Origin of the sequence: Streptosporangium sp. NPDC049046 (assembly GCF_040649155.1) — a bacterium.
Classification (GTDB): domain Bacteria; phylum Actinomycetota; class Actinomycetes; order Streptosporangiales; family Streptosporangiaceae; genus Streptosporangium.
Map to the genome: position 1 here is coordinate 1 of NZ_JBEZEZ010000034.1, position 57,671 is coordinate 57,671.

Annotated in this window: 43 protein-coding genes and 2 pseudogenes (1 of these 45 running past the window's edge); 23 read left to right on the top strand and 22 right to left on the bottom strand. The window is 68.9% G+C overall.

Translation table 11 applies throughout. The features are described from left to right. Positions 1-293 precede the first annotated feature (293 nt). On the top strand, positions 294-1,400 hold the full coding sequence (locus tag AB0B96_RS34225; protein WP_362905482.1) for an AI-2E family transporter: 1,107 nt from the start codon (positions 294-296) through the stop codon (positions 1,398-1,400). Positions 1,401-1,404: 4 nt separating this feature from the next. Continuing rightward, positions 1,405-2,127, top strand: coding sequence for a DUF6597 domain-containing transcriptional factor (locus AB0B96_RS34230; protein ID WP_362905484.1), 723 nt, complete (start codon positions 1,405-1,407; stop codon positions 2,125-2,127). Positions 2,128-2,181: 54 nt separating this feature from the next. Here AB0B96_RS34230 and AB0B96_RS34235 read toward each other — a convergent pair whose 3' ends face one another. The 7 genes from AB0B96_RS34235 to AB0B96_RS34265 form a co-directional block, all read right to left on the bottom strand. Beyond that, positions 2,182-3,033 carry a PhzF family phenazine biosynthesis isomerase gene (locus AB0B96_RS34235; protein ID WP_362905486.1) on the bottom strand — a complete coding sequence of 284 codons (852 nt, stop codon included), beginning with the start codon at positions 3,031-3,033 and terminating at the stop codon, positions 2,182-2,184. A gap of 96 nt (positions 3,034-3,129) precedes the next feature. Next, a complete protein-coding gene (locus AB0B96_RS34240) occupies positions 3,130-4,521 on the bottom strand; it encodes a hypothetical protein (RefSeq protein WP_362905488.1) in 1,392 nt (463 codons plus the stop codon). 202 nt (positions 4,522-4,723) lie between these two features. Further along, positions 4,724-6,751, bottom strand: coding sequence for a glycosyl hydrolase family 18 protein (locus AB0B96_RS34245; RefSeq protein ID WP_362905490.1), 2,028 nt, complete (start codon positions 6,749-6,751; stop codon positions 4,724-4,726). A gap of 271 nt (positions 6,752-7,022) precedes the next feature. Further along, on the bottom strand, positions 7,023-8,582 hold the full coding sequence (locus AB0B96_RS34250; protein ID WP_362905492.1) for a cellulose binding domain-containing protein: 1,560 nt from the start codon (positions 8,580-8,582) through the stop codon (positions 7,023-7,025). A 117-nt stretch (positions 8,583-8,699) separates the two neighbouring features. Beyond that, a complete protein-coding gene (locus AB0B96_RS34255; RefSeq protein ID WP_362905494.1) occupies positions 8,700-10,538 on the bottom strand; it encodes a cellulose binding domain-containing protein in 1,839 nt (612 codons plus the stop codon). Between the two features lie 167 nt (positions 10,539-10,705). After that, the gene (locus tag AB0B96_RS34260) at positions 10,706-10,942 is read right to left on the bottom strand and encodes a hypothetical protein (RefSeq protein WP_362905497.1); all 237 of its coding nucleotides are present in this window, start codon (positions 10,940-10,942) and stop codon (positions 10,706-10,708) included. A 367-nt stretch (positions 10,943-11,309) separates the two neighbouring features. Further along, the gene (locus tag AB0B96_RS34265) at positions 11,310-11,657 is read right to left on the bottom strand and encodes a luciferase family protein (RefSeq protein WP_362905499.1); all 348 of its coding nucleotides are present in this window, start codon (positions 11,655-11,657) and stop codon (positions 11,310-11,312) included. Between the two features lie 292 nt (positions 11,658-11,949). Here AB0B96_RS34265 and AB0B96_RS34270 point away from each other — a divergent pair, with 292 nt between their 5' ends. Continuing rightward, positions 11,950-12,609 (top strand): VC0807 family protein, encoded by a 660-nt coding sequence (locus AB0B96_RS34270; RefSeq protein WP_362905501.1) that lies wholly within the window; start codon positions 11,950-11,952, stop codon positions 12,607-12,609. An 81-nt stretch (positions 12,610-12,690) separates the two neighbouring features. Here AB0B96_RS34270 and AB0B96_RS34275 read toward each other — a convergent pair whose 3' ends face one another. Both AB0B96_RS34275 and AB0B96_RS34280 read right to left on the bottom strand, forming a co-directional pair. Continuing rightward, positions 12,691-15,084 carry an ABC transporter permease gene (locus AB0B96_RS34275; protein ID WP_362905503.1) on the bottom strand — a complete coding sequence of 798 codons (2,394 nt, stop codon included), beginning with the start codon at positions 15,082-15,084 and terminating at the stop codon, positions 12,691-12,693. Further along, positions 15,078-15,830: an ABC transporter ATP-binding protein gene (locus AB0B96_RS34280; protein ID WP_362905505.1), complete on the bottom strand. Its 753-nt coding sequence runs from the start codon at positions 15,828-15,830 to the stop codon at positions 15,078-15,080. Before AB0B96_RS34280 ends, AB0B96_RS34275 begins: the two co-directional genes overlap by 7 nt. 111 nt (positions 15,831-15,941) lie before the next feature. Here AB0B96_RS34280 and AB0B96_RS34285 point away from each other — a divergent pair, with 111 nt between their 5' ends. The 8 genes from AB0B96_RS34285 (at position 15,942) to AB0B96_RS34320 (ending at position 23,681) form a co-directional block, all read left to right on the top strand. Next, positions 15,942-17,150, top strand: a complete 1,209-nt coding sequence (locus AB0B96_RS34285; RefSeq protein ID WP_362905507.1) for a sensor domain-containing protein — start codon at positions 15,942-15,944, stop codon at positions 17,148-17,150. Then, entirely contained in the window at positions 17,132-17,830 is a 699-nt protein-coding gene (locus AB0B96_RS34290) for a response regulator transcription factor (protein ID WP_362905509.1), read from the top strand. The genes AB0B96_RS34285 and AB0B96_RS34290 overlap by 19 nt, the downstream gene beginning before the upstream one ends. A gap of 198 nt (positions 17,831-18,028) precedes the next feature. After that, a complete protein-coding gene (locus AB0B96_RS34295) occupies positions 18,029-18,502 on the top strand; it encodes a TspO/MBR family protein (RefSeq protein ID WP_350948620.1) in 474 nt (157 codons plus the stop codon). 185 nt (positions 18,503-18,687) lie between these two features. Further along, on the top strand, positions 18,688-19,407 hold the full coding sequence (locus AB0B96_RS34300) for a DedA family protein (protein ID WP_362905514.1): 720 nt from the start codon (positions 18,688-18,690) through the stop codon (positions 19,405-19,407). Positions 19,408-19,723: 316 nt separating this feature from the next. Beyond that, on the top strand, positions 19,724-20,542 hold the full coding sequence (locus AB0B96_RS34305; protein ID WP_362905516.1) for a DMT family transporter: 819 nt from the start codon (positions 19,724-19,726) through the stop codon (positions 20,540-20,542). Positions 20,543-20,564: 22 nt separating this feature from the next. Continuing rightward, positions 20,565-21,785 (top strand): glycosyltransferase, encoded by a 1,221-nt coding sequence (locus tag AB0B96_RS34310; RefSeq protein ID WP_362905518.1) that lies wholly within the window; start codon positions 20,565-20,567, stop codon positions 21,783-21,785. Positions 21,786-21,903: 118 nt separating this feature from the next. Beyond that, positions 21,904-22,626 (top strand): DUF998 domain-containing protein, encoded by a 723-nt coding sequence (locus AB0B96_RS34315; protein WP_362905520.1) that lies wholly within the window; start codon positions 21,904-21,906, stop codon positions 22,624-22,626. Positions 22,627-22,748: 122 nt separating this feature from the next. Continuing rightward, entirely contained in the window at positions 22,749-23,681 is a 933-nt protein-coding gene (locus AB0B96_RS34320) for an acyl-ACP desaturase (protein WP_362905522.1), read from the top strand. A 524-nt stretch (positions 23,682-24,205) separates the two neighbouring features. Here the strand turns inward: AB0B96_RS34320 and AB0B96_RS34325 are convergent. After that, the gene (locus tag AB0B96_RS34325; protein WP_362905524.1) at positions 24,206-25,423 is read right to left on the bottom strand and encodes an MFS transporter; all 1,218 of its coding nucleotides are present in this window, start codon (positions 25,421-25,423) and stop codon (positions 24,206-24,208) included. Positions 25,424-25,624: 201 nt separating this feature from the next. Further along, positions 25,625-26,470: a helix-turn-helix transcriptional regulator gene (locus AB0B96_RS34330; RefSeq protein WP_362905526.1), complete on the bottom strand. Its 846-nt coding sequence runs from the start codon at positions 26,468-26,470 to the stop codon at positions 25,625-25,627. 190 nt (positions 26,471-26,660) lie between these two features. Between AB0B96_RS34330 and AB0B96_RS34335 the strand changes: the two genes are divergently transcribed. Further along, entirely contained in the window at positions 26,661-26,927 is a 267-nt protein-coding gene (locus tag AB0B96_RS34335) for an Atu4866 domain-containing protein (protein ID WP_350948629.1), read from the top strand. After that, complete coding sequence (locus AB0B96_RS34340) at positions 26,924-27,658, top strand: SDR family oxidoreductase (protein WP_362905528.1); 735 nt, start codon at positions 26,924-26,926, stop codon at positions 27,656-27,658. Before AB0B96_RS34335 ends, AB0B96_RS34340 begins: the two co-directional genes overlap by 4 nt. Positions 27,659-27,969: 311 nt before the next feature. On the opposite strand, the gene AB0B96_RS34345 is transcribed toward AB0B96_RS34340, so the two are convergent. Then, positions 27,970-29,340: an MFS transporter gene (locus AB0B96_RS34345; protein WP_362905530.1), complete on the bottom strand. Its 1,371-nt coding sequence runs from the start codon at positions 29,338-29,340 to the stop codon at positions 27,970-27,972. Positions 29,341-29,394: 54 nt separating this feature from the next. Here AB0B96_RS34345 and AB0B96_RS34350 point away from each other — a divergent pair, with 54 nt between their 5' ends. The 4 genes and pseudogenes from AB0B96_RS34350 to AB0B96_RS34365 all read left to right on the top strand — a co-directional run bounded on the left by AB0B96_RS34350 (position 29,395) and on the right by AB0B96_RS34365 (position 33,265). Next, positions 29,395-30,606 carry a LacI family DNA-binding transcriptional regulator gene (locus tag AB0B96_RS34350; RefSeq protein WP_362905532.1) on the top strand — a complete coding sequence of 404 codons (1,212 nt, stop codon included), beginning with the start codon at positions 29,395-29,397 and terminating at the stop codon, positions 30,604-30,606. Between the two features lie 260 nt (positions 30,607-30,866). Next, positions 30,867-31,130 (top strand): annotated as a pseudogene (locus tag AB0B96_RS34355) (transposase domain-containing protein); the annotation flags it as partial. A gap of 69 nt (positions 31,131-31,199) precedes the next feature. Beyond that, positions 31,200-31,871 (top strand): annotated as a pseudogene (locus AB0B96_RS34360) (integrase core domain-containing protein); the annotation flags it as partial. 404 nt (positions 31,872-32,275) lie between these two features. Beyond that, the gene (locus tag AB0B96_RS34365) at positions 32,276-33,265 is read left to right on the top strand and encodes an AraC family transcriptional regulator (protein ID WP_362905534.1); all 990 of its coding nucleotides are present in this window, start codon (positions 32,276-32,278) and stop codon (positions 33,263-33,265) included. Between the two features lie 69 nt (positions 33,266-33,334). Here AB0B96_RS34365 and AB0B96_RS34370 read toward each other — a convergent pair whose 3' ends face one another. The 7 genes from AB0B96_RS34370 to AB0B96_RS34400 all read right to left on the bottom strand — a co-directional run bounded on the left by AB0B96_RS34370 (position 33,335) and on the right by AB0B96_RS34400 (position 47,380). Continuing rightward, positions 33,335-35,530: an AfsR/SARP family transcriptional regulator gene (locus tag AB0B96_RS34370; RefSeq protein ID WP_362905536.1), complete on the bottom strand. Its 2,196-nt coding sequence runs from the start codon at positions 35,528-35,530 to the stop codon at positions 33,335-33,337. A gap of 821 nt (positions 35,531-36,351) precedes the next feature. Next, positions 36,352-37,506 carry an acyl-CoA dehydrogenase family protein gene (locus tag AB0B96_RS34375; RefSeq protein WP_362905538.1) on the bottom strand — a complete coding sequence of 385 codons (1,155 nt, stop codon included), beginning with the start codon at positions 37,504-37,506 and terminating at the stop codon, positions 36,352-36,354. Positions 37,507-37,697: 191 nt separating this feature from the next. Beyond that, positions 37,698-38,798 carry a lantibiotic dehydratase C-terminal domain-containing protein gene (locus tag AB0B96_RS34380; RefSeq protein ID WP_362905540.1) on the bottom strand — a complete coding sequence of 367 codons (1,101 nt, stop codon included), beginning with the start codon at positions 38,796-38,798 and terminating at the stop codon, positions 37,698-37,700. Positions 38,799-38,817: 19 nt separating this feature from the next. Continuing rightward, positions 38,818-41,574 (bottom strand): lantibiotic dehydratase, encoded by a 2,757-nt coding sequence (locus AB0B96_RS34385; RefSeq protein ID WP_362905543.1) that lies wholly within the window; start codon positions 41,572-41,574, stop codon positions 38,818-38,820. Positions 41,575-41,601: 27 nt separating this feature from the next. Then, complete coding sequence (locus tag AB0B96_RS34390; RefSeq protein ID WP_362905545.1) at positions 41,602-43,221, bottom strand: SagB/ThcOx family dehydrogenase; 1,620 nt, start codon at positions 43,219-43,221, stop codon at positions 41,602-41,604. 39 nt (positions 43,222-43,260) lie between these two features. Continuing rightward, positions 43,261-45,204: a TOMM precursor leader peptide-binding protein gene (locus AB0B96_RS34395; protein ID WP_362905547.1), complete on the bottom strand. Its 1,944-nt coding sequence runs from the start codon at positions 45,202-45,204 to the stop codon at positions 43,261-43,263. After that, on the bottom strand, positions 45,197-47,380 hold the full coding sequence (locus tag AB0B96_RS34400; RefSeq protein ID WP_362905549.1) for a TOMM precursor leader peptide-binding protein: 2,184 nt from the start codon (positions 47,378-47,380) through the stop codon (positions 45,197-45,199). The genes AB0B96_RS34395 and AB0B96_RS34400 overlap by 8 nt, the downstream gene beginning before the upstream one ends. Positions 47,381-47,647: 267 nt before the next feature. Between AB0B96_RS34400 and AB0B96_RS34405 the strand changes: the two genes are divergently transcribed. The 3 genes from AB0B96_RS34405 to AB0B96_RS34415 all read left to right on the top strand — a co-directional run bounded on the left by AB0B96_RS34405 (position 47,648) and on the right by AB0B96_RS34415 (position 50,117). Next, positions 47,648-47,845: a thiazolylpeptide-type bacteriocin gene (locus AB0B96_RS34405; protein WP_350948642.1), complete on the top strand. Its 198-nt coding sequence runs from the start codon at positions 47,648-47,650 to the stop codon at positions 47,843-47,845. A 191-nt stretch (positions 47,846-48,036) separates the two neighbouring features. After that, the gene (locus tag AB0B96_RS34410; RefSeq protein ID WP_362905552.1) at positions 48,037-49,959 is read left to right on the top strand and encodes a TOMM precursor leader peptide-binding protein; all 1,923 of its coding nucleotides are present in this window, start codon (positions 48,037-48,039) and stop codon (positions 49,957-49,959) included. Positions 49,960-49,979: 20 nt separating this feature from the next. After that, positions 49,980-50,117 (top strand): hypothetical protein, encoded by a 138-nt coding sequence (locus tag AB0B96_RS34415; RefSeq protein ID WP_362905554.1) that lies wholly within the window; start codon positions 49,980-49,982, stop codon positions 50,115-50,117. A 42-nt stretch (positions 50,118-50,159) separates the two neighbouring features. On the opposite strand, the gene AB0B96_RS34420 is transcribed toward AB0B96_RS34415, so the two are convergent. The 3 genes from AB0B96_RS34420 to AB0B96_RS34430 form a co-directional block, all read right to left on the bottom strand. After that, positions 50,160-50,927, bottom strand: coding sequence for an antibiotic biosynthesis monooxygenase (locus AB0B96_RS34420; RefSeq protein ID WP_362905556.1), 768 nt, complete (start codon positions 50,925-50,927; stop codon positions 50,160-50,162). A gap of 493 nt (positions 50,928-51,420) precedes the next feature. After that, complete coding sequence (locus tag AB0B96_RS34425; protein ID WP_362905558.1) at positions 51,421-52,134, bottom strand: NPP1 family protein; 714 nt, start codon at positions 52,132-52,134, stop codon at positions 51,421-51,423. A gap of 239 nt (positions 52,135-52,373) precedes the next feature. After that, on the bottom strand, positions 52,374-53,108 hold the full coding sequence (locus tag AB0B96_RS34430) for a helix-turn-helix transcriptional regulator (protein WP_362905560.1): 735 nt from the start codon (positions 53,106-53,108) through the stop codon (positions 52,374-52,376). An 864-nt stretch (positions 53,109-53,972) separates the two neighbouring features. Here AB0B96_RS34430 and cas7u point away from each other — a divergent pair. The 3 genes in view from cas7u to cas3u are tightly spaced (at most 5 nt apart) and all read left to right on the top strand, a layout consistent with a single transcriptional unit that may run on beyond the window. Beyond that, a complete protein-coding gene (gene cas7u, locus AB0B96_RS34435; RefSeq protein ID WP_362905606.1) occupies positions 53,973-55,136 on the top strand; it encodes a type I-U CRISPR-associated RAMP protein Csb1/Cas7u in 1,164 nt (387 codons plus the stop codon). 5 nt (positions 55,137-55,141) lie between these two features. Further along, a complete protein-coding gene (gene csb2, locus AB0B96_RS34440) occupies positions 55,142-56,524 on the top strand; it encodes a type I-U CRISPR-associated protein Csb2 (RefSeq protein ID WP_362905562.1) in 1,383 nt (460 codons plus the stop codon). Then, positions 56,521-57,671, top strand: the 5' end (the start) of a protein-coding gene (gene cas3u, locus AB0B96_RS34445) for a type I-U CRISPR-associated helicase/endonuclease Cas3 (protein WP_362905564.1). The gene runs 1,705 nt beyond the window's last position; 1,151 of the gene's 2,856 nt are visible here — the first part of the coding sequence; it begins with the start codon at positions 56,521-56,523; the stop codon falls past the right edge of the window. Before csb2 ends, cas3u begins: the two co-directional genes overlap by 4 nt.

Sequence of the window (57,671 nt, forward strand, 5' to 3'; positions counted from 1 at the left end):
CGGATTTTCCGACCCTCGACTCGAACCCGCCGAACCCGCTAGGATTGCGACCACCCCGTTTCCAGGGCAACCCCTCTAACTTACTCCAACATCCGGTCGTTGTCCAACCGGATCTCGGCGTGACGCACGCGCCCCGACGAAGGGAGATGATCAGAAGGAGGGTCCCGAGGCTTTGGCGATCTCCACCAACCCCCTCGGGCCTGTGAACTCTATGTACGTCGCCGGACTCCGTCAAATCGAAGTGCGCGCCCTGCCCAGGACGTGTTTCCCGGCTGCTGGGTAGGGGATCCGTTATGACGGACCAAAGAGTGTTGCCCAGGGCGCTCGTCGTACTCCTCTGCACCGCGGGTGCCGTGGTCACCCTGGCGGGCATCAAGGAGATCGGGTCGATCGTCGGACCGGTACTGCTCGCCCTGGTCCTGGTCCTCGCGGTCTCCCCGGTCAGGACCTGGCTTCGCGAGCGCGGAGCTCCCGGGTGGACGCTGGTGGCGATCCCCCTGGTGATCGTGCTGCTCGTGCTCCTGGGCATGGTGGCGATCCTGACCGTGGCGATAGCGCAGATGGCGGCACTCGCCCCCACCTACGACGCGCAGTTCAAACAGCTCGTCGCGGAGGCGCAGGAGCAGGTGGCCAGGCTCGGCTTCGGCACCCAGCAGATGAACGAGGCGATCAATTCCTTCGACCCCGGAAAGATCTTCGAGCTCGCGCAGGGATTCATCTCGGGACTGCTGGGCGTCTTCTCCGGCCTGGTTCTCGTCATCGTCCTGCTCCTGGCCATGTGCCTGGACGCTCAGGCCTTCTCCAGGATCCTCGCCATGGGGGCGGAGCGCAGGCCCCTCCTCATCGGGGCACTCAACAACTTCGCCCACAAGACCCGCCGTTACCTCCTGGTCTCGACGGGGTTCGGGCTGATCTGCTCCGCGCTGGACGTGGCCGCGCTCTGGATTCTCGGTGTGCCACTCCCCCTCCTCTGGGGCGTGCTGGCGCTGATCACGAACTACATCCCCAACATCGGCTTCGTCCTGGGGTTGATCCCGCCCGCTCTGCTCGGCCTCCTGGAGGGCGGGCCCAAAACCATGATCCTCGTGATCGTCTCCTACATACTGATCAACTTCGTGGTGCAGTCGCTGATCCAGCCGAAGTTCCTCGGTGACGCCGTCGGCCTGTCCACCACCGTCACCTTCCTCTCGCTCATCCTGTGGACGTTCGTCCTCGGCCCGCTGGGCGCACTGCTCGCCATCCCGCTCAGCCTGCTGACCCGCGCGCTGCTGCTCGACAGCGACCCCGACGGCAAGTGGGCCGTCGCTCTCGTCTCCGGGGAGGTTCCCGAGGAGGAGAGGCACGCGCCGAAGAGGAAACCGGGCGGAGACGAGGCGAAGTCCTCACCGCCCGTACCCTGAGGCCATGTATCGCGAGTGGGCGCCGGCTCCCGGCCTCGCCGGGCGGGTGGCCTGCCTGTGGGTCAACGAGTCGTCCTCGGCCGCGACGCAGCTGGTCGTGCCCGACGGCTGCGTGGACCTGATCTGGGGTCCTGGAGGAGCGCAGGTCGCGGGACCCGACACGGGGCCGAAACCCGTCCGGATGGTGCCGGGTGACCGATACGCCGGGGTCCGGTTCAGGCCCGGCGCGGTGGGCGAACTGTTCGGTGTGCCGCTCGACAGCCTGCGCGACCTGCGGGTGCCGCTGTCCGACCTCGAATCCCTCTCGGAACTGTCCGATCTGGAGCCCCTCGCGGGACTCCGGCCGTCGAAGCCGCTCTTCGACGGCGTACAGCGGGCTCTGGTCGTACGGCTGCGCGCGATGCCCGGGCCCGACCCCTCGGCGCCCGCGATCGCCGAGGCACTGCGGGCCGGGCGGAGCGTGCGGGAGGTGGCCTGGGAGCTGGGACTCGGTGAGCGACAGCTTCTGCGCCGGTCCGTACGGGCCTTCGGCTACGGGCCGAAGGTGCTGCAGCGGGTGGTCAGGTTTCAGCGGGCGCTTGGCCTGGCCAGGCGCGGGGTCACGGCGGCCGAGGTCGCCGTGCTCAGCGGCTACGCCGACCAGGCCCACATGGCGAACGAGGTACGGCGGCTGGCGGGTGTGCCCCTGAAGCGGCTGCTCGATCGGTCCGCTGGCGAGAGCACCTGACCGGGTCCGCGCGGGCCGTCACCCCGGCCCGCGCGCGGTGCCCGCGGCTCGGGGTCAGGCGGTCTCCATCGCGACCGCTCCGCCGCTCACCCGGCTTCGGCCGTCCACGGAGGCGATCGAGACCTTCAGCGTGCTGGGCCGTCCCATGTCCACCCCCTGGATGACCGTGAACTCCGAGGAGCCGGTCCCGAGGACTCGCAGGTAGCCGCCGAACGCGGCGGCCGCGGCCCCGGTGGCGGGGTCCTCCACGACGCCCCCGACCGGGAACGGGTTGCGGGCGTGGAACCGCTCGTCGCTCTCCCGCCAGAACAGGTTCGCCGTCGTCCAGCCTTCGCGGGTCATGACCGCTTTCAGCCGCTCGTAGTCGTAGTCGAGGTCGGCCAGGCGTTCACGAGAGGCCGCGGCGATCATGAGGTGATCGACGCCGCCGAACGCGACGTGCGGCGGGAAGGCCGGATCGAGTTCGTCGCGGGACCATCCGAGGGCGGCGAGCGCCTCCTCCAGCGCGTCCTCCGCGACGGGCCTGGAGTATGTGGGAACGCTGGTGAGCGTGGCGCGGAGCGCGTCGTCGACGATCTCGGTGTCGACGACGATCTCACCCGCCTTGGTGTCGAAGGCCAGACGCCCGATCCCGAGGCGTTCGGCGAGCGCCACCGAGGTGGCGATCGTGGCGTGCCCGCAGAACGCCACCTCGGCCGAGGGGGCGAAATACCGGACCGTGAAGGCGCACCGCTCGTCGTCGCGGGCGGTCACGAAAGCCGTCTCGGAGTATCCGACCTCGGCGGCGACGGCCAGCATCTCCGCGTCGGACAGGCCGGCCGCGTCGAGGACGATCCCGGCGGGGTTTCCTCCTTCGGGATCGTGGGTGAAAGCGGTGTATCGCAGGATCTCCACGGTGCTCGTCACAGGACCGGAACCTATCAGCCAGGCCAGGGCCTGCCGGGGCCCCGCCACGCGGCTGTGACGGGGACGCGGACACGGGAGCCGAGCGGACGTGGGAGCTCAGGTGGAGGCGGAGACGGGTGTCGACGGCGGTGGCCCCTCGGAGGAGGGGGTGGCGGGTGCGCGGAAGACCCGGCGCTCCCATGGCATGGCGAGCGCCAGGACCGGCAGCAGCACGATGGACGCCTGCGACCAGACGACGTGGAGACTTCGCCAGGTGGCGGAGTCGAACTGGGTCATGTAGAGGTAGCCGTACCCCGCCCAGAGTGAGGCTCCGATGATCGCGGGCCACGCGAAGCGGGTGGGGCGGGCGATCAGGAACGGCATGAACCACAGGAGATACTGCGCGCCGAGCCTGGGGGTGGTGACCATGAAGGCGAGCAGCAGCGCCGTGGTGAGGTCGATCGGGTCGGCGCGGCGCCACAGGAAGGCCGTGATCAGCATGGTGACGTAGATCAGGCGGGTGCCGAAGGTGGCGATCCCCTGGTTGAGGTCGTTGACGCCGTTCATGAGGATGGCGCTGTAGCCCCACTGGCCGACGATCGGGCGGATCTCCTGGATCACCCGGATGACCTCGGGGATCTGGCTCAGCGAGGTACCGGCGAAGATCGGCAGGGTGACGAGGAAGAAGATCGGCGCGATGCCCGTGGCCACGAACGCCACGGCGCGGGCGCGGAAGGTGGGCAGCAGCAGAAGCAGGCCGGGGATGAGCCAGATCGGCCAGCTCTTGGCGCACAGCGCGAGCCCCATCAGCAGTCCCGCGAACAGGGCCCGGCGCAGCGACTGCCGGTCGCCCTCGCGCGGGGTGAGCGCCGCTCGGAGCACCCCGTCCGGGCCGAAGGCGTGCCGTACGGCGCCGGCGAGGCCGTGGAGGGCGACGCTCTGCCGCGCCAGCGCGACCGGGTTGGTGGTCATGCCCGGCCGGTGGGGGTCGCCGGGGCCTCGGGCGACGACGAAGGCGGCGACGCCGAAGACCAGGGCGACCGGCTCGACCTGGCCGTGGACGGAGGCGACGAGGATGGCGAGCGGGTTGCAGGCGTACTGGAAGGCGCGCAGCGAGGCGTTGGGCCCCCCGGCGAGCTTGCCGACCAGCGGGATCAGCACGATGTCCGCCACCACGGTGACCAGGCGCCCGCCGACCTCCCAGGGGATGCCCAGCCAGAGCAGGAGACCGTAGACGTAGGGGATGGTCGGCAGGAAGTGCCAGCCTCCCGAACTGCCCAGAACGGGATCCTCACGGTTCAGGACCGCCTCGCCGGCGGGCTTGAAGCTGTTGATGAAGTCGACCGGTTGCCAGGTGTCCACCGCCGATGTGGCCATGATGAGCACTCTGAAGGCGATTCCCACTCCCAGTACGACCAGGAGGGAGGGTCTCCAGCCTTTCCATTGCGCTACCAGGGCGAGCACGACACCGGTGACGAGGACGAACCCCGTGAGAATTGCGTAGTCCATGACGGCCCCTAGCCTGCCCGACCTGGCGACCAGCCAGCCACCCGCATTCCCAAAACGAGACCACTCTGCCAGTTTTACGGCTTTCTGGATCAAGGCCGTCACGACGAGTGACCGTCTCCGGGCGCGCGCCGGAGAACCCGCGGGGCACACCGGGGTGGAACCTCGCCGCCGGAGGTCCGTCTCCTCCGGCGGCGAGGGGTTATCAGCCCAGGCCGTCGAGATAGGCCCGGTGGTTGCGGGAGAACTCGAAGGCGTTGTACCTGTCCCAGTTGATCGACCAGGTCATCAGCCCCCGGAGGTTCGGGTAGACCCCTCTGGGCCGGTACGTCCCGCAGTTCGTCCCCTTGGCCAGGCAGTCGAAGGCCTTCTGGACCTCGGCGACCGTGGTGAAACCGTTACCCGCGAACGGGGCGGCGGGCAGGCCGATCGCGACCTGGTCCTGGCGCAGGGCGGGGAAGACGTTGTTCGGGTTGCCCGCGATGGGGAAGCCCGCGAGCAGCATGTCGGTCATGGCGACGTGGAAGTCGTGGCCGCCCATGGTGTGGTACTGGTTGTCCAGCCCCATGATCGGCCCGGAGTTGTAGTCCTGGACGTGCAGCAGGGTCAGGTCGTTGCGCATCGCGTGGATGACGGGGAGGTACGACGCGGCCCGCCGGTCGGCGGAGCCGTTCGGGCCGGGACCGTAGAACTGGTAGCCCAGCTGGACGAAGAACGTCTCGGGGGCCATGGTCAGCACGAACCGCGTGCCGTACCTGGCCTTGAGGGTCTTGAGCGCGGAGATCAGGTTGACGATGACCGGGGTGGTGGGGGCGGACAGGTTGGTGTCGCCGTTGTCGAGATAGAGGGAGTGGCCCTCGAAGTCGATGTCCAGCCCGTCGAGGCCGTACCTGTCGATGATGGCGCTCACCGACTGGACGAACCTGTCGCGTGCGGCGGTGGTGCTCAGCTGGACCTGGCCGTTCTGGCCGCCGATCGAGATCAGCACCTTCTTGCCGAGTGCCTGCTTGGCCCGGATTCCGGCGATGAACTCGGCCTCGGACTCGACGTTGGGGCATTCGGCGGCCGGGCACTGGGTGAAGCGGATGTCTCCCGAGGTCACCGAGGTGGGTTCGCCGAAGGAGAGGTTGATGACGTCCCAGGCGTTGGGTACGTCCGCCATCCGCGTGTAGCCGGAGCCGTTGGCGAAGGAGGCGTGCAGGTAGCCGACCAGCACCCGTTTGGGCAGGGTGCCGGGGGGTGTGCCGGTGACGGTCGCGGAGACCGCGCCGGACTTCGCGGACTCGCCCGAGGCGTTGGTCGCGCTCACCTGGTAGCTGTGCGTCCCCGCACCGGGGCTGTCGGTGTAGGTGGTCCCGGTGGGGGCGCCGACCTTCGTCCCGTTGCGGTAGACGTTGTAGCCGGTCGCGCCCGAGGAGGCGTTCCACCTCAGCGCGACGCTCGTGCCGCTGACGGTGGCGGCGAGCCCCGAGGGTGCGGACGGGGGTGGCTGGCTGCCGCCGACCGTGACGGAGACCGCGCCGGACCTCGCGGACTCGCCCGAGGCGTTGGTCGCGCTCACCTGGTAGCTGTGCGTCCCCGCACCGGGGGTCTCGGTGTAGGTGGTCCCGGTGGCGGTGCCGACCTTCGTCCCGTTGCGGTAGACGTTGTAGCCGGTCGCGCCCGAGGAGGCGCTCCAGCTCAGCGAGGCGGTGGTGGCGTTTCCGGTGCCGGTGAGCCCGGTGGGCGCCGCGGGAGGCTGTCCCTGCCCCGGTGCTCCGTCGAGGACGACGTCGTCGGCCTGGTAGACGCCCTGGCCGTACCAGCCGTTGACGTAGATCGTGACCGAGGTGGTCGAGGCGCCGGTGGTGAACGAGGTCGACAGCTGGACGTAGGACGACGGTGAGGACGCCCATGTGCTGGGGTCGGTGCCGCCGGTGCCGGTCGCGCCGAGGAAGACGTAGCCGCCCCTCACCCAGGCCGACAGGGTGTAGGCCGAGGACGGTCTGACGCTGATCGTCTGCTGACAGCGGGCGGTGTCGTTCCCCACCGGTGTGGCCTGCAGTGCCCTGGTGCCACTGCGGACCGGCGTGGACACCGCCGTGGCTCCGGAGGACGCCGTGCAGGTCCAGCCGGTCAGCCCGCTCTCGAAGCCGGGGTTGACCGCGATGTTGGCGGCGTGGGCGGGTGACGCGGCGAGCGTCGTCCCGCCCAGCGCCAGTACGGCGATCGCCGCGAGTTTCCTGAGGTACATCCGATTTACCCCGCAAGGATCTTTAGGAGGGTGTTCGTGGGGCACGGCCCGCCCCCCGGGCGGGGTACGGGCCGTGCCGGACGGGTCGTGTGGGAAGCGCGGCGCGGTTCCGTGCCGCGCACACGCCGGGCGTCCGGTGGGACCGCTCGGGCCTGACGTGGCACGCGGTTCCGTTCCGCGCACGCGCCGGGCGCCTTCGCCCGGCGCGTGCTCCGTGTCGGGCGGGCCCGCGCCGGACGTTCTCGCCCTGGGCGGGCCCGCTCCGCGCGGGTCAGAAGCCGGCGGTGACGCGGGTGAAGTCCCAGTCGCTCTGGGCGATCCCACTGCAGTTGGAGGTCACGCCGCCGCCCGGGCAGGGACGGTCGCGGTTGACCGCCCAGTAGGCGAAGCGGGTCAGGCCCTTGGACTTGGCCCAGTCGCGGATCTGGGTCCAGGTCGCGACCGTGGTCAGTTCCTGCTGGTCGGACAGGCCGTTCATGCCGGAGATGCCCATGCGGGCGTACGCCTGCGCGTCGGTCCAGCCGTTGGCGGCCTTGAGCGCGTTCTTCAGGCCCTCCGAGGCGTTGACGGTGGCGGTGTAGATGTTCGAGGCGCCGAAGTCGAACGGCATGATCGTGTAGTTGTCGATCGGCACGGCGAGCGCCTTGGCCTGGTTGATCAGGCGGATGCCGTGGGAGGTCGGGCCGGTGGTCGAGGTGCCGAAGGTGACGACGACCTTGACGTTCGGGTTGTTCTGCTTGACGATCTTCAGGCCGTTGAGGATGCGGTCCTGGACGGTGTAGTTCTCGAACTCGTCGGTGTTCTCGATGTCGAAGTCGACGACCGCGGGACCGACGGCGTTGATCACCTGCTGCACCGCTCCGGCGAAGGCGGCCGGGGTGGAGCAGTTCGGGCCGAGTTTGTTGCCCGACCATCCGCCGAAGGAGATCTGCACGCTGCCGCCCGCGGCCTTGATCTGGTTGATCGCGGCCTGGTCGGCGCCGCCGGTGAGCGGCCTCGATCCGTCCCAGGCGGGGTTGCAGCCACCGCTGGACAGGATGAACGCCATGGTGAAGGACTTCACCCCGGTGGCGTTCATGACGGTCACCGGGTTGGGCGGGTTGCCCCAGCCCATGTAGAGGTAGGGGGCTCCGGCCATCTTGCCGCCCGGGTCGGGGTTGGTGCAGCCGGTGGTGGTAGCGCTCACCGCGCCGCTCGCGGCCGACTCACCCTGCGCGTTGTACGCCCTGACCGTGTAGGTGTGCGAGGTACACGTCCCCAGCGAACCGATCGTGGCACTCGTACCACTCACCTGCGCCCGCTGCGTACCCCCCTCATACACCCGGTAACCCGTCACCGTTCCGCTGGAGGCACCCCACGACAGCGAGATCGACGAGTTCGTCGTCCCCGTCACCGACGGAGTACCGGGTGTGCCCGGCGTTCCCGGGACGCTGCCGCCGCCGCAGGCCGCGCCGTTGAGCGTGCAGTTCGACGGCGTAACCCCGCCCGGACTGCCGTTGAAACCGAAACTCGCCGTCGCCCCCGGAGCGATCGTCGCGTTCCAGCCGACGTTGCTGAAGGTGAAACGCTGCCCGCTACGACTCATCGCCGCGTCCCAGAAAGACCCGACGTTCGCCCCCGAGGGCAGATCGAAGGCGACCGACCAGCCGTTGATCGCCGTCGTACCACCATTCGTGATCGTGTACTTGCCCTCGAAACCGGTCCCCCAGTCGGAGACCTTGGTGAAGACGGCGGTGGTGGGTGCCGCGAACGCGGGGGTCGCGACCGTTGACAGGCCGATTGACATGCCGAGCGCGGCGAGGACCGCGGTCAGCGTTCGTCGAAATCTCATGGCACTTCCTCGGTTGGGGGGAGGAGATCGGAGGTGCGGGGTCGGGGGTCCCTGGCCCGCCCGGGCGCGTCTTGGATCGTGAGGTGCCGGGCGGGTCCGGGGTCGTGAGTGCGGGGGCTAGGGCAGGGTCGCGAGGTGCGGCTTGACGGTCCTGGAGAAGTTCCAGTTGTTGCTGGCGTCCCAGTTGATCGACCAGGTCATCGCGCCGCGGATCCCGGGGTAGGCGCGCGGCGGCACGAAGCTGCCGCAGCCGGTCCTGGTGGCGAGGCAGGTGAGGGCCTGGTTCACCAGGGCGGGGGCGACGATCCCGCCGCCCGCCGCGCCGGGTCCCGCGGGCAGTCCGAGCGCCACCTGGTCGGGACGCAGCCCGTTCTCCAGCTGGATGCAGGCGAGCGCGGTCATGAAGTTGACCGAGCCCTGCGAGTAGGCGGCCATCTGGTCGCAGCCGAGCATGGAGCCCGAGTTGTAGAACTGGGTGTGGACGACGGTGAGGATGTCCTTGATGTTCAGCGCCAGCTTGAAGTACTCGGCGCCGGTGGACTGCATGTCGATGGTCTGCGGCGCCATCGTGATGATCAGGTTCGCGCCCGCCTTCGCCCGCAGCGACCGGAGCGCCTGGCCCATGTAGGTGGAGTTGAGCCCGTTCTCCAGGTCGATGTCGACGCCGTCGAAGCCGTAGCTCTGCATCAGGGCGTAGACGGTGTCGGCGAACTTGGTCGCGGCGGCGGCGCTCGCCACCTGCACGCGGCCCGCCTCGCCGCCGACCGAGAGGATGACCTTCTTGCCACGGGAGTGGAGGGTCTGCACGTCGGCCCTGAACTGGGCGTCGGTGTAGCCGCCGAGGGAGGCGGACAGGCCCGGGTCCACGGCGAAGACGACCTCACCGGGGGTGGCGGTGGCCTCTCCGAAGGAGACCGCGACCAGGTCGTACTCGTTGGGCACCGCCGACAGCCGCAGTTCGACGGCCGGGTTGTCGAAGTTGTGCCAGTAGCCGGTGAGGAAGTGCTTGGGCAGCTGGCCTCCGCCGGTGCAGCCGGTCGTGGTCGCGCTCGCCGGGTCGCTCTTGGGGCCCTCGCCCGCGGAGTTGTACGCCGCCACCGTGTAGGTGTGCGCCTCGCACACACCCAGCCCGGACACCGTCGTGCTCGTCCCGGTCACGGTCGCCCGCACCGTCGACCCCTCGTACACCCGGTAGCCGGTCACCGTTCCCGAGGACGCGCCCCACGAGAGCGCCACGCTGTTCGCGCCGCCCGTCGCGGCCACCGCGCCCGGCTTTCCGGGGACGCCGCCGGTGCAACCGGTGGTGGTGGCGCTCACCGCGCCGCTCGCGGCCGACTCACCCTGCGCGTTGTACGCCCTGACCGTGTACGTGTGCGAGGTGCACGTCCCCAGCGAACCGATCGTGGCACTCGTACCACTCACCTGCGCCCGCTGCGTCGACCCCTCGTACACCCGATAACCCGTCACGGTGCCGCTGGAGGCACCCCACGACAGCGAGATCGACGAGTTCGTCGTCCCCGTCACCGACGGAGTACCGGGTGTGCCCGGCGTTCCCGGGACGCTGCCGCCGCAGGCCGCGCCGTTGAGCGTGCAGTTCGACGGCGTAACCCCGCCCGGACTGCCGTTGAAACCGAAACTCGCCGTCGCCCCCGGAGCGATCGTCGCGTTCCAGCCGACGTTGGTGAAGGTGAAACGCTGCCCGCTACGACTCATCGCCGCGTCCCAGAAAGACCCGATGTTCGCCCCCGAGGGCAGATCGAAGGCGACCGACCAGCCGTTGATCGCCGTCGTACCACCATTCGTGATCGTGTACTTGCCCTCGAAACCGGTCCCCCAGTCCGAGGTTTTGGTGAAGACGGCGGTGTTCGAGGCGGCCTGGGCGGGGAGCGCGACCGTCATCGACAGGAACAGTGCCGCCAGTGCGACGAGAGAACGAGCGATGGCGTGTGGTTTCACGTTGACCTCATGCGTTTCGTGGGGTGACCGTACGGCCCGCGCCGCGCGAGGGGGATGCGCGGATGTGGCGCGGGCCGTACGGCGGGGTGGGCTCGGTCTCGCCCAGGGACGGGGACCGTTCCGTTGATCGGCGCGGGGCGCCGGGGACCGCCGGGATCGGCGGGGCGTCACCGGCTCGTGGCTCCCGGACGGCGGTGCTCGGCCGTGGCTCGCGGGCGCCGGCCTGAGTCCTCGAGGCGGGCGACGGCGGCGCCGATGAGCGCCGCGGGGACGCCCGCATCGATGGCGGGCGTGGCGGTGGCCTGGACGGCGAGGAGGGGGACGGCCGTGCCGCCGGGCGTGGGCAGGCCTCGGCGAGGGCTTGCAGCCGCAGTCAGGACGGGTGGGGAAAGGGCGCGCCGCATGATCGCTCCGATGGACGTGGAACCTGGGGGGTGAGGCGTCCGGACGGTCGGACCTTCGGTGGCGACGGCTTCCGCCGTCGGGTTGTCGCAGCTAGGGGTCGAGGGGAGGGGACGCGCGAGCCATGGGCACCCCCGGTCGGCACTTCTTTTAGGAAAGTTTCCTAAGAGTTGTCGTGATCGTAGCCTTGACACACCCCTGACACAAGGCCCAAAAAAACGTCGGACGCTCACGCCGTCCGGGAAATACGGGAGAAGGAAGGGCGTCGGCCGCCGACGGGCGCGGGGGCGCCGTTCGTCGACTTCGGCTATCGCGGACTCCAGGTCGCGACGGCGACACCGACGAGCGAGAGGAGTGGCCCGAGATCGGCTATCGCGAGGTCTGGTTCGCCTTGATCGCGACGCTGACGAGCGAGAGGAACAGTTCGGCGTCGGCCCGGCCCTCGATGGACATGGCCACCCACCCGTCGTCGGCTCCGGGGGTGACCCGGCGACAGTCGGCGAGCACCCGTGCCCACCGGTCGATCACGGGTTTGGTGAGGAGCAGCTCCGCGGTGTGGTCGCCGGACATCCTGACGATCTCCCGGCCATCGGCCCGGAACCCGAGCCCTTTTCTGGTGCGCTTCAGCGCCAGGGCCGGCCAGCGGAGGAGCTGGGCGGCCACATTCTCGACACCCTCGGTGGAACGGCGGGACGTGTGCGTGCGCAGCACTGCCATGTCTCTCATCGTCGCGGACCGGACACGATCGGGAAAGCTACCGTTTCTTAACCGTTACCGGCGCAGTGATCCTTCTGGCGAATCGTAATGATCCTCACCGTTCTCAACCGTTATTGCAGTGTTATTGAGTTGTTTTCGCGAGGGCACGAACCGGCGTCGGGTACGGTGAGTTCCCGGTCAAGACCGGAGGTAGCCCTCTCCAGCACCCCCTGCGACGGCTGACATGTTCGTGTCACGCCGGGGTAGGCGTGAGCGTCCAGCGTCTGCCGTCGCCCCAGCCCGTGGAGCGTCAATGAGCCACCAGCCCATCGTCCTCCCCCGTCTCGCCACTCTCGCCAGGCAGGCCGCGCCGAGACTGCTGGAGGGCGTCGTCGCCCCCCTCGCCGTCTTCTACGCCGCCCTCGCCCTCCTCGGCCTCAAGGGCGCGCTGATCGCGGCGGTCGCCTGGGTGTACGCGGGGGTGGGGTGGCGGCTGGTCCGGCGGGTCCCCGTGCCCGGGACGATGATCCTCGCCACCGTCGCGATCACCGTGCGGGCGCTGCTGGGGTTCTGGACCGGAAGCGCGGTGATCTACTTCCTGCAGCCGGAGCTCGGGACGATCTGCATCAGCGTGCTCTTCCTCGCCTCGGTGCGCCTCAACCGCCCGCTGGTGCAGAGGCTCACCCTCGACTACATCCACCTGCCCTCCGCGGTGCTGAGACACGAGCGGGTCCGCCGCTTCTTCGCCCGCATCACCCTGCTGTGGGCCTTCGTGCTGCTCGCCAACTCCGCGGTGAGCATCTGGCTCCTGCTGCACGAGTCGATCGGCACCTACCTGCTGGTCCGCACCACCGCCGTGGCCGTGATCAGCGGCCTGGCGGTGGCCTTCTCCCTGTACGCCTTCCGCCGGATGCTGAGCCGCCTGCACCACGACCCCGTCGCCACCCCGGCCATCGCCGCCCCGCCCGCCTAGCGCCCGGACTCCCGCCCGTCCCGGCCACCTGAGCGCTCCGGTGCCCACCCCGATCACCCGGTGTCCGGGCGTCCGGAGCGGTCAGCGCCTCGCCGGGAGCCGTACGGCGGGGCGGGCGGCGAGTACGGCGGCGCAGACGGCGAGGGCCAGGCAGGCGGCGATCACCCCCAGGATGAGCGGCCACGGCACCACGAGGGGGACGTCCGCGCGCATCGCCGTGGCGAGGGCGCCTCGCATGCCCATCAGCGCGGGCAACGCCACCACGAGTCCCAGCCCCGCGCCGAGCAGCACCACGAGTGCCGACTCGGCGGCCACCGTCCCGAGCACCTGCCGTCCCGTCGCGCCCGACAGGCGCAGCACCGCGAGGTCGCGGACGCGCCCGGCCGCCGACATCACCATCGTGTTCACGATCGCCACGCCCGCGTAGGCCGTGGACACCACGACGAGGAGCACGGTCGCGATCCACACGAGCCGGTCCTCCTCGGCGTCCGCCTCCGCCGAGTAGGTGCGGACGTCCACCGCGCGTGCCCCCGGACCCGGCGGTGCCGGGGCGCCGGCGACGTACGCCTCCTTGGCGAGGGTCGTCGCGTCGTGCCCTCTGAACAGTTCGCGGGACAGCAGGACATCGGCGTCCGCCCCCCGGACCACGCCCGCCACCGTCGGTGACGCCGAGGTGCCGTCCTCGAACGACACCGGCAGCGGCGAGCCCGGCCGCAGCCCCCGGTCCTCGGCCAGCCAGTCCGCCACGAGCACCCGGTCGGCGTCCCTGAGCGCGTCGAGCGAGCCGGAGACCACCTGGACGTCACCCGCCGACTCCAGGAGCTCCGGGGTGGCGCCGATGGCGCTCAAAACACCGCCGTCCGGCTCGAACAGGGCGCCGAACAGGGACGATCGTGCGCCTGAGGCCGACGCCGCCGTGTCCGTGAGCCCTGGCGTACCGTCCGGCACGATCACCGCGTCCGCCCGGATCGTGGTGGCGCGCACCTCGGCGAACGCCGCGGCCGTCGTCCGCACCATTCCCGTGATCAGGATCGCGCAGCCCACCGTGACCAGTACCGGGGTGGCCGTGGCCGCGGTGCGGCGGACCGCGGTCAGCGCGTTCTCCCTGACGAGCGTCCCGGTCGCGCCCCGGCCCCGGGCGAGCGGCCACGACACCAGCCGCGCCACCGGCGGCACGATCGCGGGCGAGAGCAACGCCACCCCCGCGATCACCCCCATCGCCGCGACCAGGCCCGACAGCGCGAACGCCTCCGAACCGTCCGAGCCCCACGCGTCGACCGCGGCCACCAGTCCCAGCGCGCAGCACACCGCCCCGGCGATCCACCGCGCGCGCGGCATCGGCCGGTCGTCCACCTCGGCCTCGCGCAACGCCTCCAGCGGACGCACGCGCGCGGCCCGCCCGGACGCCGACCACACCCCCGCCAGCGTGACGACCACCCCCATCGCGAACGAGCCCGCGAGCGGCGGCACCGACAATCGCACCGCGAAGCCCGGCGGTTCGAACCCGGCCGTGACCAGCACGTCCCCCAGCACGGGAGCGAGCGACGCTCCGGCCGCCACCCCCGCCGCCGTCGCGATCACACCGACCAGCAGCGCCTCGCCGTACACCATCCGCCGCACCTGGCGCGGCGTCGCGCCGACGGCGCGCAGCAGGCCGAACTCGCGACGCCGCTGCGCCACCCCCACCGCGAACGTCGAGCCCACGACCAGGATCGACACGAACACCGACAGCGTGGCCATCCCGGTGAGGACCTGCAGGCCGATCCAGCGGGTCCGCTCGTGTTCCCGCGTCTCCAGGACGTCGCGCCCCTCCCCCGTGCGCACCACGCCGGACGCGCCGGCCACCGTCCGTGCGGCCGCGGCGACCGCGGCGTCGTCCGCCCCCGGCTCGGTGACCAGGCCGATCGCGCGCACCCCCGCCGGTACGCGGGCCGCCTCGGTGTCGCTCAGGTACACCCCGGGCCCGTTCACCGTGCCGGACACCGTGTACGTCACCGGCCCGTGCGCGGTCAGCACCCGCACCCGCGCCCCCGGCGCGAGCCCCAGCGTCCGGTCCAGCGCCACCTCGCCCTCCCGCGGCGCGGCGCCCGCCGTCAGTGTGTACGGCGCCAGCGCCGCCGCCGACCACGCGTACCCCCGGTCGCCCGCCACCGGCCTGCCGTCGACGACCGGCTGGGCGTAGAACATCCGATCCGGTATGGCGTGTGCCACCCCGGGAATCGCGCCCAGCCGTTCCCGCAGCGACGCGACCGTCTCCGGCGACCAGGGACGATCCGGGGCGAAGTTACCGTCGCCCCGCTCGATCGCCGGCACCGAGACGAACACGGGCGTCCCCGCCAGCCGGTCGGGCACCCTCGCCCCGGCCGAGGTGAGGGCGAGGACGCTCATCGACACCATCGTCATGCCGAGAAAGAGGACGACGAACCCCCCGGCGAAGGAGTGCCACCGCTCCCGCAATGTCGCGAAGGTCAGCACGGCACGACCTCCAGTGCGGCCATCCGGGCGGCGACGATCTCGGCGGTGACGGTCCCGGTGTACTCGTCCACCACGCGCCCGTCGGCGAGGAAGAGCACCCGGTCGGCGTAGGAGGCCGTCACCGGGTCGTGCGTCACCATGATCATCGTTTGTCCGTGGTCGTCGACGAGCCCGCGCAGCATGCCGAGGACCTGGTGCGACACCCTGGTGTCGAGCTGGCCGGTCGGCTCGTCGGCGAACACCACGGCGGGCCTGGTGATCAGCGCTCGCGCGATGGCCACGCGCTGCTGCTCGCCGCCGGACAGGCCGCTGGGCCGGTGCCCCGCCCGGTCCGCGAGGCCGACCTCCGCCAGCGCCGCCCGGATCAGGCCGGCCGGGGCCGCGCGGCCGGCCAGGCGCAGCGGCAACGCGACGTTCTGCTCGGCGGTGAGCGCGGACACCAGGTTGAACGCCTGGAAGACGAACCCCACCCGCTCGCGGCGCAACAGGGTGAGGCCGTTCTCGCTCAGCGAGCCGAGGTCGGTGTCCTCGATGGCGACCGTACCGTCGGTCGGCCGGTCCAGGCCCGCCGCGCAGTGCAGCAGGGTGGACTTCCCTGATCCGGAAGGCCCCATGATCGCCGTCAGCGTGCCCGCGCGGAAGGTCGCCGTCACCCCGTCGAGGGCCTTCACCGGGTGGGCGGCCGTGCCGTACAGCCGGCGCACCGCCCGCAGCCGCACGGTCTCCCTGTGATCTGTCGAGTGCATGCCGTTCAGCAAAGCCGCCCGTGCCGTGCCGGCGCATTGGCGCAGGGGCGAGAGGTGAGGGTAGACCTGGCACTACCGCGCCCGCGCCCCCGGATCGGTTAACGTCGGAGGGTGTTCGCCCGTACTGCCTTGGCGGCGATGACCCGCAGGCCGTCGGTGTTCCTCCGCTCCTCATGGCCCTGGCGTTCGCTCGCCTACCTGCTGTGCAGCGCGATCCACGCGGTGGCCGCGTGCGTGATGATCTACGCGGCCTACGCCTACGGCGTCGGGTTCGCGACCGTGGCCGGGCTGTTCGCCGTGATCGTGCTCACCCTGCCGTCGGGGGCGTTCGAACGATGGCGGCTCCGGTTGGTGGACGGCGCGCCCGTGCCCGATCCGCACCTGAGGCCACCGCGCCCGGGTCCGTGGGCCTGGCTCACCATCCGCCTGCGCGAGCAGGCGACCTGGCGGGAACTCGGGTTCACGGTCGTCGCGGTGTCCGTGATGTGGCTGATGGACCTGGGACTGGTCTCGTCGGCGCTCTGGCTGCCGCTGCTGTTGATCTCCGCGCCTTTCCAGCCGGGCATGGACCCGTTGGACGGCGTGCCGCTGTTCGTCGCCGGGCTGCTGCTGTTCCCGCTCTTCGCCTACATGACGGCCGCGTGGGCGGGCACCCGGGCCTTGATCGCGCGGGCCATCCTCGCGCCGGGCCACACGGAGATCATCCGCTCCCGCGCCCGGCTCGTCGACGCGTTCGAGGCCGAACGCCGCCGGATCGAGCGCGACCTGCACGACGGCGCCCAGCAACGACTGGTGTCCCTCAGCATGAGGCTCGGTCTCGCCCGGCTCGACCTGCCGCCGGGGTCGCCCGCCGAGGCGCAGATCGTCGAGGCGCACGAGGAGGCCAAACGCGCCCTCGCCGAGCTGCGCGAGCTGATCCGGGGCGTCCACCCCCAGGTGCTCACCGACCGAGGGCTGGGCGCGGCGGTACGCGATGTGGCGGGCCGCTCTCCCCTCCCCGTCCACGTCGACGTCTCGCTGCCCTGCCGGTTGCCGTCCCCGATCGAGGTGACCGCCTACTACGTCGTGTCGGAGGCGCTCGCCAACATCGCCAAGCACAGCCTGGCCCGGCGCGGTTTCGTGCACGGCCGGCTCCTCGACGGCACGCTGGTGCTGGAGATCGGCGACGACGGGGTGGGAGGCGCCGACCCGGCGGCCGGGTCGGGGCTCACCGGGCTCGCCGACCGGGTCGCCGTGACCGACGGCGTGATGACCCTGTCCAGCCCGCCCGGCGGGCCGACGTCGCTACGTGTGGAGATCCCGTGTCCCGTCTCCGGATAGCCCTCGCCGAGGACGGCGTGCTGCTCCGCGAAGGGCTCGCCGGGCTCCTCGACCGTTTCGGCCACGAGGTGGTCGCCTCGGTCGGCGACGGCGAGGCGCTGATCGCCGCCGTGGCCGGGCACGAACCCGACATCGTCGTCGTCGACGTGCGCATGCCGCCCGGCTTCACCGACGAGGGACTGCGCGCCGCGCTCGCGCTGCGCGCCTCCCACCCCGGGCTCGCCGTCCTGGTGCTCAGCCAGTACGTCGAGCAGACCTACGCGGCCGAGCTGCTCGACTCCGACGGCGGCGCGGGGATCGGCTACCTGCTGAAGGACAGGATCGGCGAGGTACGGGAGTTCGTGGACGCGGTGGAGCGGGTCGCCGGGGGGCACACGGTCGTGGACCCGGAGGTGGTGCGGCAACTGCTCGGCCTCCGGCGCGGGCCGCTGTCCCGGCTCACCCCGCGTGAGCGGGAGGTCCTCGGCCTGGTCGCGGAGGGCCGCTCCAACGCCGCCATCGCCCGCGCGCTGGTGGTCACCGAGGCGGCGGTGTCCAAGCACATCGCCGGCATCCTCACCAAGCTCGATCTGCCCGTCGCGCAGGACGACCACCGCCGTGTCCTCGCCGTCCTCGCCTATCTCCGGGGCCGGCCGGGCGGCCCGGAGGCGGAGCGACCGCGGCGACCGCTCCGCCGTTGATCACGCCTCCTCGATCCGGCCGGCGCGGGGAGTTCCGGTGCTGATCGCGCCTCCTCGATCCGGCCGGTGAGCTCGGGGAGAGACGGCTCCCCGGAAGGCGCTTCCCATCCCTCGTGCCCCATGCCGATCGGACCCCGTTCCCCCGGACGGGAAACCGCCGCGCGGTAGTTCCACGAAGAAGGGGGCAGGGGGGGTTCTATGGTCATCACACAGCAACCGAAACGCTGGGCCGGCCTGCCGGTATTCGTCGTCGCGCTCGTGCTGGTGGCGGTGGTGGGGTCGCTGGCGGCCGGGAACGCCGGCGGTGAGTACCTGTCGCTGGAACGACCGCCGTGGGCACCGCCGCAGTGGCTGTTCGGCCCGGCCTGGACGTTCCTCTACATCCTGATCGCCCTGTCCGGCTGGCTCGCCTGGTCGGCGGGCGGCCTCACCCCGGCGCTCGGCGTCTACGCGGTCCAACTGGTCCTCAACGCGGCCTGGACGCCGCTGTTCTTCGGCGCCGGGCAGTACGGTCTGGCGTTCGCGGAGATCGTCGTCCTCTGGCTCGCGATCGCGCTCAACATCGTGATGTTCCGGCGGATCAGCCGCCCGGCCGCCTGGCTGCTCGTGCCCTACCTGCTCTGGGTGACGTACGCGGCCTCGCTGAACTTCGCCGTCTGGCAGCTCAACTGAGCCCTCTTCCCGAGGGGCGCCGTGAGCCGGTGGGGACGCGATCGTCCTCGTGCGATGTGACCGGCTCTGTCCGGTTTCCAAGGTCGGCTTCCCGAGGGCTTTCCCGGACGGTTTCTCAGGGGCGGGGAGACAGGACCCTGGTGCTCTTCAGGGACATGTCATGAGGAACACCGGGGTGCTCCCCGATGTCCGGAAAGTACCGGGCCGTCAGCCTGCTGGGTGAGACATCCGCGACCCCCCGGCTGGAGCCCGACGTGACACAGGCCATCCTCGACGCCCTGCACGATGTGATGACATCTCCCTGGATCTACCTGGCGCTGTTCGCGCTGGCGATGCTCGACGGGTTCTTTCCCGTGGTCCCGGCGGAGACGTCCGTCATCACCGCCGGGGTGTTCGCCGCCGCCACCGGGGCTCCCGACCTGCTCCTGGTGATCGTGGTGGCCGCGCTGGGCGCGTTCGTGGGCGACCACGTCTCGTACGCCATCGGGCGTACCACCAACGACCGGCTGCGCAACGGCAGGCGCAGCCGCCGGGCGTTCGCCTGGGCGGAGAGTGCGCTGGCCGAGCGGGGCGGGCTCGTCCTCGTGGTGGCCCGCTACATCCCCGGCGGCCGGACCGCCTGCACGCTGACCATGGGCGCGGTCGCCTATCCCCGGCGCTCGTTCGCCCTCTTCGACGCCCTCGCCGCGGTGAGCTGGGCGATCTACTCGGGACTGATCGGCTACGTGGGCGGCGCGGCCTTCGAGAACGACCCGATCAAGGGTCTGCTCCTCGGTCTCGGCATCGCCCTGACGATCACCGTCGTGGTCGAGACCGTCCGCCACCTCCGCCACCGCCGTACCGCGCCGCGCGTGGAGAGCGCGCCGGTCACCTCGGGTGAGCGACGCGGCGGCGCGACCGCCTGACACGGAGGCGTCCGGACACGAGGACGCCGTCGGCGACGTCGGCCTCGGTCTCGGGTCCTCGGCCTCAGGTTCGGGTTCGGGTTCGGGGTGAGGGAGGCGTTCCCCGCCTGGTCGAGCCCGCTCAGGAGCGGCCCGCGAGGCGAAGGCCCCGACGCGAATCTCGGGGAATCCCCTGCGAAGTCAGGGAGAACCCCTATGGCTCCGCCGCCCGCCCGCGCGGGACGCTTCGACTGTTCACCACAAGCCCCTGAACGGACGCCTCCACGAGGTGATCCGGTCATCTCGCCATGGCTTCATCTGCTTGGGAGGAGTGCGCATGACTGTGCTGGCGGTCGGCCTGGCGTTGCTGGGATCCCTGTTCTTCGCACTCGGTGCCGCGCTGCAGCAGTTCGAGGCGGCGGGCACGCCCCACGCCGGCCTCGGCCGTCTCGCCCGGCGCCCCCGATGGCTGCTCGGCGGCCTGGCCATCGCGGGCGGCACGGCCCTGCACATCGTCGCGCTGAAATACGGCCCGCTCACGCTGGTGCAGCCGCTGGGCGTGGCCAGCCTCCTGTTCGCCCTGCCCTGCGCCGCGGCCCTGCGACACCGCAGGCCACGGCCCGGCGAGCTGGCCTCGGCCGCGGTGATCGCCGTCGGGCTGATCGGCCTGGTGATGGTCGTGCCCGAGCACGCGGGCAAACCCCACCTCAGCACCGGGGAGGCGGTGGCCCTGCTCGCGGGGGCGGCCACCGCCGCCCTGATGCTGTGGGCCCTCGCCAGGCGGGTCTCCCCCGCCGCGCGGGCCTGCCTGCTCGCCGTGGGGGCGGGCGTGCTGTACGGCGCGACCGCCACGCTCACCCGCGTCCTGGTCGACGGTGACTGGGAGTTCTGGTTCCTGCTCGCCGTCCCGATGCCCGCCCTGATCGCGCTGGTACTGCTCCAGCGCGCCTACGCCGTCGGCCACTTCGGCGTGGCGTTCGCCGCCCTGCAGGTGGCCGACCCCCTCACCGCCGTCGCCTTCGGTGCCCTCCTGCTCGGCGAACCCCTGCCGACGGGTGCGGCGAGCGCGCTCACCGCACTGGTGGCCGCCGCCCTCGTCGCGGGCGGAACCGTCGCGCTGGCCCGTACCACCCCGATGTCCCCCCACATGACGTGACAACACGACGAACGGAGCCTTGATGGCCATGTCAGCCACCACCCTGCAGCCCTCGGTAGCGGGTCCCACCCTCCTGCCCACCCGGCCCCGCCGGGTGCTGATCGGGGCCGACACCTACCCGCCGGACGTGAACGGTGCCGCCTACTTCGCCCACCGGCTCGCCCAGGGACTGGCCGAGCGGGGGAACGAGGTCCACGTGGTGTGCGCCTCGGACGAGGGACCGGCCAGGACCGATCACCTGGACGGGGTGACCGTGCACCGGCTGCGCTCGGCGCCGGTGCTGGTCCACCCGACCATGCGGGTCACGGTGCCGACCCGGCTGGACCGGCTGATCGACAGGATCGCCCCCGACGTCGTCCACGTGCAGGCGCACTTCGTCGTCGGCCGCGCGGCCATCTCCGCCTCCCGGCGCGCGGGCGTCCCCGTCGTGGCGACCAACCACTTCATGCCGGACAACCTCTTCCAGTTCGCGCACATCCCCGGCCGCCTCCGCGAGGGGGCGGGAGCGCTGGCCTGGAGGGACTTCAACCGCGTCTACTCCAGGGCCGACCGCGTCACCACGCCCACCCGGATCGCGGCCGGGCTGCTCACGGCCAAGGGTTTCGGCCCGCCGGTGGAGCCCATCTCCTGCGGCATCGACCTGGCGAGGTTCCAGCCGCGCCCCGAGCCGAAGGCGTGGTCCCGCGGGGCCTTCGGCCTGCCCGACCGGGACACGATCGTGTTCGTCGGCCGGCTGGACGAGGAGAAGCGGCTGGACGAGCTCATCCGCGCCCTGCCGCACGTGCTCAACAACGTCGACGCGCAGATCGCGCTGGCGGGCACCGGAGGGCAGCGGGCCGCGCTCGCCAGGCTCGCCGACCGGATCGGGGTCGGGGACCGGGTGTCCTTCCTCGGGTTCGTACCCGACGAGACGCTGCCCCAGGTGTACGCCGCCGGCGACGTCTTCGCCATGCCGGGCGTCGCGGAACTGCAGAGCATCGCCACGCTGGAGGCGATGGCCAGTGGCCTGCCGGTCGTCGCCGCGGACGCGATGGCCCTGCCGCACCTGGTACGGCCCGGCGAGAACGGTCACCTGTTCCAGCCCGGCGACGTCCAGGAGCTGGCCAGGCACCTGACCGCCCTGCTCGTCTCGCCCCAGGAGCGGGCCACGATGGGCGCCGCGAGCCGTTCCATCGCACTGACCCACGACCACCAGGCATCCCTCGCCCGGTTCGAGAGGATCTACCAGGAGGTGGCGCGATGAGGTCCGGGGCGATCGCGTTCGGAGACGGTCCGCGAGGAGACGCCGCGACGAACTCCACGTCCGGATTTCAGGAAGGCCGCGTGACGGACTCCGAGACGACCGGCCGGGGGGTGCGGCGGTGAACGAGCGCCCGCCGTCCGCCTGGCCGGGGGTGGCCGGGCCGCTGGTCGCCCTGGCGGCGATGGGCTACGCGCACCTGGTCGCGGCGGACACGGTGAACCCGATGGGTGGCCTGATCAGTGACTACGCGCTGCGTGACGGCAGCGCCTGGGCGATGGTGGTCGGCACGACCGCCCTGGCCATGGGCTGTCTGTGGGTCGCGTACCTGCTCGTCCGGGTGGAGCCGGTGCGCGGCGCGGCGGCGCGGGCGCTGTTCGTCGCCTCGGCGCTGGGACTCCTGCTCACCGCCGCGTTCCCCACCGACGCGGCGCCCGGCGTCGTCTCGGTCGCCGGGGAGATCCACCGCTGGTCGGCGGCCGTGGTCCTCACCGCGCTGCCCTGCGCGGGCTGGATGCTCGGCCGCCGGTCGGGGAACGGCCCCCTGGCGGCGGTCTCCGTCTTCTCGACGGGGCTGCTCGTCTGGTTCCTCGCCGCCCACCCGGGCTCGCTCGTCTCGGAGCTGATCGAGGGCGCCGACCACTACGGCCTGGCGCAACGCCTGCTGGTGCTCTCCCAGATGACGCTGATCCTGATGGCCGCCCTCTGGGCGGGTCACCGCGACGACGCGTCCGCTCACCGGTCGGCCGTACGGGCGCGTGACCTGGCGATTCCCGCCCAGCTCAGCCCTGGCGACAGCCCTGACGACACCCGCCATCCTCGCCAGCCGATCGGTCTCGGCTGACGGCGAAGCGGCTCCCTTGAATCGCTCATGGTCGAGTAAACGAGACATGTGGCACGTACCGATCGCGGCCTTACCTACGCTAACGTAGGTTACGGTTCCGTAGTCTTCGAGGGAGAAACCTGATGCGAGAGTTCAGTGAGACCGAGCTGCTGCTCGAACTTGAGCCTGTCGTCGCGGGGGAGCTGGACCGGCACCACAAGGTGGCCAAGGAGTGGTTCCCGCACGAGTACGTTCCCTGGTCGGAGGGGCGCAACTACGACGGCCTCTACGGCGGGGACGCCTGGGTCGAGACCGACACCAAGATCCCCGAGGAAGCCCGCATCTCCCTCATCGTCAACCTGCTGACCGAGGACAACCTCCCCAGCTACCACCATGAGATCGCCACCACCCTGGGCCGCGACGCGGCGTGGGGCACCTGGGTGCACCGCTGGACCGCCGAGGAGGGCCGCCACGGCACCGCGATCCGCGACTACCTCACGGTCACCCGCGCGGTCGACCCGGTCGCGCTGGAGCGCGCCCGGATGGTGCACATGAGCGAGGGCTTCACCAACTCCTACGACGGTGTGCTCGCCTCGGTGGCGTACGTCTCCTTCCAGGAGCTGGCCACCCGCATCTCGCACCGCAACACCGGCAAGGCCTCCGAGGACCCGAACTGCGAGCGGCTGCTCGCCAGGATCGCCGCCGACGAGAACCTGCACATGCTCTTCTACCGCAACCTGCTCAACGCGGCCTTCCAGCTCACCCCCGACCAGACCATGCGCGCGGTGACCGACGTCGTCACCACCTTCCAGATGCCGGGGACCGGCATCGAGGGCTTCACCCGCAAGGCCATGACCATCGCCAACGCCGGCATCTACGACCTGCGCCTGCACATCGACGACGTCCTGCAGCCGGTCCTGCGCCAGTGGGACGTGGCCAACATGAAGGGCCTCGGCGCCGAGGGTGAGAAGGCCCGCGAGGAGCTCTACGACTTCCTCGCCCGGCTGGAGACCACCGCCTCCCGCTTCGTCGAGCGCCGCGAGGCCCGCCGCGCCCGCCAGGCCGCCGACGCCTGAGGCGCCTTTTCTCCGGAGGGGCCGCCGCGGCGCGGTCCCTCCCCACGACTCACCTCAGGCCCGCAGTCGCCAGAGCGCACTGACCGGCAACGCCTTCAGCATCTCGTCGATGACGAGCAGATCTGAATGCTCCCCGAAGGTGTCGGACCCTCCCGTGCGGCAGCCAGGGTCTCCGGACGGTCCGGACTTCGAATGATCGAGTTCTCTCTGGACCCTGCGATGAGAGCGGTCAGCGTGCTCTTTCCCGACTGCCGTGCCCCGTTGATCAGCGCCACTCGGGTGTCGGCGAGCGCCTCACGAATCAGACGCCCAGCATTACGGCCGACCACGCCTTCCAAGTGGTGTGACCAGCTCAGACATGCTCCCATCATGGGACCACATGACTGATCAGACGAGCACTCCGTGTCCGAACAGCCGCATGATCCGTGTCCCGCTGGACGTACCCACCGTGTCCGTTTGGACGTGTCTTCTCTGGCGCCGCTCAGCGGTGATCGCCGCTCGTCGCCGACCTTCGCAGGTATGCCTCAGGCGGCCGAGGCCAGTTCGCGCGGTCGCGAGTGCTGGACGGCGGGCCTCAGGACCCTAAGGAAGGTCAACACCAGCACGGCCGCCAGACCGGTCGTGACCGGGGGGACGAGGAAGGCGAACGTCGCGCCGAAGCGGTCCACGAGCTGGCCCGCGACGGCCGCTCCCGCCGCGATGCCCATGCCCACGGAGCCGTTGAGCCAGGTGAACGCCTCGGTCCTCACCTCGGCGGGGACGAGGCCCTCGACCAGGGTGTAGCCGGTGATGATGGCCGGGGCGATGACGAACCCGGCCACGGCGGCTCCGGCGTACAGCGGCGGGAGCGATCCGGCGAACGTCAGGGCGACGGTGGCCGCGGAGAGCAGCCCGAGGGCGGCGGCCAGCCTGGCAGGGGCGCCGATCCGCCAGCGGACCACGCCGTAGAGGAGGCCGCCGACGAAACTCGCGCCGGAGAAGCACGCGTACACCGGTCCTGCGGCACCGGCCTGGCCGAGCGCCGCGGTGTAGGAGGTGACGCCCACCTGGAGGCTGCCGAAGACGGTGCCGAGGGCGACGAAGGCCCCTGCGAGCACGGCCACCCCGCGCAGCCGCAGCACCCCGCGCCGGGAACGGACCCGGACCGGCATCGGCTCCGGCGCTCCGCCGCGCACCCCCGCGAACACGAGCGTCCCCACCACGACCATGACCAGCGACCCCGACAGCGCCCACACCGGAGAGAACCCGGTCGAGATCGCGACGAGCAGCACCGGGGCGAGGGTGAAGGTCAGCTCGTCGGTGATGGATTCGAGGGCGAAGGCGGTGTCCAGCCTGCCCGACCTGCCGAGCACGTACGCCCAGCGGGCGCGGACCATCGAGCCGACCTGCGGCATCGTCGCCCCGGCCAGCGCCGAGACGACCACCAGCGAGACCGCCGAAGCGTGCGCCGAGGCGAGCACCAGCAGCGCGCCCAGCGCGACCGCGTGCACGACGACCTGCGGGACCAGCACCCTCGCCTGGCCGTACCTGTCGGCGAGCCGCCCGGTCCGCGGGCCGACCAGCGCGGGCGCCACCGCGGCCACCGCGGCGGCCACCCCGGCCACGCCGTAGGAGCCGGTGGACCAGTGCACGAGCAGCAGCACGCCGAGCTGGAGCATCGCGTTCGGCAGGCGCGCGGCGAAGGCGGGGAGGAGGAACCGCCAGGCTCCGGGCGTACTGAGCACGGCGAGGTACGACTTCAACGGATCTCCGTCCAACATCCAGACGGAGGCTCCGCCCGGCTCGGGAGCCCACCGGGGGTGGTGGGCTTCGACCGGGGTGATACCGCTCTCGCGGCCGCCGAGCGGTCATCGCTCGCGTCCCTGTGGAACGCGACAGCCATTTACCTTACGTCACGAACCGCCGTCTTCCGCAGCCGGCCTCTCTCCGGCCGAGGTCGCGGGTCAACCGGCCGAACGGCCCAGTGACTGTCGCCGGGAGGCACCGATGCTGCCGAGCAGGGTGAGTGCCTGGGCGCTGGGACCACCGGGTTCGGCGTGGTAGATGATCAGTTGCCGGCCGGGCGCGTCGCGCACGTCGAAGGCCTGGTAGGTAAGGATCAAAGGGCCGACGTCCGGATGCATGAGGTGTTTCGCGTCCCGGGTCTTGCCCCGCACCTCGTGCGCGCTCCACAGGGCCGCGAACTCGCCGCTCCGCTCGGTCAGGGTCCGTACGAGCTCGCGGAGCCGGGGATCCTCGGGATCGAAGCCGGCCGCCTGCCGCAGGTTGGCCACGGTGGCCTGGGCGGTCCAGTTCCAGCGGGTGTAGAAGTGCCGCCCGGCGGGGTCGAGGAAGGCCATCCGTGCCAGGTTGTCGGCGGGCTCGAAGGGCGAGAACAGAGCGTCGGCCAGCGCGTTGGCGGCGAGGATGTCCAGGGTGCGGTTGATGACAAACGCGGGAGTGTTCGGGTAGCCGTCCATCAGCTGGCGCAGTGCGGGACTGACCGTGTCCGGGATCCGGCCCGGCCGCTCGTCCGGCGCGGCGCCCGCCAGCCGGTACAGGTGCGCGCGGGCGTCGGCGTCCAGGTGCAGGGCACGGCTGAGCGCGTCGAGCACCTGAGGGGAGGGACGGCGTTCGCGCCCCTGTTCCAGGCGGGTGTAGTAGTCGGCGTTCATACCGGCCAGAACGGCGACCTCCTCACGCCGCAGTCCGGCGACCCTGCGGACCCCGTAGGTCACCATGCCGACGTCTTCCGGCCGCAGGCCCGAACGACGTGCGCGCAGAAAGTCTCCCAGCTCGTTGTTGGCCATGTCCCCAGGCTAGGCGGGCGGACGGCGGCCTGCCCGGGTGTGTCACACCCAGGACCTGCCCGGGTGTGCCGCAACGAGGGCGCTCGCCGCCTGGGTGCGGCGCACCCGGGCGGTGAGCGTCCTGGTTGACGGCCCGCACCCGGCCCAGACTCGATGCCGAAGGGCAGATCACCATGTACGGGAGAAGAGCATGACGAGAACCACCGATGACGGGAAGGTGGACGTGGTCGGCATGTGGGTGACCGCGGACGGCCACATCCGCCAGGAACTGCGAGCGGACGGCCGGTACGACGAGGCACGCGGCGGTCGGCGCAGCGCGTACACCGGCCGGTACACGGTGACCGGCGGCCATCTGGACTACGTCGACGACACCGGGTTCACCGCCACGGGTGACATCCGCGACGGTGTGCTCTACCACGAGCACCTCGTGCTGTACCGGGAGAAGGAGCGGGCATGAGGGCATCGGCCAAGGTCATCGCGGTCACCGGGGCGAGCAGCGGGATCGGCGAGGCGACCGCGCTCCGCCTGGCCGCCGACGGCCATCACCTCCTCCTCGGCGCGCGGCGTACGGACCGGCTGGAACAGTTGACAGCGAAGATCACCACCGACGGCGGCAGCGCCTCGTTCCGGCGGCTGGACGTCACCGACGCCGCCGACGTGCGGGCCTTCGTGTCCACCGCGCGGGAGCGGTACGGGCGACTGGACGTGATGGTCAACAACGCCGGCGTGATGCCGCTGTCACCGCTCGCGGAACTGAAGGTCGACGAGTGGGACCGGATGATCGACGTGAACGTCCGCGGGGTACTGCACGGCATCGCCGCCGCCCTGCCGGTCATGCGGGAGCGGGGCGGCGGGCACTTCGTGAACATCGCCTCCGTCGGCGCCTACGAGGTGTCGCCGACCGCCGCGGTGTACTGCGCCACCAAGTTCGCGGTGCGCGCGATCTCCGAGGGGCTGCGCCAGGAGTCCGCGGGCGACATCCGGGTGAGCGTCGTCTCCCCCGGCGTCACCGAGTCCGAGCTCGCCGACTCCATCTCGGACCCGATGGCCCGCGAGGCGATGAAGACCTACCGGTCGGTGGCCATCCCGGCAGAGGCGATCGCGGACGCCATCGCCTTCGCGATCAGCCGGCCCGCCGAGGTCGACGTCAACGAGATCGTGATACGCCCGGCCGCCGGCGCCCAGTGACGACGCCACGCCGGAGCCTGATCCGGAAACGGGTGACCGGGCTCCGGCGGGCGGACGACCGGACGGGATGGGGTGCACGACAGCACCGGGGCAGAACTCCCGAGCGCCGTCCGGCCGCCTCGAAATCTCGGCAGATCGAAAGGCAGGCGCTCGGCAGATCGAAAGCCACCCCTTCGGCAGATCGAAAGCATCCGCTTCGGCAGATTGAAAGTGATGACCGGCAGTAAACGATCTTTTCCATCGAGCGCTCGCGTGCCAGGAAAACCTTGTACGCAGGCCGCGAGGGCGAACCGGCAGGGGCCAGACGGGCGTCATGGGGTTCGAGCGCTGATCTTCTCCGTGTGGTGAAGGTCACCGTGGTCCCACGGGGAGCCGGTGCGGACGGCCGATCTCAGTGCGGGCCAGGACAGCGCCGCGAGGGCGGCGGCGAGGGCGGCGACGGCCACCATCGCCCCTGACAGGTCAGTCGTCTCGGCCCAGCGCCCGACGTAGACGGGACCGGCGAGGAAGCCGAGGTAGGCCACGGTGGCCACCACGGATGTCGCCCTCCCCCTGGCGGCCTCGCCGACCTGGGCGGCGACGACACCCATCAGCGTGGGGAAGAGCACCGCCGTACCGGCCGCGGCCAGGGCCAGCCCGAGCAGGACCACGGGAACGGACCGCGCGCCGGACACCAGCAGGGTTCCGGCCGCGGCCGTCACCGCGCCGGAGATCAGCACGACCGTGGCGTACCGGGAGCCGAGCGCGCCGGCGGCGAAGCGGGTGAGGGCGACGACGGCGGCGAAGACCGCCGGACCGGCCGAGGCGAGCGCGGGACCGGCGCCGGCCACGTCGGCGAGGTAGACCGCACCCCAGCTCTGGTGGGCGTTCTCCACCGCGAAGGCGAGCGCGCCCAGGCCACCGACCACGAGCAACGGGAACAGGCGCACGACATGCCGCCCCCGGGCGGCCCCCGCCGCGCCCGGGACGACATTCTCGGCATCCTCGGCGACCGAAGCGGCCCCCGCCGGAACCGGTGCGGTTTCCTCGTCGACCGGAGCGGCTTTCACCGTGTCCGGAGCGGCACTCCCGCCGACGGAGGGAATTCCCGCCGCCTCCCGGACGGCTCCCTCGGCGCCCGAGGCGGTTCGCCGGTCGGCCGCGACGCCGAGTGCCGCACCGGCCGAGGCCGCCGCGACCAGCAGGAACGGTACGACGACCGGCACCCCCAGGCCGCCGAGCAGCAGCCCTGCGGAGAGGCTGCCGACCACCACCATCGCGGAGAAGGTGCCGTGCGCGCGGGTGATGACCGGCCTGCCCGACGCCCGCTCCGCCGAGGCCGCCGCCGCGTTGATCGCGACATCGGCCGCCCCCGAGGAGGCCCCGAGCAGCGCCAGCCCCGCCGACAGGCTCCAGAGGTCGCGGCCCGCCACGGCCACCAGCGTCCCCACCGCACCGAGCGTGACCAGCAGGAACGCGGCCACCCGAAGCCCCCAGCGATCGACCGCCCTTCCGGTGACGAGCATCGCGGGCAGTGCTCCCGCCCCCACGAACAGCAGCGCCGTACCCAACTGCCCGTCGCCGAGCTCCGCCTGGGCGCGGATCGCGGGCACCGAGGCACCCCACACCCCCCAGAAAGCACCGAACGCGGCGAACCCCATATAAGCGGTACGCGCCCGAACTCTGCCCTTTCCTCCTGCCATATGTGTAACGATACACACATCAGTTGTGTATCGATACACAGATACCCTCGGACCATGAGCGGACGGACGACGCGACGCAGGGTGACCATGGCCGAGGTCGCCCGTGCGGCGGGAGTGTCGGTGATGACCGTCTCGTACGCCTACGGCCAGCCGGGCCGGGTCTCCGACGAGGCGCGGGCCAAGGTCCGCGAGGCCGCCGAGCGCCTCGGCTACCCCGGCCCGCACCCCGGCGCGCGCTCACTGCGCAGCGGCAGGACCGGCAACCTGGGCGTCGTCCTCGGCGAGCACCTCACCTACGCCTTCGACGACCCGCAGGCCACCCGTTTCCTGTCCGGTGTCGCCCAGGTCTGCGCCGACCACGGCATGGCACTCACGCTCGTCCCTGTCACGGGAAGCCCTTCCGACGTCGACCGGGTCACCGAGGCCGCCGTCGACGCCTTCGTGGTCTGGACGACCGCCGACGACGACCCCGTCATCGACGCCATCACCGCCACCGGTCTGCCCGCCGTGGTCCACGGCGGTCCGCGCCGCGACGGCCTCTCCTTCGTCGCCGCCGACGACCGCGGCGCGGCGGCGGCCGTGGGCCGCGAGGTCTTCGCGGGAGCGCGTCACCCGGGAGTGCTGAGCTTTCCCCTCGACCGCGCGAGGGTCTCCCGCGTCGCCTTCGGCGTCCCCGGCAGTCGTGTGCTTCCGGAAGCGAGCGACGCTCCCGGAAGCGGGCCTCCCCAGAACACCGGCACCGCTTCAGGAACCGCCGACAGCACCCCGGGCGTCACCGACGCCGGCTCCCGAACCACCTCGGCCGACGCGCCCGCGGGCATCGACCCCGACACCTCGACCTTCCGGGTCACCCGCCGGCGCCTGCGCGGCTACCGCGATGCCTGGGCGGAGACCGGCGGCGACTGGTCACAGGTCCGCGTGGCGGTCTGCTCCACCAACAGCGCACGGGAGGCCGAAACACTCGCGGCCGAGTTGCTCACCGGCCCGAACGCCTGCGACGCGATCGCCGCGATGAGCGACGAACTGGCCCTCGGCGTCCTGCGCGCCGCCACCCACCTGAGCCTCACCGTGCCCGGTGACCTCACCCTCAGCGGCTGGGACGACTCCGACGCCGCCGCCCCGGCCGGGCTCACCACGATCGCCCAGTCCCTACGCGACCAGGGCGCCCGCTGCGCCCGCACCGCCCTCGGCCACCTCACCCCGGCCGACCGGGACACCGACGTCGCCTGGCACCTGATCAGCCGCACCTCCACCCGACGATCTTGAGTGGACTTTTTCTCCCCGGACGACCCAGGAAACATGGCTTCCCTGTAGGAATGGTACGTAGGTGTCGTGTACGGATGGCCGTTTTTCTATTTTTCTTATTTCCTGACTTTTCCATCTCTTGCCCGCTACCATCGCAACCCGGAAACACCTAACAATTCCGATGATGGAGTGTCAACGTGGGCGAACACACTGCCAACCTAATGCCGTTTAAGTAGGGGTTTGTACTGGTAGCGTCCGCCGGGTGGCGGAGTGGATCAAGGGTGCTGGATCTGGTAGGCCTGGGGGCGTTGACGTCGCTGGTGCCGAGGCAGGTCTTGGACGAGGCGATCGACCTGCACGGATGCCGTGAGGAGCGGGTGCGGAAGCTCCCCGCGCATGTGATGCTCTACCTGCTGATGGCGTTGTGCCTGTTCGCGGACGACGACTATGAGGAGGTCGCGGAGAAGCCGACCGGCCTGCTCACGGCGGCGCCGGGAACGCGATGGGAGCCACCGACGCGTGGAGCGGTTACCCAGGCCCGGCAGAGGTTGGGGGCCGGGGTTGGGTCACCCCGAGCTGGTTGGAGGCTCCGATACCTGGAAGGGCGAGGAGTTATGGCACCACCGAGGAAATATGCCCCTGAACTGCTGGAACGCGCTGTCCGTATGGTTTTTGAGCTGCGTGCGGCCGGTGAGGGGGCGGGCGTGCCGGCCCGGGTCGCCGATCGGCTCGGGGTGCACCGTGAGGCGTTGCGGACCTGAGTGCGCCAGGCCGAGGTCGATGGCGGGAAACGTCCGGGGATCTCGACGTCCGACGCCCGGCGGATCACCGAACTCGAGAGCGCGAGAATCGCGAGTTGCGTCGGGCGAACGAGATCCTGAAAGCCGCCTCGGCGTATTTCGCCCGGGAACTCGATCCCAAACTGCCACGCCAGTCGAGTTCATCGACACCCATCGCGAGCGGTTCGGCGTGAAGGCGTCGTCGATGACCTTGTTCACCATTCCGGTAGGGGTGTTCAATACACTTCCATCCGCTATACGGAACGACTTGACAAGGTTGGTGCGGCTCGTTCTGTGGGCGGCAAGGGTGATTCGTATGGCAATGCCGTCGCGGAGTCGCTGAACAGTCTCTACAAGAAGGAGCTCATCGAGTTTCATGGCGGCTGGAAAGGTGTCATGGATGCGACGATTGCCACCATGGAGTGGGTTGCCCGGCATAATTCCGAAAGGCTACATTCTTACTGCGGAAACGTTCCTCCAACTGAGTGCGAGGGGACGTTCCACCGGTCAACCGTCAGCACCTTCCTGGCGATCGAAAACCAAGCGATCCAGCCTCCGACTTCGCCGGGGCGGCCCAGGTTCCAGGAGTTCCGCGAGTCGAGGGGAAAATTTATCCACAACAACCCACCAAGGCGCGATTTATTTAAAAAGCCTTATAAAGACCCTGATCCACATTTGCAATATCGTGGCCTGTCGCCGATCTGCTTCCCGCAGAGGGAAGAGTTCATGCTCCTTCCGCCGCGGAGACGGCACGGATACGCGCATTTCGGAATCCACGTCATCATGCCGCCGAACTCAGCCTCCCTGCCTCGTATCAACGATCAGATCGACGCAGTCTCCATACCGAGTATCAGGCGCGACCGCTCGCGCCGACGTGGCGGTCGGCAGAGCCTGCAGGGGAGATCAGCGCAATGAAGGATTTGAACTCACAGGGGTCGGGGTGCACCCCAGGCCCGTCGACAAACCATCCGGCTGTTACCGCAGGCACCGATCAGCTGCGAGAACTGCTGGAGCAGCATTACCCGTCCTACTACCTTCAGATTGTCAAGTCACACCCGCACGGCGCTCGATACCAGCTTCTCCACAGAGGAAAGATCGCTCTGTACACCGCGTCGTACGGGGCAGAGATTCGTACCGGGACGTCGGAGTCGTTTAACTTCTACGCGATCATGCCGTTGCGAGGGGGCGGCGAGGTGACACTCAACGGAGGGGACGTCACCGCACCGATCTCCCTCATAGGCCCCCAGCAGAAGATCGACATGCATTGGAGCCTCGATCACGAAGTGACAGTGATGCAGATTCCTTCGGCACTCCTGCAGGAGACGCTTGAGACCTACCTGGGTGATCCTCCCAAAGAGCGACTGCGGTTCGAACCAGGGGTGAATACCACCAGCGCGCTCGGGCACACGTTCAGAATGCTGTCGTCGGCCGGTACCGGCGGTACGCTGCCCTTCGCAGCCTCGAAGCTGGCCGAGCATCACTTCGAACAGTTCCTGCTGCACACCTTGCTCTCCTCCCAGTCCCACAATTACTCCCACGAACTCGGCGAGATCCCCGCCTCGTGGATCCCTGCCGCTCTTCGGCGTGCGACCCGCTATTGCGAAGATCACGCCGGCGAACCGATCTGTCTTGGTGACATCGCCGCCGCGGCCAGGGTCAGCGTCCGCACCCTCCAGCTCGGCTTCCGCGAGCATCTGCAGTCCACCCCGATGGCCTATCTCCGTTCCGTACGGCTGGCTCACGCCCATGCCGATCTGGTCCGTGCCGCCGAGACGGACAGCCAGACAACCGTCACGGATGTGGCCCTCCGGTGGGGATTCACCCATCTCGGCCGTTTCGCGGCCCTGTACCGGCAGACCTACGGCCGACCGCCGTCCAGCACCCGGCAAGGACATCGGTGAGCGTGACAGCCGCTCCACCCGAGCAGGCCGGTCGGCCGGTGGTGACAGGGAACTCGGCGATCAGCGGCTTCATCCGCCGGGCACTTCGATCCGGTCGAGGCTGATCACCGTGCTGCCGGAAGCGGGTGCCTGGTTTGCTCGTTCGAGGTTGATCGTTACCGCTGCGATGGTTTGCCGCACCCTGATCATGGCCGCGATGTCGCCCAGTTGTTCGGCTGCTTTCAGAGCGAGCCGCTGGATGTCGGCTTTCGTGTGCCAGTCGCTCTGATGATCGCACCAAGGCGTCAACGCCGCCGCCAACTGGATGACATGGGAGGGGAAGTCGTTCGTCAGCGCCTGGCGCAGAACGGTGGACAGGACCGCGTGCTCGGCCCGAAACCAATCCAGCGCCTGCCGGCGGTGTACAAGACGCTCCGGCCGTACGCCTGGCGCCGGAGGGTTGGGAACGATCAGGAGCGCCTCCGGCGCCAGTAGCCGCGCGGCTCGGCATGCGGTGTGCAAGTAGTGCTCGATCACCCGCCGTGCCGCCTGCTGACGGATCTGGACGCCGGCCAGATCATGCGCGTAAGTGCGAAGCAGGTTGTGCAGCATGAACCTGCCGGGAACGGCCTCGGCCACCAGGTGCGCTTCCAGGAGAACATCCAGAAGCCGGTCGGCCTGCAACTGGTCGACGGCCGCCAGACTGGCCACAGCCGCTCGGGCGATGTCCGGCCCCGGATGGATCGCCAGCAACGAGAACAGGCGGGCCGCATCGGAGGGCAGGAGGTCGTAGGAGCGCGAGAACACGGTGCGCATGTCGGTGCGGGCATCCCGGGTGGCCAGCACACTGACATCGGTACGGACACGACGCAGATCGGCCGAGAGCGCCGCGAGCGGGACGGACGGTGTCGCGGTCGCGCGGCCCGCCGCAATGGCCAGGGGCAGGGGAAGCCGCCCGCACAAATCGATGATCTCATCGGTGGCGCGCGCGTCGGCCTCGATGCACTCACGGCCCAACCGGCGGGTGAGCAACTGCCGGGACTCGCGATAGGTGAGAACGTCCAGCGTGAGCAACGCAGCCGCGTGCTGGCTGACCAAGCTGCTGAGCCCCTGTCGGCTGGTGATCACAACCATGCATTCGGTACCCCCGGGCAGCAGCCACCGTACCTGCTCGGCATCGCGGGCATTGTCGAGCAGCACCAGCGCGCGCCGGCCTGCCAGCAGTGTCCGATACAGCGCGATCATGGCCTGTGGATCCACCGGGATCTGGGGTTTGGGCACGCCCAAGGTCTGCAGAAAGCCGGACAGAGCCTCGTGCGGGTCCAGTGCGCTCTCGCCCGGCCCGAATCCCTGGAGATCGACGTACAGCTGGCCGCCCGGGAAGCGCTCAGTGGCCAGGTGTGCCCAGTGCACGGCCAGGCAGGTCTTGCCGACGCCGGCGGTGCCGGTGATGACGCAGACCCTGCTGCTCCCGCTGAGCAACCCGTCCAGCCGCTTCAGCTCCTCGTCCCGGCCGGTGAACTCGGCTACGTCCACCGGGAGCTGGCGTGGCGTGATCGGCACCCCCCACACCGCCCGATCCTGCAGCAGGTCGGCGTGAATACGCTGCAGCTCCGCGGATGGGGCGGTGCCCAGTTCCTCGCTCAGCCTGCGCCTGAGCCGCTCGTATGCCGACAGGGCTTCAGCTCGTCTGCCACAGCCGTCCAGCGTCAGGAGCAGGCGCCCCCACAACGGCTCGTGCAGTCGATGATGGGCTGCCAGCTTGCGGGCCTCGGGCACCAACGCGCTGTGGCGCCCCGCGGCCAGTCCCAAGTCGATCCACCGCTCCGCAGCCGACACATGAAGCTCCAGCAGGTGCGCGGCATCGGCCCCGTGCAGTGCCGGGGAGTCGATCCCTTCGAACGGCTGCCCCCGCCACAGGGCCAACGCCTGCTCCAGGGGCGCCAGCTCGGCTTCGGTGCCCCGCACCGGCGTCGCCTCGGCAAGCAGCCGGCGAAACAGCAGCGCGTCGACCTGATCATGGGCCACCTGCATCTGGTAGCCCAGTGACGTCGTCTTGATCACCTCGGCGCCGAGCGTGTTGCGCAGCCGGGCTATATAGGTATGGACGCTGCGCCGGACGTTGTCCGGCAGCCCCCCCGCCCATACCACCGAGGCCAGCCGGTCCACCGACACCGTCTCGCCTGCCGACAGTGCCAAGACGGCCAGCAGCGTCCGCAGGCGGTTCGAACCCAGTTCGACCTGGTCCGCCCCTATTCTCACTTCAAAGGGACCCAGTACGGCCACGTGCAGCCCCCTCCCAGCGCCCGTGTTCATGCGAACCGGCCTTTCGGAATTCGACGGCCCTCGGTCATTCGGTGGACGAGCATCCACTCATTGCGGCTCTTCGTCCCCAGGTGGTACGGGCGACTCTGTGGTCTTGACGGACGGTTACGGCCTCGCACGGGTGGCCGGCCTGCTGGAACTGCAGGACCGGAACCCGCGCCAGGCACGCGAGAGACAGAGCAGGGCGGCACCGTGTGAAGAAATCCTTCCGCGAAGTCCTCGTCATGGAACAGCACACCCGCGCGTTCCGAATCCGGTGGTGGCGGAACGGATGCGGTCCCGATCGCGCGGGCGGTGCACCTCCTGCGTCGATTTCCGCCTCATCGTATGAGATGCGCGGATAAGCCTAATTACACACAACCACGGGAAATATCCACGTCACGTCCTATCCACTGCGCGTTCGGGATAGCGGAAGCATCACCGGGGACGCTTTCAAGACGCACATGGTCACGCCGGTCCGCAGAGGTCGTCGCGCCATGTCACACGGAACCCGTCCCCCTGGCGACCCGGCAGCGGGCTCCTGCACGGGCACGGGTAGGAGAAGTCCTTTTCCTGGCGTTCGAATTCGCTTTGTGGATGGACGGATTCACGCCTTCAGCAGCCTGGTCGAAGCCGGCGAGGGCGGAGGGGGAAAATCCAGGGTGCGGCAACGTCACGTTGCGCGGCCAGGAGGCGATCGCCGACACCGGCCGCACCGACCAGGGGGGTGATCGGTGGATCAGCGGATGTGTTCAGCCTGCCGATCCACCGATCCGGGCCGCGCCAAGACCGCACCGGGGCCGTCAGAAGACAGGCAGGGCGGGGGCCATGCCGAGGCGGACACGTCCGGCGGATTCGAAGAAACCGGCGGAGTGGTTGTGGTGCTGGAGCGCCACCATCCCGTCGCGGAAGAGCCGCTCGACGGCGTTGCCCCGATAGATCGAGGTGGAGCCGCCGAGCTCGTACATGGCCGTCAGCACTTCACGGCTGACCTGCGCGGCGTGACTCATCGCGGCGCGCAGTGCGGCTCGTCGCTCGAGGGTGACGGGCTCGGCGTTCTCTCCGGCGAGGTCAAGGTCTCGCGCCGTGGACAGCAGCAGCAGCCGGGCTGCCCGCAGCGCGGCTTCGGACCGTGCGATGACCGCCTGGGTGTGTGCCGACTTGGCAAGCGTGCCGCCGGTCATCGTCCTTTTGGAGAGCGCGAGGGCCACCGTCTCCTCGATGGCGGTCTGGGCGACCCCGAGGACGACGGCAGAGCAGCCGGGGACGACGAGCGAGGGTATGTAGCCCTGGTAGCGGGGCCGTTGGATGCGGGCCGGCACGTCCACGCGCACGACCAGTTCGTCGGACACCATGGCGTCCTCGACCACGACATCGTGGCTTCCCGAGCCGAGCAGGCCGCCGGCATGCCAGGTGTCCTTGACGGACAGCTGCTCCCGGCGCAGCATGAAGAACCGTACGTCGAGCATGCCCTCCTCTGTCAGGAGCACGTCGTCGCCCTCTTTGATGTAGGCGGCCGCGGCGAACCAGTCGGCGTGACTGATACCGCTGACAAGCTTCCAGTAACCGGATAGCCGGTAACCCCCTTCGCACGGGACAGCGATCCCCAACATGCTCGATGCCGCGAAGACCGGCTCGGGACCCGGTCCCCAGATCCGGGCGTTACCCGGCTCGTCGAGCAGCGCGCCGATGAACCCCCAATTGGCATTCCACACGATCCACCCCGCGGAGGCGTCGAGCCGGCCGAACCCCTCGTACACCTTCAGTACGGTCTCCAGCGGGGCCTCGAAGCCGCCGAGCTCCCGCGGCGTGAGCAGGCGGAAGGCGCCGCTGTCCCGCAACTCCCGCACCAGCTTCTCGGGGAGGTCCCGCCCGGCTTCCATTTCGCCGGTGGCCGCGCTGATGGCGGGCTCCAGTTGCGCGGGAAGATCCAGCAGGTGGGCTGTCTGCATGGTCATGTGCTCACTTCATTCGTGGGGGACGAAGAACATCTTCTTGTTGACGAGAGAGCCGAATTCCAGGGAAAACAGCGGATAAGCGACAGCCTCGCCGCCGCACCAGAGCACCTGAGTCACACCGAATGCGCCTCGATCAGTTTTCGCGGGCGGCGGAACGGGGCGATCGGCCGCGTCACCGCCTTTTCACGACGTCAAGGCGCGGATCCCACGTTGTCCTGGAGGGTACGCGCCAGGATGTACGCCAGGTAGGCCTCGTCGGCTATCGGCAGGCCGAGCCGGTTGTTCGTCATGTGGATGTATGACGCAAGCAGGTGCGGCAGCAGGATCTCGGGATCGGAGATCACCTTGGGCGCTCTGGAGGTGCCTGCCTTGACGAAGGTGAGCTTGCCGGCGGTCCCGAGTTCCAGCACCTGTTCACGCAGGGTCTCCCAGTGTCGCGCCCACATCGCCCGGAAGCCGGTCAACCGGTCCGGCTCTCCTCGCTGGATGCTGTTGTGCGTGTCCATGAACCGCGTCGTGAGCACGTCCTTCATCGAGTCGTAACACACGCGGTAGCTGGCGGTACTGTCTTCGACGATGCGGGTCGTCGAGCTCCAGTAGTCGAGGCCGAACGACGAGTTCCAGTAGTCGTGATAACGCTCCAGGAAGCGCGCCATCTGACGGGTGTCCCGCATGAAAGTGGAAACACTGATCATCATGAGCTGGGCGGCCAGGCCCAGCAGCACCGGCCGGACATGCACGTTGGCCGTCTGCAGCAGTTTGATCACCAGGTCGCTCGAGAATTCGAAGTGCCGCTCCGCGAGAGGTATTCCGACAGGCCCGCCGTAGCGATCGTATTCCGGATGATAGGGGCGGTAGTGGAATGTGTTGTTGCCCTGGACGGGTATCCGGCCGTCCGGGTACATCCGACGTCGCTCATTCTCGTCGGGATATTCCATGATGAACAGATCTTCCTGCGCTTTCAGCATGTCCTGGTCGAACTCGTAAAGCGCCGGCCGGCTCGACAGGAACTCCTGTACGGCGGCCTCGGCCGCCGCGCGGACCGCGGGTGTGGCCGCCTCCGTGGCCGGCTTCAGCCGCAGCCGGACGTGCGGGCCCTCCATCCAGTAATTGATGAAGAAGTACCTCTCCAGCAGTCCGCGATCACGAAGGTCACGCACCAGCGGTGCGACGCAGTCGGTGAGAATCGGCTGGGAATTGGCGCTGTAGAAGATGTGCAGCGCCTGCCACTCACCCGGCGAACGGGCAGGTCGCGCCCGAGAATCGTCGACGATGTACGGCTCTGATGTCATCCGTGTCTCCCCTGTCTGCTCAATGACCGCGCAGCGGCCGGTTCGTGCCGGTGATCTCGATCGTCTGCTCGGCCACGTACCGTCCTTCAGCCGATTTCAGCCAGATCTGCTCGATGTCCGGCAGCATCTCTTCGAGGACGATCAGGCGATTGCCTTCACGCGCCAATCGGTCCAGCAAATGGAGTGAGAGAACGCTGCCGAAGTCGATGTACTGGGGTTTGAACGTCGGCATGGCGTTGCTCGCGTCGGGCCTGAGCGGCACTGCGCCGAGTGAGGCGAAAACCCGCTGCGGCAGGCCGTGGTCCCGCCGCCAGCGCCGCCAGGCGAGGAACGACTCCGCGTCGCCGTCCGCGGTGGTGCGTGCGGGGAGGAAATCAGGGTGTACGGTCCACCTGCGTCTTGACACGATCAGGTCGCCGAAGCGGACTCTCGGCTGGCTCCTGATCGTCTTGATCCGCTCGTGCGCACGCGTGCCGCCCCACATGTCGATCGTGGCGAATATGGTCCGGGAGAACAGCAGCATCGCCCGCTGCACTTCGGGCAGTGCCGGTGGAATGATGAAGCCCAGGTAGACCGGGATGACCTCGCGGCCCAGGCGCCAGGAGTACAGCCGCAGCCTGCCGGTCTCCTCGTCGTGGAGCACGCTGAGCTCATCCACCATGATCTGTTCGGACTCGCTCCGGAAACTCACATCGCCGGGACAGACCAGTTCGTACGGTGTGATCGCTGGATGCAGGTTCAGGTTCGTGGTGTCGTACCCGCCCGTGACCTCGGCGAACACCGCGTCGGCCGGTTGCAGCTTGGCGAGTTCGTCACGCAGTTCAGCGGCCAGTCCACCGCGTTCGACGTCGTCGAAGCAGTGCACGAAGCGAGAGAACAACAGGGTCAGACCGCTGTATGTCTGGTTCACCACGGCGAACGGTTCACCGTCGTCGTCGCCGAGCTGAACGAAAAAACTCCTCGGCTCCAGGTCAAGCAGATGATCGGGCACCAGGCCGGAGACCTCGTCGACGAACTCATCGTCGAGCATCACGTCGGTGTCGGATGCCGCTGCCAGTTTCATGCGGCGTATCAGTTCTTTCCGTGCTTCGGCCATCGCCTCCACCTCGGGCAACCGCAACCAGTTCGGGTCGGGGACGAACGCACCGTCCTCGTCGAAACTCGGTCGCGAGGTGACCTTCAGGTAGTAGGTGTAGTAGTCCTGGTGGAATTCGTGCACGAAGCGCAGCACGTCATCACAACGTCCACCGACTCCGTAGCGAGCGGTGAAGAATCCGTGCAGGCTCAGCCGTTGCGGCACCGTGGAGTCGAACAGCGGCAACAACCGCGCTACCTGGCAAAGGGAGGGAGTCAACGACCGCCGCCACGCCTCCGGGTCGGCCACCGCGCCGGTGCCGGGGACGCACACGTCCTCGTACACCAGGTTGCTCGGCATGCTGGGCTTCACCGCGCCGAGCTCGCGTTGCGCCTCCTCCAAGATCGACCGGATCGTGCCGATCAGCTTTCTGCGGGCCTCGTGATCGGCTGACGGGTACTGCTTCACCAGCTCCGAGATGTCGCCGAGCCTGTCGGCGACCGCGTGCGCCCATGGCGTTTCCAGCCGTACCAGGCCATGCCGGAACGATTCCATCGGGTCGGTGCTGTGGACGTCCAAATGCACGGTCGGCGCCACGAGCAGGCCGAGCTGGAGCAGGCGCCTCAGATACTCGCGCACGTCCTCAGGGGAACGGTTCGGCCGATCGGCCGCGCTGAGCAGCTCGGCCAGATGCCCGAAGGACACCTCTGCCCGCTCACCCAGGATGCGCATGACCTCCTGCAGCAGGTTGCCCTGAGGGAGGTAGAAGAGGTTCTCGCGCATGCTGTCCACGCCCATCGGGGTGTCGTCGTCACCGACCACCCGGACCCGCCGCACATAGCGCACCCGCTCCGTATCCGCCCGCGAGCCCGACGTCAGGCGCACCGGAAGTTCCGGACGTAGGGCGAGCTGGTCGACGATGACGTCTATCAAGCGCGCCAGCGCCGCGACGTTGAGGCGGGCGTGGCTACGCCAGACGACATCGAGGTCGATCTCCGGGAAGAGGGACCCGCTGCCGGGCACGAACCGCCCGAGCGCGACCGCGGTGAACGTGCTGAAAGGGCTCGTCTTGCAGGCGGTGCGATACACGTACTCCAGCAGCGACCGCTCGATACGGCGCGCACGTTTGTTCAGCGGGCCGGCCCCGGCGTCGAGATAGGCCGGCAGGTAGCGGTCCAGCGAAGGAGACGCCAGCAACACGCCATTGCGCAGTCTCGGATCGCGTGCGAGTTCACGCAAGTGGGCGCGCGCCAGTTCGGTTTCCTCGGCCAGAACGGCGGCGCCTTGCCGGAGTTCCTCGTCATAGGCGGCGCGCTGATCCAGCCAGCCGAGCAAGGCGGCGCGCCCCTGATCGCCGAGATGCTCGGCGAGCGCCCTGGCCGATGCCATGTTCTTGGGGAGCCGTCGGTTGAAGACATCGCGCCTCAGCGTAAGGAGCTGACGACGCTGATGCTCGTCGTCGTTGTCCGCAATGGACTCCTGCAGTGCGTCAGCGATCACCTGCTTCGCCGTGTCCATGGCGGTCTCGGCCGCCAGCACGGCGTCGGCCCATCGCACCCCCCGCGGGTTGCCCAGAGGGGCCACGGCATCGATGGGCATCCCGGCCACCCGCAGCATGAACTGCGGTGTGACTATCCACTGCCTGCCGTTCTCCTGGCCCACCGGGGCACCAATGCCAAGCCTGAAATCACGGTCTATCACCGGCATCACCTCTTCGGGTCGGCGAGATCAACTGAGGCGGAAGTGGAAGTCGGGAGCTTTCCGGCGCTCGTGCCCCAGCATCACGATCAGCAACGGCCACTCCTGGCCATCGTCATCGCGGCTCAGGTCTCGCTGCCTGTCCATGTGCTCGACATACGACACGTTGTCGAAGCCCAGCGCGGCCCCGCAGCCGATGTTCGCCGCGGCCGCGGCGAGATACATGGCTTGGGCGGCGGCGCCGACCTCCGCGTTGAGGAACCGATAACCTCGCTGGCCGGTGGCGTCGATCACCGCGTGCGGCCGTGCCAGCACCGTGACGACGGCGGCGACCTGTTCCATGTTGTAGTTGTTCAAGAAGTAGTTGCGCTGCAGGAACGATGTGCTCACCCCGACGCCGAGGGGGAGCAGCGTGTTGGTGGCGACGTCGTAGTCGTATGCATCCGCGGGGACACCGTCGACGTGGTTGACGAGAACGGCCAGCCTGGTCAGCTCCGGTGTGCCGTCTGAATGTTTGACATCCGACACGAGCCGGGCTCCGAGCGTGCCCGCACGCAACACCGCACCCAATTCGGCCTGCCCAAGACTGTATTGCGCGCTGAATCTGCCGAAGCTGCTCCGACGACTGCGCAGGGCTTCCCGTACGGTGGCGTCGAGCGGGAGCGGATCGGCCAGCTTGACTCCGTCGCCCCTGCCAGCGTCGTGGCCTGGCCTCGCCGCCTTCAACCGCTCAGCCGGTGAATCACCGGGCGACCGGGTGGTGACGGTCGAGGCGTGTACCCGCTCGACCGCGGGATGCCGGACGACGGTGCGTGACCTCTCCCTGGGGACGGCGGTGACTCGAAGTTCGTGCCGGCCCTCCGAAGAGGAGCCTTCGCCGCAGGGTAGCGGCACCACGGCGAACACGCTTTCCTCGTGCGTCCGCACGCCCAGCAACCGGTTGAGTGCTTCCTCATCGAAATCGAGCAGCGGGCGCAGCGGAATTCCCGCCGCCCGTGACCACAACTGCCAGGTCCCCAGCGCCGTGCCCACGTCCATGGTGACCGCGTGGTAGCTGAAGGTCCGGTATTTGAAAGCGTTCTTCCAGAATTTGACGGTCACGAGCAGGAACTGGTCGCCCACGGCCTCCGCCGGCGCGATCGCCCGACGCACCTGACTCGTCACGTCACCGATCAGCAGTCTCTGGACACCGTGCTGTGCCGGCGAGTAGTTGTAGACGCCCGGCAACATCGGTCCGCCAGGGCCACAGACCCAGTAGATCTCGAGCGGATACAGGCCGCCGCCGGACGCCGTGCCGCGAGACCAGACCGCACGCGCGTAATGCGGCAGAGCCACTGTGTCGTCGTTGACCGTCACCGCCAGTCGCCGCCCGCCGTACGCGTAGGAGTCCCGCAGCATCTCGTAGAGCATCGGCATGGTGAACGCGCCGCCGTTCTCGGGCACCTGCCCGGCCAGGCTCCCTTCGAGAGAGGCGAGCGCGACCTTCGCGGCCGGTAACGGGATGGGGGTGACGCCGGGATAGACGTTGTGCATTCGTGGCTGGTCGGCCCAATCGGGTTTGAGGCCCCAGTCCTCCGTCGGCGATCGATTGCGGCGCATGATCGCGGCGACATAGTCGCTCGCCGTTTCGATGGCTTGCTCCGTGTCCATACATGACTCCTCAAGTCCGCGCCATACCGGCGAGCCGGTTCATTGGAATGGATGCGGAGCCCTGTTGAGCTCCGAGGTTTCGAGATCGCTGTCGCGGAGTCCGGCCCGGCGCAGGACAGTGCGGGTCCGCTTCATGTGCAAGGCGCGCTGGCGGCTCCACCCGAAGTCGATCGGCAATATGCCGGGGATCACCACGCTCGCCGTGCGAAGGGGGATTTCCGCTTGCTCCGGTGATGTCTGGTCCACCACGATCACGTCGAAGCCGGCCTCGACCACGGACCGAATGCAGAGCCTGAGGTCGTCGAGCAGATCGAGGGTGCGCGGCCGGTCGTGCTGCCAGCCCCGGAACACCGCCTCCACCGAGGGCAGATCGGCGGGACGGCCGTTGTCTCCGAGCAGATGCGCGGCGTACCGGGCCATGTCGGGCAGCCCGTAGAGCGGGGCGTGATCGGACAGCGAGAGAACCCTGTCGAAGTCGGCCGCCTTCGTGGTGAGCTCTTCGGCGCGCAGCTTCGTGTAGTCGGCGAAATCCGGAATCGCGGACGCGACCTCGTACAGGCCGGAGGCGATCGCCTCCTCGGGATCAAAACTGGCCCCGGCACCGAAGAGCAGCCTGCCCATGCCGCTGTCTCTGCGTTGGGCGACAGCGACCACGACCGGTATCGGAAATTCGATTCTGGCGTCGAACAGCCGGATGTCGTACCCGTACATCGAGATTCGGTCCATCATCAGACGGCTGCGGACCGTCGCGCTGCTGTACGGGTCGATCTCGCGCAGCCGCAGCTTGGTGTACCAGGCGATCAGGAACGCGTCACGCTCGATCAGTTCGAGGATGGCGTGGAGGATCGCCTCTTCCAGGCAGCTACCGGATGCGCACCCGTTTGAGCATTCCTGGACGAATCTGCCGATTTGGTCGATCAGGTGGTAATAGGTGATCGCCGCGGGGACCAAAAGGGGACGCTCATCGCGCAGCGAGAAGCCCCACACCCACGGAATCGCCAGATCAGGATGGTAGGGCGTGTAATGCCGGGTACTGGCGTAAAACTCTGCGGGGTACAGGCCACATTCGGCGGGATCCAGTGCTGAGCCCTGCAGGTTCCGGTACGTGTCGACCACCGGCTTCGAAAATCGTCGAGGCTGTGTGCCGGCGATCCGCTCGTGGGCTTCCAGTATTCCCAGGATCGTGCTGCGGGCGTAGCTGTCGGAGTGACCGGCCCAGAACGTTTCATGGACGTACTCGCCACCTGGAATGTCGATACGGCCTTTCACATTCGCCGTCGTCGTGCTCGTCATGCTCAGGTCCGCGCCGGTGCCGGCCATCCCGCAGACAGGGTTCGCGTACGCGTCCGGTTCCAGGTCGTAGTCAGCGGCCGGGTTGATCCGGAAGTCATTGATCGATCGTTTTGGTCGGCTGCGCAGAACGATGCGAGCGGCGTCGGCACTGTCTTCGGCCGGAACGCCGCATCGAGGGCACTGCGAGTCCGCGACGATCGAATGACGTCGCACTGTCAGGTCTTTCAGCCGTAGCTCGTGCACGAACGGATGGCCATGCCGGTCGGTAGGTTTTTGCCCTGGCGACACCTGGACGATCCGCTGGACGGTCTGCCAGATCGCCTCCAACGCGAACCGTGCGAGGAACGGGGACGCGTGGTGCGCGACGACCGATCGTCCGCTCCCCAGCGCATCGCGTTCCACTCCGGTCCGCACCTGTTGCCACCGTCTTGCCAAGCAGTGGAAACAGGGGCGCTCGCTGTCGAACGGGCCGAGCAGTACGGCACCGCCGTGCAGATGGACAGGCAGTAAGCCTGTCGTGTCCGTATCCGGTGCGTCGAGCTGCCGCAGCATGTCCTGTGCGCCGAGGAGCGCCACGCGGATCGTCACGGGACGGTCGAGTTGCCCGGCGGTCCGGGTCAATCGGTCGTGAAGGTAGTCGGCGACCAGTCGTTGACCGTGCGCGAGCACCTGTGGGACCTGGTCATTCACTCTTGCATCGCCCCAGGAGGACCCGGCAGGTCACCACAGCCGCCTGAGACCTGAGCTCTGGGGGCGTGGTGTCGACGACGAGAACGTCGCGGCCCTCGTCGGTGAGTTCGCCGACGAGGGCGGCGACGTCGCCGGGTGGGTTGTCCGTCGTGGCCGGCAGCGGATCCTCGGATGCGTGCACGGCCCGGGCGTCGAATCCGGGCAACAGCGGCTCACCGAGGTCGACTTCATCTATCTTCGCCAGATGACGCATCTGAACCAGTCCGGCAAGATCTCTCAGGGCTCCGACGAGCGCGGCCCGCTGGGACAACGCGGCTTGTACGGTCCACAGGGGCCTGTCCGCAGAGTCCGGGGTTCGAGCGAGGACGACGCCGGCGTTCCGCCAGCGGGAGATCTCAAGCACCTCCGGCCAGACGTTCAGGTTGCCGAAGGTTCTCAGCAAGAACTCCAGCTCAGAACCGGTTTCAGGATCCCCGCAGTGGATCGGACGGGGTTCACCCCGTCCCGAAACGGCCTCACGCAGAGCCTCGAACGCGATCGCTGACAACAGGCCCGTCCGGACGGCCTCACCGATGCTCGCTCCGGCTCCATCACCCGCCCCGCTTCGTTCGAACAACGAGTCGGCGTTGAGCGCCGACATCGGATGAACCGCTGCGGCGGGCACCAGCCGCTGCTCCCCGGTCACCAGAGAGGTCGCGGGAAGCCACGGGAGCGTCTCGCGTCCCTCGACCGCGAGCCCCGTGAAGGTGGACAGGCCGGCAGGGGCAAGCGTGTGCTGCGTCTCCATCGAACCGGTGACCGCATGCCGGACGTTCGCCACCTGGCCGACATAAGCGAGCAGCGCGGCGCGCAGCGCGCTTCGGCGCGCGACGGGCACATAGTGCAGATCGAACGCCGTGATCAGCCGGGGGCGCACGTCGGATCCGGCCTGGGCTCCGAGGCGGACCCTGCCGACCTTGAGCGGCGACTGGTCCAGTGCCACATCGTCGAACGACGACAGCACACCTGTGTAGAGGCCGACCAGTTCATCGGCCTCTTTCAGCAGTGTTCTGAGCCGCTCCTTGTCATCGTGATCGCCACCGAACGATCGCGGCGCCTCCTCGTGGACGACGGCCGGCGTGACGGGCGTGGCGGCGCCGATGTCCTGATGCTCCGCGCAGGAGGGGCAGAGCGGATGGGGCCACAGCCGCTCGCGCCTGGCCTCCAGCGTTGAGATGTCCTGGATCAGGACGCCATGGTCCGTCTCCGCGTCGAAGCAACCGGTGATCAGCCGGAACAGGTCGAAGGCGAGCATGTTGCCCACCATCGCCGCGAGCTGCGGATTGAGCCTTGGAGCTTCTGGACCGAAAACTCCGCACGCGATGCCGCGCCACAGGGCGGCCGCATCGCGCGGCTCGGCGTTGGCTCCGTAGCGGAGCATGGAGCACATCCAACATCCTGCGGTCGCCGGGCGGGTGACCGGACCGATGACCACCTTCGAACCGATCGAGGTGGCGGGCAGCACCACTGGACCGCCGTTCACTCCGGCGTCGACCAGTCGCCGCAGCGCGGCCATACCGATGTCGTCGCCGGACGCGACCACGAAGTCGTATCCGATCAGGGCGTGCGGCGCGAGGGCGTCGTCCAGGGTGAGGTCCGACAGCCGAACCTGCGGGGGACAGCCGGCCTCGGTCAAGTCCGCGACGCACTCGGCCAGTCCCGCCATGGCCACGGCGGTGTCCCCGGCCGCGCTCTTCGGCGAAGACGCGACCAGGCTCAGTGAACCGAGTCCGTTGCGCAGCAGACTCTCGGCCGCCGCCCGGTTCACGCGGCCGGTACCCAGCATCAGCACCTTTGCCGTACGGAAGCGCAGAAACCGCGCCTTGGCCTCGTCGACATAGTGCTCCACATAGTTCAGCTGCGAGGCGAACACCTGCTCGACGGTGGGGTCCATATCGACGTCGCCCGCCCGGCGTACGTTTCGCGCGAAACCGCTGTCGATCAGCGAACGCACGAGTGAGACGACCATTTCCTGCCGTTCAGGCGCAAGGTCCGCGCACAGATCGGCGACCGTGTATTCGCCTGTCAAATACGGCGCGAGCGAGCACATGAAACGGTACGCCGACTGTCCTTTGACGACGTACACCTTCTCGGTGTTGCGCACCACGACTTTGTCGCCGACGTCGTAGAAAAGCACGTCATGGCCCAGCCTGGGCCGGACGGAGAAATCATCGGCCCTCGAAGGATTCCCCTGTCCCCCTCCTGGCCCGAGCTCGGTAGCAGTCATCGTCGAGATCACTTCCTTGGCATTTGATGTCGGGCGCCGTACGTCCCGCATCAGAAGTATGGCCGCAGGTCCTTTCACTTCCCTTTCCGCTGTCTCCGCGGGTGACAGCGGCGTGAAAGCAGCCGTTGTAATACTTTGCCTGTTCAGCCCAACCGTGCGAACGAAAGGAAGTCCACAGTGCGGACCATCGTCGAGAAGCCACTATCGGACTTGTTCCAGGAGCTGGAACAGCTGGGGTCGGAGACCTTCGAGGTTTCGGACTACACCGACGTCGACATTCACCTGTCCCCTGTCGCAGCCGCCACGAGCTGTTGCGGGTCCACCAGCACCACGAGCACGAGCTGCAGCAGCGGGACCCAGAGCGGAGAGTGCTAGTAATCTCTAGCAGGGCTGCCTGCGACACGGAATCAGTGCGACGTCGCAGATCTCGTCTCTGCCCGTTGAATTCTCACTGATTCCCGTCGGCTACCTGTGGACTCCACAGGTAGCCGACTCTGCTCAATCACGGCGCCGGTGGCGGCGTACGCCGGAAGAGCTCGTTTTTTCTCGTGTGAAAGGCGGAGCAGGTGGCATTATCGGCGGAGCACGACAATGAGGCCTGCGAATCGGCGCCGGGCAGGCTTCTACGCTATCTGAATTCGCGGCCGAGAAAGGGAGCGCTGCCCGACGTGGCGGTACTCGGTCTGCGCGACGCGACTCACCCGTACCTACCGGAAGCGGAAAAGGGTCCCGGCCTCGTTCCGATCTATTTCGCTGCGGGGTCGGCGATCCTCGGACCGGTGGTCGCCGGACGTAGCCGCTCAGCCCCGTGCGGGCAATGTCTGGCCCTGCGATGGCAGCGCCTGCGCGCCGCACCGGAACGTGATGCGATCGAGCGTGGGCGGCAGTCGCGGTCGATGGCTTCCTCGCCATACCTGACGCCGTTCGCACTTGAATCGATCTGGCAATTGTGGAACCTTTTGCAGACGCGCACCGTGGAAAGCCGAAGTCAGCGCCCGGGGATCGCCCCTGTCTACGAGCTGAATCTGCGGACCCTGCGAGTGTCTCGATTCGACCTGCTGATGGACGCCGCATGTTCCGTATGTCTACCGCGTGAACCGGATACTGCGACTCGCGCCGTCCTCGACCTGCGCTCGATATCGAAACCGGCTCCGGACCGCTACCGGGAACATCGCCTACGGGACTACGACCTGCCGATCTCGGCACTGACAAATCCAGTCTGCGGCGCGGTCGGCCGCTACGCGCACCGCGACGACCTGTCTCCTACCATGTCGCCGAGTTTCGGCATGTTCCGATTTCACGATGGTAACGGCCTGCAGGAGATCCAATGGAGCGGCCAGACCAGTTCGTTCGAGACCAGCGAGATCAGCGGGCTGTTCGAAGCACTTGAACGTTATGCCGGACTTGAGCAACGGCGTTGGACCGCAGTCACGGTGAACACCTTTCACGAATTGTCCGCGGAAGCGCTCGACCCCCGAGAGTGCGGGGTCTACGCGGACAAGGTCTACGAATCGGGCGCGTACTCGAGGTTCGACCCCGATCAGCCGATTCCATGGGTCTGGGGCTACTCGCTGCGTGACCAGCGGGCGGTTCTGGTGCCGCAGCGCACCGTCTACTACGGCGGGGCGGAGAGCACCCACAACTTCGTGATGGAGTGCTCCAGCGGCTGCGCGAGCGGTGCGAGTGTCGAGGAGGCGATTCTGCACGGGATGCTTGAGCTGATCGAGCGCGATTCTTTCATGCTCACGTGGTACGGCAGAGCATCGCTGCCCGAAATCGATCCGGCCACGTGTCACGGAGAGTCCCTCTTCATGATCGACCGTCTGCGGCTCTGCGGCTACGACGTGCGCCTGTTCGACATGAGAATCGACCTGTCGGTGCCTGCCGTGCTCGCGGTGGCGGTTCGCCGAGATGGCGGTCCCGGTACGCTGACCTTCGCGTCCGGCGCGTCCCTGGATCCGGAGCAGGCTGTCGCATCCGCGCTGTCAGAGGTCGCCTCTTTCGCACCGACCATGCCTGATCAGTTCACCACACGTGCTGACGAGGTCCGGGCGATGACCGAGGACTTCGGCAAGGTCCGCACGCTGATCGACCATCCGGCACTCTTCGCGTCGCCGAGGATGGCGCACCATGCCGGCTTCCTGTTGTCGAACAGACACCTGACCCCCATGGCCGAGTTGTACCGGGAGTGGGAACAGACTCGGCCTGGGGGCACGGACCTGCTGACGGACCTGCTGTACTGCCGCGACCGGTTGGTCGATGCCGGGCTGGACGTACTTGTCGTCGACCAGACGGCACCGGAACAGGAACTGCTGGGCCTGCGGACGGTGCGCGTGATCGCGCCGGGACTACTGCCCATGGACTTCGGCTGGTCGCGGCAGCGCGCCCTGCACATGCCCCGAACCCGTAGTGCGTTCCGCCGCGCCGGATGGCGAACCACCGACCTGGATGATTCGGAGCTGCATCAGGTGCCACACCCGTTCGCCTAGCGTGAGCTTTCCCGGGCTCGATGGTCGTCGGAGGTCTGGCGGGAGGCTCGGTGGTCGTGGCCACCTCCGAACCCCACGCCGGGACCGCGCTCGGCGCCATCCGCGAGCTCATCGATGCCCGCCACACCGTCCCCGCCGAACCGAGCGGGATCACCTGACTCCCCCGGCCGGTCCGGCGTGCCGGGCGGACGAGGTGAGGTTTATCCGCCGTGGTAAGGCGGGGCGACTCCCCAGCCCCAGCGGGGGACCGGTGCCTGGAGAGGCGGGGTGGCACCCGGCTGGGAGTTCTCCACCGCGAGGCGGGTGCCCCACTCGACGTATCCGGCGAACGCCGCCCGGAACTCGGGGTCGGCCGGAAGCCCCACCTCGTCGGCCGCGTCCATCAGCAGGCTCACCCACCTGCGGCGCTGTCGCTCGGTGAGGTGCTTGCCGAGATGCTGGGAGAGCATGTGCGGATAGCCTCCGCGTTCGCGGGTGTAGCGGTCGGGTCCGCCGAAGACCTCCGCCAGCCACAGCGCGACGTACCGGGGATGGTCCGGGTCCATGTGCGCGAACAGCGGGCCGATCACCTCGTCCTCGCGGACGTGGCCGTAGAACGTCTCGGTCAGCCGCTCGAACGCCGACGCGCCGCCCGCCCAGTCGAACAGCGTCGGCTCGGTCTTCGTGAGCACCGGCTCGGTCTTTCCGATCACCGGTTCGTAGTGCCGCATCTCCTCGATGTCCGCCACGTACGGCTTTATCTCGGCGAAGAACTTCGTGAAGTGCTCGCTGCCCCGGAAGCCCTCCAGGTGACCCTGCGCCGAGGTCCAGACGATGCGCAGGATGTAGACGCCCGGCTCGTCGGCGCACTTCGACAGCTCGTAGTCCAGGCACTGGGGCGCCCTGCCCAGCGGCACCACCGCGCGGCGGTAGGCGGCCTCGAACTCGTCGGGGCGGGGGACGCGGTACCGGACATACTCAACGATCATCGTCTCCGCCTTCGAGTGATCAAGTAAGCATGTAATCATCATACGCGTCGATCGACAACGGGGACGACCTCGAGGAGTTCGGGCTGAGCCACGGTTCGCTCACCGGAACGGCCAAGGAGGGCGTCGCGTACGGGCTCGTCATCGACGGCTGGACACTCGCCGACCTGCGCAAGCTGCTCGACGACCCGCAGGTGCGGACGGTCAACCTCACCGACGTCGCCTTCGACCTCGGTGGCGGCCGTCCCTGAACCAGCGGCGCCGGTTCCGGAAGTGTCGGCGCGTCCGGAACCGGTTCGAGGATCACCGATGCCCCCGGCACTGCTTCCGGAACCACCGGAGCCACTGACGCCGCTTCCGGAATGCCCCGAACTCCCGACCTCGCCCCTGGAGCCACCTCGGACGACGCCTCCCCAGGTGCCGGCCGAGACACTGAGGTCGCCTGGCGCCTGATCAACCGCAGGTGATGGGGGAGACTTAGCTCCCCCATCACCGATCAGGCGTGCGGCTTGAAAGGGATGCCCGCCGGTTTGGCCTGTGCCAGTTTCGAGCCGAACCTGCTGTCCTTGAGGTCCAGCTGCGCCGCGCCGAAGTCGGCCTGGGTCAGGCGATCACGGAAGCCGGGGGGATAGCCGTTCCAGCCGACCAGGCTCGGGTACTGCCATCTGCCCTCGTGGTTCTCCGGCGGCTCGTCGTTCGCGGTCGCGGCACGGAGAGCGTGTGTTTGCGCTCCATGCTTGTGATAAACGATCTTCGGATGAGTACCGATCCAGTGGACCTGGCTGCGATGGTGGAGCGTGAACTCGCCGTGGGCGGAGGTGGAGACGTACTCGGGCCTGCCGTTCTTGACCCACACCACAACGTGCTCCCAGTCATGCCGGTGCCCGGCGAAGACGTTGGCCTGGTCTTTCTCGAAGTAGAGGGCGTACATGACGGCGCACCAACCGTTGTTGCACTTGGCACGCGCGTAACCATTGGTGTTACGAAGGTCCGAGGCGTCGCGGCAGTTACCGTTGCTGTGGCCACCCAGTTCTAAGCCGGGCGCTATGGCGCCGCCTCGGCCGATCGCGGGGGTGGGATAGCAACCGTCCTTGTCGTAGTCGTAGGCGGGCTGAAAACTCCACTCAAGGCGGTCGGCCCTGGCGGGCAGCGCCGAAGGCGGGGCGGCGAAGGCGACGCCGGAGAAGGCGGCGCTCAAGGCGAACGCCATGCCGGCCGTGAACAGGAGTCGACGCTTCCGGTTCTTGACAGCGGGTCGGCACCGGGAAGGCCGCATCAGCGGCCGATAGTCGGTCATGAGATCCTTTCCTGGCGTTGGGAACGCCCAGCAGATTCACAGGGCAATACCGCGCGGCATAGACGAAACGGGAAACCGGAATTCCGCCCTCGTTTGACCTGCGGTTTCCGGACCAAACAGGAATTTCCAGGCAGGCCGTCCTCGTGATCGGGTCAGGGGCGTCGGCTCGGGTCCGCACACTGCCGGGGATCCGGCCTGAGGTCTGCGGCTCGCATCCAACCGACACCGTTCGGGCTGTCCCGGCGATTGGGCAGCGCGACCGCTTGGTAGGAGGATCCATCGGGTCCGGTTCTGCGGGGAACGGGGAGAGTCCGAACCCTGTCTCCGAGGACCTTCGACTTAACCGGTTCGGCGTCGCCGATCTCCACGTAGACAGGCGATGATAGGACGTTCACCAGGCTGCACTGCCGGAGGGCGGGAGGGGGCGGCGACGCGACCACCGCAGTCGCGGGCGACGCCGGCAGCAGGGACGTGAGCAGGGTAAACCCTCCCCACACAAAGACTCCCAGGGGTATCAATGCCACACCCCATGCCCACAGGGGGAATCTGCCTCGGGGAAGCCTGCGGACCACCGGAGATTCCGCCGGGAGCCCCTCCTCGGCCGACGGCAGCAACTGCAACTCTTGTCCGTTAGCGTGCTCATACGGCAAAATATCTGCCGTTTTACGAATCATCAGGTAATTTGTGTGCTCTTGCGGCGGAATTCCAACCGCATCGAGCATCCTGGCCAAGGTTTTCTCGCGTGGAATCTGCGTGCCGGCGAGGTACGCCGCCAGAGACGTGTCGGACACCCCGAGCTTCTTGGCTTGAGCGTCTTGCGTGGGCTTCCCCGTCCGCCGCGCCAATTCCTTGATCATCTTTTGGAACTCCGAACCCTGAGCCGACATCCGCCTTCCTTCCTGTTTCCGCTTACGTGGACGCGAATCCGCAGTTCAGGCCACATCGGGAATTCCGGTTTCCCGTTTCCCCTGTGGCGCCGACAAGACGGTCGACATTCTTTCGGATGCTGACGCCAATAGGCGGAAAAACGAAAACAGAAGGATATTTTCTAATGCAGGTTTACAGTTCATCGATACAGGAAACCAGGATGACGAGTGCGTTTCTCGCCGTACTGCTCACCATCGGCCTCACACAGGGAGTGGCCACAGCATCAGCCGACAATGCGGCTATGCTTCGCAAAATCCACCAGGTAGTCGCATTGGACACCAGTGAGCCACAGGTGACGCCACTTCCCCGCAAACTGCCCACAGAAGGCGAAATCCCACTGTCTCTCGAAAGCAGCGTCGGAACGGCGCCCACGGTGAACCTGCACCTGCCAGCCGAGGGAAGTCCGAGCACGTCTGGTTCCACCGCCCTCTACGACGCCTGCGGAACAGACCATCCGTCAGCTCTCCGCGACACCACACTTTTAAGGTCAGTAACAGTCATCGCAATGGCGGCCTTGGCCGCGATCTGGCGATGCCGCCGCAGCGAGCCCATAAGGATCTCGGTACACACCTAGAGACTCACCACTTCGGCCACCGAGCCCATTTTGCCCTGATTGTGAAGGCATTCCCAAGATCACCATATTATCCCGGTTTCGCGGTCTCATTGCGGCTCTGCGTATTTCGCCCGTAGCTACATACAGGGTGCTTCCATGGCCTCACAGCCAGCGGTATCGCATGCAGGGGCGATTCTGTCGGCCCCGCATGCGATTCTCTCCCCAACAATTTCTCGCGGTCAGGCAACACAGAGAGGTGTTCGCGGTGAGCATGAGCCTTTCGGCGCGTCTTCTGGACGCGCTCGGCGACGACAGGAAACACACGGCGCTGGTGGTGCGCGCCGGATATCAACCGGTCGGCGGTGAGGGCAACGTCGTGATGCCCCCCACCTTCCCCGTCGACAAGAACGAGAAGGACCTGACGAAGAAATACATCGTCGCCGATCGCCTGGTCGACGGCGAGCAGGTCAAGACCGTGACGATCGACCAGGAGCAGTCCCAGTCCAACCGGTTGGAGGAGGCGCTGCGCGACGCCCGTGACGGAGGCCGTCTCACCCTGCCGATGTTCGAGCTCCGGACGAAGACCTCCCGGGGCGAGATCCGGCTCACCTCCCTCGACTTCCCCCACCGGTACGCCGACGCCTACCTGCGCGACAGCACGATCGGAGGGGTCCGCTTCGACCAGAGCGCGATCGGCGAGCGGCTGCGTGCCGTCAGCGTGACCGACGTCAGGCCGCTGTTCGAGCGGGAGCCCCTGTCCCTCGTGCTCGGCGCGTGGGACTCCCATCGCAAAGGCCGCTGGCCCAGGTTCGCCCGTCTCTACACCGCGACGATGTACGGCGTGGCCCCCTGCTTCACCGCGCGACGCGGCGGACGCCTCGACCCGCAGAACCTCACCGGCTCGGTCGACGACAAGACCAAGGCGGAGAACCACTGGAAGTTCGTCGCCGACGGGGAGAAGAAGAAGGGCGGGAAGCTCAGCGAGATCGGGCACGGCAACATCGCTCCCAACCCGGTGCCTGGTGGAGCGACCGTCAAGGAGATCCGCCGGATCGCGAGCATCTCCTTCGCGGGCCTTGAGCGCCTGCGCTTCGGTGACGCCTCGGCCGAAGCGAGCGTGGCCGGCCGCGCCACGCTCGCCGCCCTCGCCCTCGTCGGTGACCGGCTGGCGTTCGGGCGCCCGTCGGTCTGGCTGCGCTCGGGCTGTGACCTCGCCAAGGCGTCGGAGACGGTCGGTCTGGAGCTCCCCGGCGGGAGCGTCGACGAGCTTGAGGTGTCGGTACGAGAGGCATTGGACGCCTACCACGAGCTGCGCGACGAGGCGGCCCGCCTGGGTGTGCCGATGGCCGACGACACGATCGAGGTCAGCCCGATCCCCTCGCTCCAGCAGGCGATCGAGTTCGCCTTCGCCCAGTCCGCCGACGACGAGGAGTAGCACCCGTGGCGCTCACTCTCACCGTGCGGCTGCGCCATGGCCGCTACGACGCCGGTGACATGCGGCCCAGCCGGGCCGAGTGGCCCCCTCACCCAGCTCGACTGTTCTGCGCTCTGGCCGCCTCGGCGGTGCGAACGGACGACTGGGACGCCCTGCGCTGGTTGGAACGTGCCGGGGCTCCGGTGGTGCGCGCGGCCATGGACGACGCACGGCCGGGCAGGACCGACTCCTACGTGGTGACCAACCAGACCGAGCAGAGGAGCGGCAGCCAGAGCTGGCCGGGCCGCACGAACGGAGCGCGCGTTCGTGCGTTCGTCACCCCGGCCTGCGACCGGTTCGCCGTGGTGTGGCCGGGTGCCAACCCCGACCCCGGCGTTCTGGCCAAGCTCGGCGCCCTGGCCCGGCGAGTGCCGTACGTCGGCCGCTCGACCAGCCAGGCCGAGGTGAGCGTGAGCGACTCCCTGCCCGACGACGAACCGGCCTGGTCGGAGCTGGCCCCGGTCGCGCTCGGCACCCCCGGCGCGATCGAGCTGCGCGTGCCCTACGTCGGATACACCGACGCGCTCCGAGACGCCTACGACCGTGGCGGGAGAGCGTGGGAGGCCGCGCGTGCGCTGCCGTACTCACCGGTCGTGGCGATGGAGGAGCCTGGCCCGACGCACCTCTCCCCCTGGGACGACCTCATCATCTGGGGATTCGAGCGGCCCAGCGCCCGCATCAGCGGTGACCAGGTCGCCCGGCTCACACTCGCGCTGCGCAAGGCCGTCATGTCCAGGGTCACCGAGCCGATCCCCGCCCAGGTGAGCGGGCACGGGGCCGACGACAGGACCCACGTCGCCTTCCTCGCGCTTCCCGACGTCGAGCAGGAGCACTCCGACGGCCACCTCCTGGGAGTGGCGCTGGCACTCCCCCACCACATGCCCGCCGAAGACTGGAACCGGCTGGCCAAGGCCGTCATGGCCGACCCGCTGACCAGGCTCACCCCCTGGCCCGGCGAGCCGATGCGTCTGAGCCAGGGCCAGAACCTGCGCACCCTGCGTCGCGGCCGGTGGACCGGTCGGGCAGAGGGGACCCGCACCTGGGTCACGGCCACCCCGATGATGACCGACAGCTTCGCCCGTCCCGGCCGCTCGTACGAGCAGATGGTCGCCAAGTCGCTGCGCCGAGCCGGTTTCCCCGATGTCATCGACGTCGAGATCTCGACGGCGCCGCTGACGCGCGGGGCGGTCTGGCGTCCCCGCGCGGGCTCCCTCCCGTCCAACCGACCGAAGAAACCCATCGTGCACGCCCGGGTCATCTTCGACCGCCCTGTGGTGGGGCCGGTGATCGCGGGTTCGCTGCGCTACCTCGGCCTCGGCCTCTTCGTTCCCGAGGGGGTCTCCGGATGAGTGCCCTCGCTGTTACGGACTTCCCCGCCTTCTACAGGGAGGTTCACGGATATGAGCCCTTCCCCTGGCAGACCGCGCTTCTCGACCGGGTGGTCCGGGAGGGCTGGCCGGAGCTGATCGACGTCCCCACCGGCCTGGGCAAGACGTCCGTGATCGATGTCGCCCTCTTCGCGGCGGCCCTCGGCAGGGTTCGAGGACAGGCCGGAGTGCCCAGGCGCGTCTTCTTCGTCGTCGACCGTCGGCTCATCGTCGACGAGGCATACCGGCACTCCGAGACCATCGCCGAGGCTCTCCGCACCTCCAAGCGAGGCAGCCTCGCGGCCAAGGTCGCCACTGCTCTACGGATGGATGCAGACACCGCCGGAGCGCCGGTCGAGGTCACTCGGATGCGCGGCGGGGTCAACTGGTCGTGGCGGTGGATCGAGCGGCCGGATCGGCATGCGATCGTCGTCGGGACCGTCGACCAGGTGGGCAGCCGGTTCCTCTTCCGCGGCTACGGCGTTGGTGAGCACCTGCGTCCGATCGACGCGGCGCTGGTGGGCACCGACAGCCTGATCGTGGTCGATGAGGCCCACCTCTCCGAGGCATTCCTGGCCGGCGTGCGCGGTGCCAAAGACTGTGACGAGACTCCGGCTTCGATCCGTCCGACCGTGGTCAGCATGTCGGCCAGCCCTGAGACCGACACCGCTGACGTGCACGGCATCACCGAGGCGGACGAGAACCACCCGGAGGCGTCCAAGCGGTTGAAGGCGTCCAAACGGCTCCACCTCGTGGACGTGCCGACCACCAAGGCCAACACGGCGAAGGTGATGCCCGACGCCCTCGCCCACTGGGCGCGGGAGCTTCACCGCGAACACCTCGTCGTCGGTGTCGTCGTCAACACCGTGGCGCGGGCGCGGGCCGTGTTCGAGCTTCTCCGCGCCGACCACGAGGGCCACTGCGTGCTGCTCACCGGCAAGATCCGTCCGCTGGACCGCGACTACCTGCTGGCCGCCCACTACGAGCGCATCAGGGCGGGGCGAGACCGCGCGTCCGCCGAGCCGATGTTCGTCGTGGCGACTCAGACGATCGAGGTCGGCGCGAACATCGACCTGGACGCACTGGTGACCGAGTCGTCCTCCTTGCCCGCGCTCATCCAACGTCTCGG

Coding starts and splice junctions, on each gene's coding strand:
- AB0B96_RS34225 (WP_362905482.1), top strand. CDS start 294: ATGACGGACCAAAGAGTGTTGCCCAGGGCGCTCGTCGTACTCCTCTGC.
- AB0B96_RS34230 (WP_362905484.1), top strand. CDS start 1,405: ATGTATCGCGAGTGGGCGCCGGCTCCCGGCCTCGCCGGGCGGGTGGCC.
- AB0B96_RS34240 (WP_362905488.1), bottom strand. CDS start 4,521: ATGGACTACGCAATTCTCACGGGGTTCGTCCTCGTCACCGGTGTCGTG.
- AB0B96_RS34245 (WP_362905490.1), bottom strand. CDS start 6,751: ATGTACCTCAGGAAACTCGCGGCGATCGCCGTACTGGCGCTGGGCGGG.
- AB0B96_RS34250 (WP_362905492.1), bottom strand. CDS start 8,582: ATGAGATTTCGACGAACGCTGACCGCGGTCCTCGCCGCGCTCGGCATG.
- AB0B96_RS34260 (WP_362905497.1), bottom strand. CDS start 10,942: ATGCGGCGCGCCCTTTCCCCACCCGTCCTGACTGCGGCTGCAAGCCCT.
- AB0B96_RS34265 (WP_362905499.1), bottom strand. CDS start 11,657: ATGGCAGTGCTGCGCACGCACACGTCCCGCCGTTCCACCGAGGGTGTC.
- AB0B96_RS34270 (WP_362905501.1), top strand. CDS start 11,950: ATGAGCCACCAGCCCATCGTCCTCCCCCGTCTCGCCACTCTCGCCAGG.
- AB0B96_RS34280 (WP_362905505.1), bottom strand. CDS start 15,830: ATGCACTCGACAGATCACAGGGAGACCGTGCGGCTGCGGGCGGTGCGC.
- AB0B96_RS34295 (WP_350948620.1), top strand. CDS start 18,029: ATGGTCATCACACAGCAACCGAAACGCTGGGCCGGCCTGCCGGTATTC.
- AB0B96_RS34300 (WP_362905514.1), top strand. CDS start 18,688: ATGTCCGGAAAGTACCGGGCCGTCAGCCTGCTGGGTGAGACATCCGCG.
- AB0B96_RS34305 (WP_362905516.1), top strand. CDS start 19,724: ATGACTGTGCTGGCGGTCGGCCTGGCGTTGCTGGGATCCCTGTTCTTC.
- AB0B96_RS34310 (WP_362905518.1), top strand. CDS start 20,565: ATGGCCATGTCAGCCACCACCCTGCAGCCCTCGGTAGCGGGTCCCACC.
- AB0B96_RS34320 (WP_362905522.1), top strand. CDS start 22,749: ATGCGAGAGTTCAGTGAGACCGAGCTGCTGCTCGAACTTGAGCCTGTC.
- AB0B96_RS34330 (WP_362905526.1), bottom strand. CDS start 26,470: ATGGCCAACAACGAGCTGGGAGACTTTCTGCGCGCACGTCGTTCGGGC.
- AB0B96_RS34335 (WP_350948629.1), top strand. CDS start 26,661: ATGACGAGAACCACCGATGACGGGAAGGTGGACGTGGTCGGCATGTGG.
- AB0B96_RS34340 (WP_362905528.1), top strand. CDS start 26,924: ATGAGGGCATCGGCCAAGGTCATCGCGGTCACCGGGGCGAGCAGCGGG.
- AB0B96_RS34345 (WP_362905530.1), bottom strand. CDS start 29,340: ATGGCAGGAGGAAAGGGCAGAGTTCGGGCGCGTACCGCTTATATGGGG.
- AB0B96_RS34350 (WP_362905532.1), top strand. CDS start 29,395: ATGAGCGGACGGACGACGCGACGCAGGGTGACCATGGCCGAGGTCGCC.
- AB0B96_RS34365 (WP_362905534.1), top strand. CDS start 32,276: ATGAAGGATTTGAACTCACAGGGGTCGGGGTGCACCCCAGGCCCGTCG.
- AB0B96_RS34375 (WP_362905538.1), bottom strand. CDS start 37,506: ATGACCATGCAGACAGCCCACCTGCTGGATCTTCCCGCGCAACTGGAG.
- AB0B96_RS34380 (WP_362905540.1), bottom strand. CDS start 38,798: ATGACATCAGAGCCGTACATCGTCGACGATTCTCGGGCGCGACCTGCC.
- AB0B96_RS34390 (WP_362905545.1), bottom strand. CDS start 43,221: ATGGACACGGAGCAAGCCATCGAAACGGCGAGCGACTATGTCGCCGCG.
- AB0B96_RS34415 (WP_362905554.1), top strand. CDS start 49,980: ATGGTCGTCGGAGGTCTGGCGGGAGGCTCGGTGGTCGTGGCCACCTCC.
- AB0B96_RS34420 (WP_362905556.1), bottom strand. CDS start 50,927: ATGATCGTTGAGTATGTCCGGTACCGCGTCCCCCGCCCCGACGAGTTC.
- AB0B96_RS34425 (WP_362905558.1), bottom strand. CDS start 52,134: ATGGCGTTCGCCTTGAGCGCCGCCTTCTCCGGCGTCGCCTTCGCCGCC.
- AB0B96_RS34430 (WP_362905560.1), bottom strand. CDS start 53,108: ATGTCGGCTCAGGGTTCGGAGTTCCAAAAGATGATCAAGGAATTGGCG.
- cas7u (WP_362905606.1), top strand. CDS start 53,973: ATGAGCCTTTCGGCGCGTCTTCTGGACGCGCTCGGCGACGACAGGAAA.